Genomic DNA, 52810 nt, shown 5'->3' with positions numbered 1-52810 from the left:
GGAGACCTGCCCATAGTACGAGAGGACCTGGGTGGACGAACCTCCGGTACGCCGGTTGTCACGCCAGTGGCACCGCCGGTTGGCTGCGTTCGGAAGGGATAACCGCTGAAAGCATCTAAGCGGGAAGCCCGCTCCAAGATAAGTATTCCCAGGGCCCTCCGGGGCCTGAGACCCCCCATGCAGAACACGTGGTCGATAGGCCGGACGTGGAAGCCCCGCGAGGGGTGGAGCCGACCGGTACTAACGGGGAAGCGCGACACACAACCCACACCCACACGGGATGGGAGAGCATCACCACAGCGAAGACTGCGCGAAACACACGCGACACGGAACAACGGTCCGTGACCACAAAAACGATCAGCGACGCGTCCACCATCCGGTCCCCAAACCACCAGCCAGGGAACGACCCCCCCCCAAGCGGGGCGCGTCCCACAATTGAAGATTTGCGGCGGTCATGGCCCAGGGGAGACGCCCGGACCCATTCCGAACCCGGAAGCTAAGACCTGGCACGGCGATGGTACTGCACCCGACAGGGTGTGGGAGAGTAGCACGCCGCCGCACCACAACGAGAACAGGACCCCGGTCGAGCACACGCTCCCGGGGTCCACCCATACCCGGACCCGACACGCGGACAACCACACCCGGACGGGGAACCAAGCCCACGACACGACACCCGCCGGACCACCCTCCGGCGCTCACGCGCCACCTCCCGCCAGCGGGAGGAAACAACGGACACACGACGGGAACGAACCCCGCCAGCCACCCACCGACACCACACACGCGCGGGCCACGACACCACCCACCGGCGCCGCGCGCCACCTCCCGCCAGCGGGAGGGAACACTATCGGGCGGGATGGGCGATGCGGCCCAGGGCGATCGCGGTGGTCAACACATAGGCCTCACGGGGATTTGGGGGAAACAAAGAGAGAGGGGACGCCGTTGTCCGATCCTGTTGGAGCATCTGATTGATCGACATGACCGTTGGGCGATTATGTTCGGCATCGAAGGCGATGCATCCTATCGATGCGCGACGCGCGGCAGGAAGACGGCTCATGCCATCCATGCCGCTGCTGTATCGTTCTTAGGCTTTTGCGGCTCAGCGGTTTTCGATGGCTTCGAATGCCTTGGTGGTGGCCTCGCTGTAGCCGGCCTGGGCGAGGGCGTTCATGCCGCTGGCCTCGAAACCACGCATAACCGCTGCCATGAACTTCTTCTTGCTCATCATGATGATGTCCTTTCGTTGGTGCGCCTGCGGCGCATGTGGGCGGTATCTCCGTCCATCGCCGCCCAGCATAACCCCATGCGCCGACTTCTGTAAAGTCACTTTGTAAAATGCGTGTTTCGTGGTTCCTCGGTCGCCGTCCTGTGGGGCGGGGTATTCGCTCAAGGAATTGTTGAGCGTTCATAAGGTATGCAAAAAAGTATCAATTCTTGCCGTTCAATGCTGGGAAACACCGGTGTTTCCCACGGGAGAATTGTATTAACGCTTCAACGAGGAGCGATAAAGACAACGAAGTTCAGGTAAGGAGACAACGTGGCTCGGGGATTGATGAGAACACTGCTGCCGGGGTTCCTGGCCATCGCGGTGTTCATGACGGGAGACGGCTTCGAGCTGACGTTCCTGTCGAAGTATGTCGTGGATCAGGGATTCAGCTCGTCGCAGGCATCGATGTTGTTCACCATGTATGGTCTGGTCGCAGCATTGGCCGGCTGGTCGTCCGGAGTGCTTGCGGAGATGTTCGGCGCCAAGCGCATCATGCTGGTCGGTGCGGTCTCGTGGATCGCCCTGCACCTGGTGTTCATCGGCGTGGCGTTGCCGAGCCACATCTATCCGCTGATGCTGGTGTCGTACATGCTGCGCGGCATGGGCTACCCGCTGTTCATCTACAGCTACGTGGTGCTGCTTGCGCAGACCGTGGATCCCGGCAGGCTGGCCTCGGCCATGGGCTGGTTCTGGACCTCGTACTCCTTCGGTATCGGCGTCTTCGGCGCCTACCTGCCCGCGTTCATCACGCCGGTGATCGGTGAATACTATTCGCTGTGGGTGTCCCTGCCGTTCTCGATTGCCGGTCTGCTCATCTGCCTGTGGTTCGTGCCGAAGACCCGCAACGTCGATCTCGATGCGATGAGCACCGCCGACAAGCTGCGTGAACTCTCCCGCGGCGTCACCATCCTCAAAGAGAACCGCCAGATCGCCTTCGCCGCCGTGCTGCGCGTGATCTGCAACCTCACCCTCTACGGATTCCCGGTCATCATGCCGCTGTACCTCGCCACGCATACCAATGGCGGTGGCGCATGGTTCAAGGTCACCGAATGGTCCACCATCTGGGGGCTGCTCTTCGTCGTCACCGTGTTCGGCAATGTGTTCTGGGGGCGTATGGGCGACCGGTTCGGCTGGATGCGTCAGATGCGCTGGTGGGGTTGCTGGCTCTCCGCCCTCGGCACGCTCGCCATGTACTACGTGCCCCAGTTCTTCGGACGCAACCTGCCGCTCATGTACCTGTGCGCGGTGGTGCTCGGCATGGGTATCTCCGCCTTCGTGCCGATGGGTGCGGTGTTCCCCGCGCTGGAGCCCGAGCACAAGGGGGCGGCGGTCTCCGCGCACAACCTCGCCTCCGGTCTGACGACCTTCTGCGGTCCGTTCATCGCCACCGTGCTGCTGGAGACGGTCGGGTTCGCCGGCGTGTGCTGGGCGTACGCGATCTGCTACATCGGCGGATCGGTCGTCTCCCTGTGGATTCGACCGAAGCAACCCGGTTTCGATGAGAAAGGTCGTCGCATCGATCGGAGCGTGTCCACGGAGACGATGCCGGCGATGGCCTCGCAGTCCCCGGCCGTGGTCTGATCCGTCTTTCCCATCCATATCAACCAACAACCATCAACAACCATCCAATCAAAGGAGCATCATCATGAAGGCAGTCGTTCTCGAGAAGCAGGGCGTCATCAACGTGCGCGAGGTCCCGGACGTCCAGGCGCCCGGTCCCGGCGAACTGCGCATCGCGCCGCATACCGTGGGCGTGTGCGGCTCCGACCTGCACTACTACACGCACGGACGCGTCGGCAAGTACGTCGTCGAACAGCCGATGATCCTCGGTCATGAGGCCGCGGGCACCGTGCTTGAAGTCGGCCCCGGCGTCACCGATTTCAAGCCCGGCGACCGCGTCGCCCTCGAACCCGGCATCCCCGACATGACCTCGCGCGCCAGCCGACTGGGCATGTACAACGTCGACCCGGCCGTGCGCTTCTTCGCCACCCCGCCGATCGACGGTTGCCTGTGCGAGGAGGTCATCCACCCGGCCGCGTTCACCTACCACCTGCCCGACAACATGAGCTTCGGCGAGGGCGCGCTGCTCGAGCCCACCGCCGTGGGCATGTGGGCCGCCACCAAGGCGCGTATCAAGCCCGGCGACGTGTGCGTCGTGACCGGATCGGGCACGGTGGGCATGCTCACCGCCTCCGCCGCGCTCGCCGGCGGTGCCTCCAAGGTGCTTGTCTCCGACGTCTCCGCCGTCAAGCTCGGCATCATCGGCCAGATTCCGGGTGTCATCCCGGTCGATCTGACGAAGGAGGACCTCGTCGAGCGGGTCCGCGAGGAGACCGGCGGTTGGGGCGCCGACGTGGCGTTCGAATGCTCCGGCGCGCCGAAGGCCTACGAGACGTTCTGGAAGCTCATTGCCCCCGGCGGCTGCGCGGTGCTCGTCGGCATCCCGGTCGATTCGGTGCGGATCGACATCACCGAGCTGCAGGCCACGGAAGTGCGTATCGAGAACGTCTTCCGCTACGCCAACGTGTACCAGAAGGCCATCGACCTGGTCGCCAGCGGCAGGCTCAACCTCAAGCCCTTCATCACCGACACCTTCGCGATGAAGGACGCCAAGACCGCCTTCGACCGTATGGACGAGGGCCGTCCGGGTGACATCAAGCTGCAGATCACCGTCGACCGCGACTGATCGCGGATGACGGACGGCTGCTTGGCGACGGCGTGACGGCCGTCCGAGGAGTGCTATGGATAATCGATGACGGGCCGGCGGGATTCCCTTTTTCCGCCGCCGGCGCGCATCGGCATTTCCGGTGTTCCTCGGACGGTCGTCACGCCGTTTTCCGATGCCCGGTGGTATCCGTCGACGGGAGCCGGTGAACGATCGGCGATCGCGAGACATCGGGCGGCGGACGGTGCGGTATCGTAGAGGAATCGACGAGGAGGTTGGCGATGGATGCGCGTGACGCCGGCATGATCCCATACTCGGATGCTGGATCGCTGGAGGTGATCGTCCCCGATGGGGACGCCGCCATACGCTGGTCGAGCCACGGGTATCCGAGCGCGTTGGCCCGATGGCACTACCATCCGCAGATCGAAATCCACCTGATCCGTGAGGGAAGCGGACAGCTTATGGCCGGGGACGGACTCATGCCGTTCGAGGCGGGGCATGTGGCGATGATCGGCTCGAACCTGCCTCATAACTGGCTGTCGGACATCATCCCCGGCGAACGTCTCGCCCATCGTGACGTGCTGTGCCACGTCCGCCCGCAGACGTTGCGGCTGCTGGCGTCGGCATTCCCCGAGACCGCCGGGTTCGAGCAGGTGGTGCGTCGCGCGTCGCATGCGCTCGTCCTGTCGGGAGACTCCGCGCACGAGGCGGGAGTCCTGCTGGAGATGATGGGGGAGCATGGCGCGGCGCGGCGCGTGGCCGACCTCATCGCCATCCTCACGGTGTTCCAGCAGGCGCCGGCGGATGAGGTTCGCACCGTGGTGACCCCGGGATACAATCCGCAGGTCGCCTTCGGTGCCGAGGACGACGTCAACGTTGCCATCGCCTATATTTCGTCGCATCTCGATACGGTCACGCTGTCGGATGCAGCCGAAGCGGCCTCGATGAGCGTATCGACCTTCTCCCGCTTCTTCAAACGGGTGGCCGGCATCGGTTTCGCCGATTTCGTCCGTCGCCTGCGCGTGGGACGCGCCTGCCGCCTGCTGACCTGCACCGATCTGCCGATCGCACGTATCCAACGGATGAGCGGCTATGACAACGCCTCCAACTTCAACCGCCGGTTCCGCGACGAGACCGGCGTGACGCCGTCCCGCTACCGTCGCATGCACGCGTCCTGACACATGCCGGCGGGACGGGTCCGGGCCGTGTGCCGTCGGCGGGGTGCCGCAATGCGCCGCCCGCCGACACATGGGCGGGATGGGGCGATGACGTGAGTTGGTGCATGCACGCCGTTGTGTATGCAAACGCTATGATAGCTGAACGCCGGCGGAAAGATATTGATATTCCACGGAACGATATTGCGATTTTTTCGTGCGTGGCCCATGTTGTGCAAGCGCTATTATCGTAGATGTCAACCAATCGGACATCACGATACGCAGCACACGACAAAGGAGTTCACGTGGTAGACCGCAATCTCTTCTCGCTCGATACGCTCGGCGCGCATCCGGCCATGGACCCGGACCGCGTCATCCAGGGCGACCATTGGCGCATCGGCATCATCACCGAATCGCTCATCCGCTTCGAATGGTCCGATTCCGGCCGGTTCGTCGACGACGCCACGCAGTCCGTGCTCAACCGCGACTTCGGCGGCGAAAGCCCGTCCTTCACCGTCGTCGAGCGTGACGGATGGCTGGAGATCGAAACCCCCTCGCTCCACATCTCCTACAACCAGGCCCCGTTCAGCAAGGAGGGACTGTACGCCACCATCAAGCACGTCAAGGCCATCGACAACACGTGGCACTACGGCGACGACCAGATGCGCAACCTCGGCGGCACCGCGCGCACGCTCGACTTCGCCAACGGCCGCATCCCCGTCGACCCCGGCGTCAACGGCACCGACGGCTGGGCCGTCATCGACGATTCGGCATCGAACATCATCCGCGAGACGCCGGAAGTCAACGGCAAGGCGAACCCGTTCGGCACATGGGTGACGCCGAAGCCGGAACCCACCACCGACTTCTACCTGTTCGCCTACGGGCACCGCTACCGCGAGGCCGTGCGCGACCTCTACCGCCTGACCGGACCGACCCCGCTGCTGCCGCGCTTCGCGCTCGGCAACTGGTGGAGCCGCTACCACCGCTACACCGAGGCCGAATACATGACGCTCGTCGAACGGTTCGAGAAGGAGGGCATCCCGTTCACCACCGCCGTGGTCGACATGGACTGGCATCTCGTCGACGACGTCGACCCGAAGTACGGCTCCGGCTGGACCGGCTACACGTGGAACAAGGACTTCTTCCCCGATCCGAAGCGCTTCATGGCGTGGCTGCACGATCAGGGCATGAAGATCACGCTCAACGTGCACCCGAAGGACGGCGTGCGCGCGTTCGAGGAACGCTACCCGGAACTCGCCGAGGCGATGGGCATCGACCCGAAGACGGAGGAGGCCGTGCAGTTCGACCTCACCGATCCGAAGTTCATGGAGGCCTACTTCGACAAGCTCCACCATCCGATGGAGGACGAGGGCGTCGACTTCTGGTGGCTCGACTGGCAGCAGGGCGGCACCACCCGCCAGCCCGGCCTCGACCCGCTGTGGGGCCTCAACCACCTGCACTACCTCGACTCGGCGCGCGCCGACGGCAGCGACTACGCCGCGCGCAACCCGCGCCCGCTCACCTTCTCCCGCTACGCCGGCCCCGGCTCGCACCACTACCCGATCGGCTTCTCCGGCGACACGGTCGTCAACTGGGAGTCCCTGAAGTTCCAGCCCGAGTTCACCGCCACCGCTTCGAACATCGGCTATGGCTGGTGGAGCCACGACATCGGCGGCCACATGTTCGGCTACCGCGACGAGGAGCTGGAGGCGCGCTGGTACCAGTTCGGCGCGTTCAGCCCGATCAACCGCCTGCACTCCACCGACTCGCCGTTCAACGGCAAGGAGCCGTGGAACTTCCACAGCGACGTGGCCACCGCGATGACCGCCGCGCTGCGCCTGCGCCACGCGATGATCCCGTACCTGTACACGATGAACCGCCGTGCCGCCTACGAGGGCGAGCCGCTCATCCAGCCGCTCTACTGGGACTGGCCGGAGATCCGTGATGCGTACAAGCTCGTCGACGAATTCCGCTTCGGCACCGAACTGCTTGTCGCGCCGATCGTCGATCCGGCCGAGAAGAGCGTGCAGCGCGCGAAGGCCGACGTGTGGCTGCCGCAGGGCACGTGGTTCGACTTCTTCGACGGTCGCCGCTACGCATCGCGTCCGGCCGGCGGCCGCCGCATCGAGGCGTGGCGCGGCCTCGACCGCATCCCCGTGTTCGCCAAGGCCGGCGCCATCGTCCCGCTGCAGGAGGAGACGGCGGGCGAACCGCTCAATTCGGTCGAGAACCCGAAGTCCCTGCGCGTGGTCGTCTTCCCCGGCGCGAGCGGGTCGTTCACGCTGTGGGAGGACGACGGTGCGCCCGAAGCGTCCGTGCGCTGGGCGTCGACCGAACTGTCGCTGCGCCTGGGGGAGACGGAGGGTGCCGCGACGGCCGCGACGTTCACCGTCGCGCCGGTCGCCGGCGCCGCCGACGTCGTCCCTGAAACGCGCGACTGGACGCTCGTCTTCCGCGGCGTCGATGCGGCCGTCGCCGCGAACGTCGCCGTCACGTCCGACGGCCGCACGGTCGCCGCCGACGTCAGCTACGACGCGGCGACGCTGAGCGCGGTCGTGAAGGTTCCCGGCGTCGCTGCGGCGGACGGTCTCACGGTGACGTTCGCCGCCGGCCTGCCGGTCGCCGGCGACACCGTGGTCGAGGACGCGTTCGCCGTACTCAAGGACGCGCAGATGCTCTACCTCACCAAGGAGACCGCCTACGCGATGGTCAAGGAGCTCGGGAAGGACGCGCTGCCGGCGCTCCACACCATCGAGGATCTGCACGGCGTGGATGAGAGCCGCGAGTTCGACTCGCACATGCCTCAGCCGGTGATCCAGGCGCTCGCTGAGGTCCTCACCCGCGCTTGAACGCATGACGCATGACGCATGAACGAGCCCCCGAACCGGACAAAACCGGCTCGGGGGCTCGTTCATCCGTTCGGGAAAGGCGCCGAGGCCATTCGTCGGACGGCGGCCGTGCGGCCTCCAGCGGGATTCACTCCCCGCAGATCTCGGCCAGATAGGTCTCCACGTAGCGCAGGGCCGCGCCGATGATCGTCTGGTTCTCTGCCTGGTAGCTGCGGCGCAGTGTGAACCGTTCCGTGCCGAACGGGCTGCGTTCGATGACCCGGCGCTCCAGGTCCTCGATGTCGGAATCCTCCAGATACTGGGAGGCCTCGCCGCCGACGATCACGTCGCCGGCGATGACCGAACGTGCGTTGACGATCGCCTGCGCCACGTAGTCGAGCCACTCGTCCATGCGCTCGCGGTGGTGGCGTTCGCCCTGTTCGAGCACGCTGAAGAAGCCGGGGATGGACTCGTAGTCTTCGGGCAGCGATTCGGGCGAGCAATACGGGTCCATGCAGCCGCGGTTGCCGCAGTAGCATTCGCGGCCGTTCGGCACGAGCGTCATATGCTCGATGGCGCCGTTGCACATGTTCGGCCCCTGGTAGAGTTTGCCGTTCACGATCACGGCGCCGCCGGGGCGTCGTTCGAGATAGATGCACACGGCGTCGGTGAGCGAATGGTCGAACCAGAGTTCGGCCATCGCCGAGGCGTCGGAATCGTGGATCATCATGCACGGGTGGTGCACGGATTGCGTGATCGTCTCGAGCGTGAGCCCCGTGTTGCGCATGACCTTGCCGAACGTGATCGTCCCGCCGTCGGGGGAGACGATGCCCTGGATGGAGAAGGAGACGCCGAGCACGGGCCCGTGCTTCTTGCCCACTTCTGCGGCGAAGTTGTCGATGATGGCGCCGATGCGCTGGTAGTAGACGTTGGCGTTGCGGTAGGGGAGCGTGCGTTCGAGCTGCTCGACCACCGTGCCGTTGAGGTCCACCGCGCACATACGCACGCCGTTGGCGCGCATGGCCACGCCGATGGCGGTGCGATGGTCGGGGTTGAACTCGTAGTTACGCGCCTTGCGTCCGCCCGTGGAGCTTTGCAGGTCGCCCTGACGGATGATGCCGTCCTGTTCCAGGGCGCGCAGGTTCTGGGTGATGGTGGGCAGGCTCAGCCCGAGTTCGCGTTCGATCTCCTGCTTGGTGACGTGCTCGTGACGGTACAGGTATTGGGTCATGGCGATGCGGTTGTGCGTCTTCACCGCCGTCGATGGCATTGCCTTCATGCGAAACCTCCGTTGGATGCAATACCGACAGTGTACTTTTATAAAAGCCATTTCGCATATTGTCGGGCGTGCCGTGCCGTGCCGTGCGGTGCGGAATGACGCGGATGTGAACGATCGACTTTTGTGAAATGGATTTTTATTAATGTGGCCAGCGAGATAACTTTTAGAAAATCACTTTGCGCAAGAAAGGGGAGGTGCGGTTCGATTGGGCTGTGATTTTTACGAGAAAGTGAACAAAAAGTATCAATTTTGCTGTATTTGAGCGCTTTTGTGCGATAAAAATCACAAGAAATAACATAAAAAGCTCAAAGTTAAACACGAAACGCCGTCGATTTTGTGCGCATGCACCGCGTTGACCGATTCGTTATATTGTGACCCAGGCCACAACGAACAACGCAATGTTGAACAGGCCGACCGATGTCCGCCACTGCGGCGGGAGATTCCAGAATACGCATTTGCACCGGCAAATCGAGGAGGATTCATGGCAGAAGCGAAGAAGACCGAGGCTCCCACCAAGCCGAGCCCGGAAGAGAAGCAGGCCCAGGCCGAGGCCGAGGTCGACGCCCTCGTGCAGAAGGGCCTGAAAGCCCTTGCCGAGTTCGAGAAGCTCGACCAGAAGCAGGTCGACCACATCGTGGCGAAGGCCTCCGTGGCCGCGCTGAACAAGCACCTCGTGCTGGCGAAGATGGCCGTGGACGAGACCGGCCGTGGTCTCGTGGAGGACAAGGCCACGAAGAACATCTTCGCGTGCGAGCATGTGACCAACTACATGGCCGGTCAGAAGACCGTCGGCATCATCCGCGAAGACGACGTGATGGGCATCGACGAGGTCGCCGAGCCGGTCGGCGTGGTCGCCGGCGTCACCCCGGTCACCAACCCGACCTCCACCGCGATCTTCAAGTCGCTGCTCGCGCTGAAGACCCGCTGCCCGATCATCTTCGGCTTCCATCCGGGCGCGCAGAAGTGCTCCGTCGCCGCCGCGAAGATCGTGCGTGACGCGGCCATCGAGGCCGGCGCCCCCGCCGACTGCATCCAGTGGATCGAGCACCCGTCCATCGAGGCGACCGGCGCGCTGATGAAGCATGACGGCATCGCCACGATCCTGGCGACCGGCGGCCCGGGCATGGTCAAGGCTGCGTACTCCTCCGGCAAGCCGGCCCTCGGCGTCGGCGCCGGCAACGCCCCGGCCTACGTCGACACCGACGTGGACGTCGTGCGCGCCGCCAACGACCTGGTCCTCTCCAAGCACTTCGACTACGGCATGATCTGCGCCACCGAGCAGGCCATCATCGCCCACAAGGACGTCTACGACCGTCTGGTCGCCGAGCTCAAGCGCCGCAAGGCCTACTTCGTGAACAAGGAGGAGAAGGCCAAGCTCGAGCAGTACATGTTCGGCTGCACCGCCGGCTCCGGCCAGACCCCGAAGCTCAACTCCGTGGTGCCGGGCAAGTCCCCGCAGTACATCGCCAAGGCCGCCGGCTTCGAGATCCCGGCGGACGCGACCATCCTCGCCGCCGAGTGCTCCGAGGTCTCCGACAACGAGCCGCTCACCCACGAGAAGCTCGCCCCGGTGCAGGCCGTGCTCAAGGCCGACGGCAAGGAGCAGGCGTTCGAGATGTGCGAGGCCATGCTCAAGCTGGGCGCCGGCCACACCGCCGCCATCCACACCAACAACCAGGAGCTCGTGCGCGAGTACGGCCTTCGCATGCACGCCTGCCGCATCATCTGGAACCAGCCGAGCTCGCTGGGCGGCATCGGCGACATCTACAACGCGATCGCCCCGTCGCTGACCCTGGGCTGCGGCTCCTACGGCGGCAACTCGGTGTCCGGCAACGTGCAGGCCGTGAACCTGGTCAACATCAAGCGCATCGCTCGGAGGAACAACAACATGCAGTGGTTCAAGATCCCGGCCAAGACCTACTTCGAGCCGAACGCGATCAAGTACCTGCGCGACATGTACGGCATCGAGAAGGCCGTCATCGTGTGCGACAAGGTCATGGAGCAGCTCGGCATCGTCGACAAGATCATCGACCAGCTGCGCGCCCGCTCCAACCGCGTCACCTTCCGCATCATCGACTACGTCGAGCCGGAGCCGTCGGTCGAGACCGTCGAGAAGGGCGCCGAGATGATGCGCGAGGAGTTCGAGCCGGACACGATCATCGCGGTCGGCGGCGGCTCCCCGATGGACGCCTCCAAGATCATGTGGCTGCTCTACGAGCACCCGGAGATCAGCTTCTCCGACGTGCGCGAGAAGTTCTTCGACATCCGCAAGCGCGCGTTCAAGATCCCGCCGCTGGGCAAGAAGGCCAAGCTCGTGTGCATCCCGACCTCCTCCGGCACCGGCTCCGAGGTCACGCCGTTCGCGGTCATCACCGACCACAAGACCGGCTACAAGTACCCGATCACCGACTATGCGCTCACCCCGTCCGTCGCGATTGTGGATCCGGTCCTGGCCCGCACCCAGCCGCGCAAGCTCGCCTCCGACGCCGGCTTCGACGCCCTGACCCACAGCTTCGAGGCGTACGTGTCCGTGTACGCGAACGACTTCACCGACGGCATGGCCCTGCACGCCGCCAAGCTGATCTGGGACAACCTGGCCGAGTCCGTCAACGGCGAGCCGGGCCTGGAGAAGACCAACGCGCAGGAGAAGATGCACAACGCCGCCACCATGGCCGGCATGGCGTTCGGCTCCGCGTTCCTCGGCATGTGCCACGGCATGGCCCACACGATCGGCGCCCTGTGCCACATCGCGCACGGCCGCACCAACTCCATCCTGCTGCCGTACGTGATCCGCTACAACGGCCAGGTGCCGGAGGAGCCGACCTCGTGGCCGAAGTACAACAAGTACATCGCCGACGAGCGCTACCGCGACATCGCGATCAACCTCGGCATCGATCCGGGCAAGACCCCGGCCGAGGCCGTCGAGAACCTGGCGAAGGCCGTCGAGGACTACCGCGACAACAAGCTCGGCATGAACAAGAGCTTCCAGGAGTGCGGCGTGGACGAGGACTACTTCTGGGGCATCCTCGACCAGATCGGCATGCGCGCCTACGAGGACCAGTGCACGCCGGCCAACCCGCGCATCCCGCTGATCAACGACATGAAGGACATCGCCGTGGCCGCCTACTACGGCGTCTCCCAGGCCGACGGCCACAAGATTCGCGTCGAGCGCGAAGGCGAGGCCGCCACCGAGGAGGCCTCCGAGCGCTGAACACGCTAGGCTAGGCGGTCTCCGGCCCCCTCGTCAGAGTGAGACCTGCGACCGGCCTTCCCCATAACGATGAGGTCCCCTTCCGTCAGGAAGGGGACCTCATCGTCTTCGCACATCCTTTTTCCCGCCGATTCAGTCGCCAACTGATGCCGTCCCACGTGATCCTCCCGATAATGGCCCGTGAACAACGTGTCGAACGAGAGAACAAGGAGCACGACATGCGTATGGAACGGAAGATCGCGGGCGGCGTGGCCTGCGTGATGGCGGCGGCGATGATGCTTGCCGGTTGCGGCGGTCCGACGGGCACCGGATCGAATGGCGCGTCCGGCGGCTCGGCGTCACCGGTGGCGAAGCCGCTGGACCTCTCCAAGCTCGAGACGAGCGTCGCGTCGACGCCCGTCGACAACCAGCGTCAGGACATGATGTCGTTCACGAACGGCACGAACGTCACCATCGTCGCCGTCTCACTCAACTACCGGCAGAAAAGCGATGTGACCGACGACCAGCGGCAGGCGGCGTTCGCCGACCTGCGGCAGGCCGTGACGATGATCGAGGACTCCGACTACGAGGAGCTCAAGACCGAACCGCTCAAATGCACGAGCAACCTCATCGTCAAGCCGGGCGCGACCAGCGAGAACGGCGAATGCACGATCGGCGGGTGGAAGGCCATCGGCGACTTCACACCGCTCATGGAACCGGACACGATGTCCGTCGCCTACCTGAAGGGCACGAACACAATCGGCAAAGCCACCTACGACTTCGTCAACAAGAAGACCACACTCGACAAGGCCGAAAGCAAGGCGAACCAGTGGGGCGACGACAAGCTCACCAAGACCCTGCCCAAGCCCGAATCGACGATCATCGGCGGTTCGGTGAGCGACACGAGCGTCGGATACAGCGTCTACGGCACCACGCACGACCAGTTCGCCGCCTACGTCGAACAGTGCAAGCAGAAGGGCTTCACCGCTGACGGCGAAGGTGACAACTATGCGTCGATGAAGGGCTCGAACGGTTCCGATCTATCCGTGCACTACTTCCCCGACGACGAGAAGATGACCATCAATCTCCACACCGCCGACTGAGCCGGGAGCGGTCCCGTTCCCCTCGCCGTATGAGCAAGCTCACGGGAGTCGGAAGCTCTCGCGACATCATCGTCCTGTACAGTGGTCGACAACGGACGATCATCGACGAAGGGGCGTGACATGGGACTGTTCGACGGCATCAGGAACATCGTGGGCGGCGTGCTGGGCGATACGGTCGGCGACGCGGCGAACGGCGCCGTCGGCAACATCGCCGAACAGTTCGTCGGCGGCGTCGACCTGAGTGCGATCGGCGACCTGCCGGCGGCTGTGACCGAGCAGTTCGACGCCGGCCAGCTCGGCGAGATCGCGCAGATCGCCGGCGACCATCTCAACGCGGAACAGCTCGGCGACCTGACCGCACTGGCCGAGGAGCACATCTCCGCCGACCAGATCGGAAACGTGGCCGGCATGATCCAGGAGCAGGGCACGAACCTCGGCCTCGGCTCGATCGCCGAACAGGCCGGTCTGCCCGGCGACGTCATCGGCCAGATCTCCAGCCTGCTCGGCCGCTGAGCCCGCGGCGGGTGCTGCCGTCACCGATGGCATCGACGCCGAATGGCCGGACGGACCCACTCAGGCGGCGAGACGGCTGCGGATCGCTTCGGTGACGGTCACGCCGCCCAGCACGGCCATGATGCCCGCGGACACCAGACTCAGGATGCGGCGCGAACGGCCCGACTTGAGCCTGCCGGCGAAGAACGCGGCCATGCAGGCGAGCGTGACGAGCACCAGCATGCTCTCGACGAAGTGGATGAGCCCCAGCGAGACGCCCATCCGCAGATGGTCGACGCCCGGCACGAGGAACTGGGGGATGACGGCGATGTAGAACACACCGATCTTCGGATTGAACAGATCGGTGAGGAAGCCGCGCACGAACGAGGAGACGATGGGGGAGGCGAGCGGGCCGCGTCCGGCACCCGCGGTCGCGACGGCCGCCGCCGGTTCGGCCGGCTCAGCCATTTCCGGTTCCCCGCCCTTGCCGGCCTTCGGCCTGCGGACGAGACTGAACGCCAGATAGAACAGGTACAGGCCGCCGAGCAGCCTGATCGCGTCATAGGCGAGCGGGAACGCGTTGATGATTGCGGCGAGCCCGACCGCCGCGGCCACCGCCCACGCGAGCACGCCGAACGAGATGCCGCACGCCGCCGCGATGCCGCGCCGACGCGTCGAATTGATGGTCTCGTTGACCACCATCATCATGTCCAATCCCGGCAGCAGGGCCATCGACCCGGCCACCAGCGCGAATCCCAGCAGTGCCTGCACATACGTCATGTCGTCTCTCCTCTCCCGATGCACCCACATCCGTCGGTTTCCGGCCACTGTACCGCCAGTACGTTGCGGCGGACGCGTCGCGTCTCGTCGGACGACGCGGGTGTACGGTGTCACGTATGAGCGTTTCCCCCGTGCGTCATTCCGTGCATCCCGCATACGACGACGTGATCTTCGATTTCTGCGACGTGCTGGTCGACTGGCGGCCGCGTGCCGCGGTCGACGGCGTCGTGCCGGACGACGTCGCCGACCGGCTGTTCGACCGCGACGACCCGTACGGATTCTGGCATTACGACGAACTGTCCGATTTGGGCTGGAGTGAGGAGCGCATCCTCGCCGACTATGCCGCGCATCACGCGGCCGACGCGCACGAATCCGTGGAACTCGCGGCGTTCCGCACCTACTTCGCACGCCAGCGGCTCGCGCTCGCCGGCATGCTGCCCGGCATGGCCGGACTGCTGCGCGACCTCGACGCGGCGGGCGTGCGCTGCTGGGGACTGACCAACTTCACCGTGAAATACGTGGACGCGGCCCGCGAATTGTTCCCTGCGCTCGGGCTGCTGCATGACGTGGTCGTCTCCAGCGCCGAGCGCATCCACAAACCCGACGCGGAGATCTACCGTCGCGCGGTCGCCCGCTTCGGCGTCGACCCGGCGCAGGCGGCGTTCGTCGACGACAAACAGCGCAACGCCGACGCCGCGGCCGCCGCCGTGCCCGGTCTGACCGGCATCCGCTTCACCGACGCCACGTCGCTGCGCGCCCGGCTGTTCGCATAGGGCGTTCACGCGGTTGCTCATGCGTGGTCCGGACGCGAGCGACCGCGGAATCGGCGCCCCGCTTACTGCAGGCAGGCCTCGATGTTGTTGCCGTCCGGGTCGTGGATGAACGCGGCGTAGTAGGTCGGGCCGTAGTTCGGGCGCGGACCGGGTTGGCCGTTGTCCGTGCCGCCGGCGGCGAGACCGGCCTCATGGAACGCCTTGACGACGTTCTGATCGGCGGCGCGGAACGCCAGATGCGCCGGGACGAGCGGATTGCCGTCCTTCGGCGACTGGATCCACACGCTGTCGCCGTCCGCATCGTTCGCGAAGCACACGGCGCCCGGGAACTCATGCTTCTTCACGTATCCCAGCGGCGCCAGCAGCTTCTCGTAGAACCCCGCACGCTCGTTCGCATCCTTGACGAACAATCCGACATGATCGATCATGACAGCCTCCTTATGACTGATGACTGACGTTCGACTCGCGGAACCGCACAGGGTATCGTGCGCGCGCATCGCGCCGGCATATCCCGCCCGGTTCCGTCCCTCCCAGTGTAGTGCCGGAACGGCAAGGCGTTGCCTACGTATCGCGCATGGATATGAATGCCGGGAGAAGCTTGTGTTTCCAACCGCTACGGAGAATGGTGGCGATGCTTCTTGGGACCGATGACAGGCCGGTGTCTGATAAGACACTGACGGCGGTGGGGAGGTGTAGGAATCCGGCGGGCGGGGAGCGCGTAAGGATTCGAAACCATGCTGGCTACGCGATGGCGGGTGCCTGTGAAGAGTCGTGCCTTCGCGTGGGGATAGGCGACTGATATGCCTTCTATTGTTGACGGAATCAAACCTGGCAGGCGACGGAAGCCGGTTCGCCTGGGCTTCTTGGGGCCAATGACAGGCCGGTGTCCGATAAGACACTGACAATGGCGGGGAAGGCGTGTGCTGACGGAATCAAACCTGGCAGGCGATGGAAACCAGCAATCATCAGGTGTTGCAACAATCACTAGAACCCGCCAACCCACCCCACCCAGACAACCCCCTCTCATGTTCCGCATATGGAAGGCTCTGCAACAACGCTGAAGCCCGACTTCTCGCCGCACAGACTGGCGAAGACCCTTATTCGTTGATGCCATCGATGAACAAGGGCGCGATTGATGGTTGCTGAGTGGTTGTCGTCGCGTTTCAGGAGATGAACGGTGTTGTGTCTTGTCGGGTTGTGTCTTGTCGGGTTGTGTCTTGTCGGGTTGTGTCTTATCGGGTTGCGTCTTATCGGGTTGTGTCTTATCGGGTTGTGTCTTATCGGACACTAGGTTGCCAGCGCTGTGACTTTGTTTTGCGACCTCGCCCACTAATCGTTAGCATCCCCGTATCCCCGTATCCCCGTATCCCCGTATCCCCGTATCCGCATCCCGTATCGCAGGACACAGATCATTGGCATCAGATGGTATGAGCTGGAACACGACGATGTATGCAACGCGTACCGTTGGCGCCTTGAGGTTCGGCCTGCGTCGGATTCTCATGAAGGGCGGGGAAGAACAGCATCACCATGCGTAGTGTCCCGCCCGTGGTTTCCGTTCGTTCACTTGTCGACATGGTCCTTGAACAGATCGACGATGATTCCGGTGATGGCGCACAGCAGGCCGCCGATTACCCACGACATCCAGAACAACGATTCGGGAACGAGGAACAGCAGCGTCAGGCCGACGATCGTGGCGACGAGCATGATGATGCCGCTCAACGCCCCGGACAGCTTCACGGATCGCGGCACGTCACCGGAACGTTGACGCCGATTCCGCTCGATTTCCTTGTTGTAGCCGTCGATGTTCACCATGGTGTACCGCATGCCGCAGTAGACGAATCCGAACACCGCGGCCGCGGACAGCAGCAGCATGACCGCGTTCGGCCACCCCGCGGTGACCTCCCGCACCTCGTCCATGTACACGACGACCGCGATGCCGATCAGGATCGCCGCCACGCCCGCGACCACGCCGCACGCCAGAAGCCGGGATTCCCTGCGGCGGTCATCCTCGGTGTAGAAGTCCTTGACATACGGGTGATTCCGTCTGAACGCGGCATGCGCCATGGCGCCCGGGACCAACAGAACCAGTCCGATGATCACGCCCACGCAGATGCAGACGAACATCAGGAAGTCGTTGAGCGGATTGACGCCGATGATCGAATGTTCCGGGTCAAACAGGTTGGCGACGCCGACCGACGCGATGATCGCCGTCACGCCGGATGCAATCAGCATCGAGAACCGGAGGCGGTGGGCGTCGTATCCGGTGATGTCCTTCGGCAGAGGTGTGGTCGGACCGCCTTCCCGTTGCTCGACCGCGTGAGGATCATCGGCGACGGTCGGGGTGGCATCTGTCGTTCTCGCGGGGGTCGCCGGCCGGTCCACGTCGCCAAGCACCAGATCGTCAAGCGTGCAGCCGAACAGGTCGCAGATCGCCAGCAGCTTGTCCATTTCCGGGTACGCTTTCTCGGATTCCCATTTCGAAATCGCCTGCCGGGAGACGCCGAGCAGCATGGCCAGCTGCTCCTGCGTCATGTTGCGCCTTGCGCGCAGGGTCTGCAGATTGGTGCGGAAAGTCATCGTCATCATCCCCTAGGTCGGTAGTGTCGGCTTGTCGTGTCCTAACGATGATTCCACTGTGGCATGGTGGCGCCGTTTCCGCCACCATCTTGCGGTTGCCATGGCGAAATGCAACCGAGCGGCGTCGTAGTTGCTGCGCAACCGTTGGTTGTATGGGCGTCGATCCGCCGTTTTCTCACGAATCCCAAGTATGGGGGCAGGAACGGCGATTCACCGTTTGCCGCGCAGATTGTAGGGGTCGTAGGTGTCTCCGTCCGCCTGTGCGCGGCGTTCCTTGCGGATCTCCTCGGCAGTCTCGCGGGTGATGCGCCTCAACTCTTCTCGTTGCCGGTCGATCATCGTCTGGTCCTCGCTTCGCCATGGTCGTTCGAGGCCGATGATTTCCATCAGTCGCACCGCGCCGGCAGCGATGCTCGTAGCCGCGACAATCGTCATGTCCGTGTGCCAGAGGGTGGCGATCCACGGCAAGGCGAACGGCAATGCAATCTTGGTGGCGATCAGCGGCCATGGCATCGGCGAATTGATGCGGTTGACGGTCCGGCGCAGTTCATAGTCGCAACGTGAATCAATCAGCGATATTCCGATCCATGTAATCGCCAGCATTGCGGCGAGCGTGCCGCCATCGAACACGATGCGCGCGATGAAGCGCAGCCCCAGCCACGCAATGATCAGACTGATCGGGAACGAGACGATGGCATTCAGCAACAGGTGGCCGACAAATGCGTGGGCGTATCGGGGCCTGTCCGAGCCGGCTGATCGGCTGTCAGTGTCGTCGCCATTACGGCCGTCCATATCGAACCTTTCGCTATGCCGGATCGGAACGAAACGTCAGTTCCTGGTCGGATCCTTCTGTAGGGTGAGGAAGACGAGGGCGACGGCAAGGAGGATCGCGATGGAGAGCACGCCGAGGCTCGCATTGCCGGTCAGCGACGTGGTGGTCGCGACGAGGAACGTGCCGAGAATCGAGGCGGTCTTGCCGAAGATATCGTACAGGCCGTAGTACTCGTTGGCGTGCTCCTTGGGGATGATCTTGCCATAGTAGGAGCGGGAGAGCGCCTGGATGCCACCCTGGAAGATGCCGACCAGAATCGCCAGCACCCAGAACTCGACGGCCGAACGCAGGAAGAACGCGGCGAAGAACACGATGCCCAGATAGGCGATCACGGCGGCCATGATCATCGGCTTGCATCCGAACCGGCCGGCCAGACGGCCGTAGGCGATGGCGGACGGGAACGCCACGAACTGGGTGACCAGCAGGGCCGCCACCAGCTGCGTCGAATCGATGCCGAGCTGCGTGCCGTAGGAGGTGCTCATCGAAATCACCGTGTTCACGGCGTCGATGTAGAAGAAGAACGCGATCATGAACATCCACAGCGGCTTGTTCCTCACCACCTTGCCGAGCGTGGAGGCGAGTTCGGAGAACGTGCCGCGGATGGCTTCGGCCGTATGCTCGCGGGTCGCGCGATAATGCACCTGCCGGTAGCTGGTCAGCAGCGGGACGGTGAACGCCGCCCACCAGATGGCGGTGATGACGAACGACGCACGCGTGCAGGCCGCCGTGGACCAGCCGAACAGCGCCGGACCGCCGAAAATCAGCACCAGACACAGGATGAACAGCACCGTGGAGCCGATATAACCCCAGCCGTAGCCGTGCGACGAGACCTTGTCCATGCGCTCGTTCGACGTGGTGTCGACGAGCATCGAATCGTAGAAGGTGAGCGAACCGTTAAGTCCGATCGTCGCGAGCACGTACACGATGAGGAACGGCAGCCAGGTCAGCGGCAACGCCATCGCGCAGCACGTGACCACGCCGGTGCCGAAGAACCCGAGGAAGAACTTGACCTTCATGCCCTGCACGTCGGCGATCGAACCGAGCAGCGGCATGAGCAACGCGATCACCAGCGAGGCGATGGTCTGCGCGTAGCCCCACGCGGACACGATGTTGCCGTCCGCCGGCATCAGCGACTTCGCGTAGATCGGCACGACCGCGGTCGACAACAGCACGAACGCGGAGTTGCCCACGTCGTAGACGATCCACTTCTTCTCACGCGGCGTAAGCTTCGCCGCGGCGGACGGCGCCGCGTTCACTGACTGTTCGGACATGATGGAACTCTCCTCGACGACGGAAACTGCAATCCATCGTAGGGGAGTCCCCATGCCGCCCAGCGCGCCCGCCGGTGAACGCAGAGTGAATTATCGCGCGTATCCGTGTGTTGTCGGGTCGCGGTCGGACCGCCACCGGACCGCTACCGCGCTGCGACGCCGGCCAGCGTGACCGCCTCCTTGTAGCTCGGGCAGACGGGCACGCCGGCGCGATGGCGCTGGATGGCGAGCGAGGCGGCCGCGTTGGCGATGTTCACCGCATCGGCCAGCGACCATCCCTTCGCGAGCATCGCGCACATGGCGCCCGTGTGGCAGGAGCCGGCGGAGCGCGTGTGCACGCCCTTCGTCGGATAGCCCTCCACATGCTGCACTTCGCCGCCGGGTTCGCGCACCCATGCGCCGCGCGATCCGGCGCGCACGACCAGCGGCGCGCGCAGCGTGTTGCCGAGCGCGTCGCACAACGCGTTCATCGCCTGGTCGAATCCGCCGCCGACGGTCAACGCCCCCGCCTCGCCGAGGTCGACGCCGAGACGTTCCGCCAGCGTGTTCGCCTCCTGCCGGTTGCAGGACCATGTGGGGCGCGCGAGCACGAGATCCTCGAGCAGGTGGTCGTTGACGAGCTTGAGCGTGTTCGTCGGATTGATGACGAGCCGGTAGGGGCGCGACTTCGGGTCGTCGCCGGCCCGGTGCATGAATTCGTCGATGCCGGCCGCCGTATGGTCGAGCAGCGTGTTGCCGCTGACATGCACCACGTCGCCCGCCTCCGGTTCGACCGCGTCGAACGTGCGCGCGTCGCCCTGCGCCTCCACGCCGTAGCGTGCGACGAACGTCTTGCGCCCGTCGTCGTCGTGGAAGACGAGACGGAATCCGGAGTCCGCGTCGAGCCGGCACGGCCCCACGTGCGTGATGCCGTCGTGCTCGTACGCCTCGCGGATCATCGCCGCCCACACGCCGTTGCCGATGATGCCGGCGTGTTCGGCGGGCACGCCCATGCTGCTCACCGCGTCCAGCACGCGGTAGCTGCCGCCGACCACCGGGCGTGCGGCGTTGGAGACCGCGAAACCGCCCGGCTCGGGCAGTTCGTCCACATCCATCATGATGTCGACCCACACTTGGCCGAGTGAGATCACCGACGGGGTGTGGCCGCCGCTTGTGGAGTCCGACGACTTCGCGGCGGCCGCGGCCTTGTCAGCGGCGTCCGACTCCGCCACGGCCCGGTCGATGCGTCGTTCCTCCTGCCGCTGTTCGATGAACTCGCCCAGTCGTGTTCCCTTCGTCTCCCCGTTGATGTGCTTCGACAACATGGCGTCCTCCTTGAGCGCTCGATTGCACGCGTCCGACGCGATGCACTGCCACCATTCTATGGCCGTGGGCCCGGTGTATGGTGGATTTTAGGCCGTTCGGGGTGTGATGCAACGGTCATCGGAGACGATTCTGCTGCGTATTCGCCGTGCGCGGAACCGCATAGGATACTACGCGTGTTGCGTTTGTCGGGCCGCTGGGATATATTCGTGAAGTTGTGTGTTCGGCTAAGCGTGTTCGCATGCCCGGTCGAATCGCGAAAAAGACTTGATAGTCAAGGTTAAAGGGAGTCCATCATGGCAGCTCGTTGTGACGTGTGCGGCAAGGGTCCGCAGGTCGGATACACCGTGTCTCACTCGCATATCCGCAACAAGCGCACCTTCCGTCCGAACCTCCAGTCGGTCCGTACCACCGTCGAGGGCGAGAACGTTCGCCTGCGCGTGTGCGTCAAGTGCATCAAGGCCGGCAAGGTCCAGCGCGCGGTTGCGTGAGTGCGCGGATAGCGTCAACGTATCGAAGCCTCCATCGGTTCGCCGATGGAGGCTTTCGTTTTAGCCGTCGCGCGCGTCGTCGCGTGTGGGAGAATAGGACGTTATGAGCATCACCTGGGACACTCCGATCGCCGCGCTGTTGGCGAACAAACGCCGCGCGTCCACGCTCAAGTCGTTCGGCATCGTCACCATCGGCGACGCGCTCACCTACTATCCGTTCCGCGTCGCCGACCCGGTGCCGTCGCGCGCGCTCGGCGAGGCGCGCGTCGGCGAGGCGATGGCGTTCGCCGGCACGGTGCGTTCGGCGCGCACGTTCCACGGTTCGCGCAACATGCGTCTCGTCGTCAACGTCGACGACGACGGATTCGCCGCCTCCCGCGGCGTACTGCCGTCGGGCGCGCAGTTCGTCTTCTTCTCCGGCAGGAAGGGGTATCTCGACTGGATGGCGCGCCGTCTCGCCCCCGGCACCGTCGTGGTCGCCTCCGGCGCGCCCGGCGAGTACATGGGGCAGCTGCAGTTCAACCATCCGCAGGTGATCACCGTCGCGCCGGAACCGTCGATGCCACACGCGAACGGCTACGACGCGCCGAACGTCGCCGAGGCGCTGGCGCGCGTCACCCGGCCGCGACCCGTCTACCACGCGTCCGCGCGACTGTCCAGCGAACGCATCCACGAGACGATCCTGAGCCTCATGTGGGCGCTCGGCGGGCGCGACATGCCCGCGCCCGGCACCGACGACATCACCCTGCAATCCCACGACGATGAGGAACGGTTCTCCCGCACGCTCGCTGACGCCATCCCCGACGTGCTGCCCGAAACCATCCGAAGCGCGCGCGGACTCATGCACCGCGCCCAGGCGTTCCGCGCGATCCACGAACCGAAGACCGTCGCCGACTTCCACAAGGGCATCGCCACCCTGCGCTACGAGGAGGCGCTCGTGTGCCAGACCGCGTTGCTTGAGGCGCGTCGCAGCGCGCACAAGTCCGCGGCGCACCCGTGCCCGCTGCCGGACGGGGGCGCCGATGATGCCCCGTCCCTGCGCGACCGGTTCGTCGAATCCCTGCCGTTCACGCTCACGAACGGCCAACGCGAGGTCATCGACGACATCGCCGCCGACATGACGCGCGACACGCCGATGCAGCGTCTGCTGCAAGGCGAGGTCGGCTCCGGCAAGACAGTGGTCGCGCTCGCCGCCATGCTCCAGGCCGTCGGCGCCGGCTATCAGGCCGTGCTCGTCGCGCCCACGCAGGTGCTCGCCGAACAGCACGTCGAGACCATCACGCGCATGATCGCCGCGATGGACGGCGCGGACGGTGCCGGCGATGGCGACGGTGCCGGCGATCGCGGCGCGGACGGCGGCGACGCCGGTCCGTCCGTGCCGGTGACGCTGCTCACCGGCGGCATGAAGCTCGCGGCGCGGCGCAAGGCGCTCGCCGCCGCCGCGAGCGGCACGCCGGGCATCATCGTCGCCACGCATGCCGCCTTCTCGAAGACGTTCCAGGCGCCGCGGCTCGCGCTCGTCGTCATCGACGAACAGCACCGGTTCGGCGTCGAACAGCGCGAATCGTTGAACGCGAAATCGACGGACGGCACCGCGCCGCACCTGCTCGTCATGACCGCCACGCCGATTCCGCGCACCGCCGCGATGACCTGGTTCGGCGACCTCGACATCTCGTGGCTCACCGAACTGCCCGGCGGGCGCAAGCCGATCCGCACGATCGTCGTCAACGAGGCGGACGGGCGCACGATGGCGCGCATGTTCGCGCACATCCGTGCGCGCATCGACGCGGGGGAGCGCGCCTACATCGTGTGCGCGCGCATCGACGCGGACTCCGACGACGATGCGGGGGTGCCGGGCGGCGGCCGCGGCTCCTCGCGCGGCGGGCGGGGTTCGCGCGGCGAGGTGACGGCGTTGGACGGCATCGACGACGCGTATGAGACGCTCGACGAGAACGGCGAGACGGTCGCGCGACCGCCGCTGCACTCGGTGGCGGAGATCACGACGCGGCTCAAGGCGCTGCCGCAGTTCGCCGGCATCCGGTTCGCGACGCTTACCGGACGCGACAAGGACGATGTGAAGGCCGAGGTCATGGCCGGATTCGCCTCCGGGGAGACGCCGATTCTCGTCTCCACCACCGTGATCGAGGTCGGCGTGGACGTGAAGCAGGCCAGCTGCATCGTGATCTTCGACGCGGACCGGTACGGCCTGTCCCAGCTGCATCAGTTGCGCGGACGCGTCGGCCGCGGCGGCACGGACAGTTGGGCGTTCCTCGTCTCGCGCGCCGAAGCGGGCACGACGGCCGAAGCACGGCTTCAGGTCATCCACGATTCGCTGGACGGCGCGGAGATCGCGCAGGCCGATCTGGAGTTCCGCGGCGCCGGCGACGTGCTCGGCGACGCGCAGTCCGGCGCGAAATCGAGCCTCAAACTGCTGCGCGTCATCAAGGACGCGGACCTCATCACCGACGCGCGGGCGCGCGCCGAACGGATGCTCGCCGACGATCCGACGCTTGACGGGCACACGCAGCTCGCCGGCGCGGTGCTTGACTTCACACGCGGCAACGAGACCTTCCTCACCTCCAACTGACGCCCGTTTTTCGGCTCCCCTTGTCAGGGGAGCTGGACCGCGTAGCGGGACTGAGGGGTAGTCAGTACCGGAAATGGACGACGTGGCGTACCGCTAAAGTCGGTAGCCATGCGAGTGATCTCAGGACGATTCAAGGGCGTGGCGTTGGCCACGCCGAAGACCGGCACCAGGCCGACCACCGACCGCACCAAGGAGGCGATCTTCTCGCGTCTCGACGCGTGGGGCGTGCTCGACGAGGCACGTGTGCTCGACCTGTTCGCCGGCACGGGGGCGCTCGGCATCGAGGCGCTGTCGCGCGGGGCCCGCGAGCTGGTGGCCGTGGAGGCGTCGAAGCCGGCGGCCGCGCTTGTCGTCAAAACCGTCGCGCAGCTGAAGCGCAACCGGTCATGGTCGTCGGATCTCTCGGCGCGCGTGATCGTGCGCAAGGCGGAGGCGTATGCGGCCTCCGGCGCGGGAGCGGCGGGCGCGTTCGACGTGATCTTCATCGACCCGCCGTACGCGTTCGAGACGGAGGCGTGCGACCGGCTGCTCGCCGATCTCGCGGCGAACGGATTCGCGGGGGAGGGGACCGTGGTCATGCTGGAGCGTTCCGCGCGGTCCGAGCGGCCGACGCCGCCGGACGGCTGGGAGATCACGGACGACCGTGACTATGGTGAGACGGCCGTGTACTACATCGAGCGGATCGAAGGTGCCACAGGCGACGAAAGCTGAGACGGGCGGTTTCCCGGGCCTGACCGCGGGGTGGGCGGGCATTGCATGACCGCTTGGCCGGTGTGCGCCACGCCGAAGATACCTCGAATCGTGATATGCATGTATAGTCATATCTCGAAACGAGATATTGCGGGTGCCGCATGGGCATCCGGAACCACGAACGAAAAGGGGAATCTCATGTCCTTCGTCACCGCTCTTGAAACCCGCCGCTCCCAGTACGCGCTGACCGACGCCTCGCCGATCAGCGACCAGGAGATCGCCGACCTCGTCAAGAAGGTCGTCGTCGACGTGCCGAGCGCCTTCAACTCCCAGCCGCAGCGCGCCGTCGTCCTGTTCGGCGACGCCAGCCAGAAGCTGTGGGACATCGTCAAGGAGACCCTGCGCAAGGTCGTTAACGATGAGGAGGCCTTCAAGTCCACCGAGGCGAAGATCGACTCCTTCGCCGCCGGCCACGGCACCGTGCTCTTCTACGATGATGAGGACGTCACCAAGCAGCTGCAGGAGAACATCCCGGCCTACGCCGCCAACTTCCCCGGCTTCGCCCGTGACGCCGCAGGCATGCTCCAGCTCGCCGTGTGGACCGCCCTCGCCGAGAAGGGCCTGGGCGCCTCCCTGCAGCACTACAACCCGCTGATCGACGAGGCCGTCGCCGCCGAGTTCGACCTGCCGAAGAGCTGGAAGCTCCAGGCCCAGATGCCGTTCGGCATCGTCGCCCAGCCCGCCGGCCCGGTCGAAAAGCAGCCGGCCGAGACCCGCGTCAAGGTCTTCGGCCTGTAAGATTTCCTCGCCCCCGCCGGCGGGGGTTGTCGGCCGGTGACGATGCCGTTACGGTACGTCACGTTTCGTTGCCCCCGCTGGCGGGGGCTGTCGGCGAAGCCGACTGAGGAAGAGTGGAGAAGTAGCCGTAGGCCGCGGGGGAATCGCAACGGCCGGAGGCCGATTCCGTTTCCTTGCCCCCGCTGGCGGGGGCTCCCGCGAAGCGGGTGGGGGTGGTCATTTTCGTATGGAGCCACCCCCAGTCAGCCTGCGGCTGACAGCCCCCCGCCAGCGGGGGCGGAGTTGTGTTTGCGGCCGCCGGCGGGGGCGCGTCGTATCTATCGCAGTTTGCGGGGGTGGGGGGTGGAGACTTCCCAGCCTAGGGCCATCAGGGTCTTGCGGTCGGCCTTGTCCAGGGACTTGCAGTCCAGCTGCTCGATGAGGTCGGGGCGGATTTCGTCCGTGCGCGTCAGCGCCTCGTCACGGCGGTAGCGGTCCACTTTGCCGTGGTCGCCGGAGAGCAGCACATCCGGCACCTTCAATCCGCGCCATTCCGCCGGCTTCGTGTACTGGCGGTGTTCGAGCAGCGCGTTCGCGCCCGTGTAGGATTCCTCGACGATGGAGTCGGCGTTGCCCATGAATCCCGGAATCAGGCGCGTGATCGCCTCGACCATCACCGAGGTCGCGACCTCGCCGCCGTTGAGCACATAGTCGCCAATCGAATACTCGCGCACGTCGATGCCTTGTGAACGGTAGTACTCGGGAATACGCGCGTCGTAGCCCTCGTAGCGGCCGCAGCCGAACAGCAGATGCTCCGCGTGTGAGAGCTCCGTCGCGTCGCGCTGCGTGAACAGCGGCGCGGACGGATTCGGGAAGATGAGCACCGGCGTGTGCTCCTGCGGTGACTGACAAGCCGGTGTCTCATCGGACACCGTAAACGAGTCTTCAAGGGCGGATGATTCCGCGTTTTCGACGGTCTTGGGGCCGGACTCACCAGCGGTTCCACACGTGGAAACACGTCGAATATCGGTATCTACCGGTGTCTGAATATCGGTATCTGCCGGTGTCTCATCGGACACTGGTTTGCCAGTGATGGTATGCGTGGCCGTCACCGTCTCCGTCGCGGCTTCATGGGGTGCGTCGGTTCCTTCCTGCGGCTCCAGTCCCAGCAGCTCGTCGAGACATTCGGCCCACACGGCAGGCTTCATCACCATGCCGGCACCGCCGCCCACCGGGGTGTCATCCACCGAATGATGCACGTCATGCGTCCAGTCGCGCAGGTTGTGCGCGGTGATGGTCAGCAGGCCCTTCTCCTGCGCCTTGCCCATCAGGCTCAATCCCATCACGTCGAAATACTCGGGGAACACGCTCACGATATCGATCTTCATAAGCAACCACCCTATCGTGCGGTGCGGAACCACACGATAGGGCGGGAGGGAAGCGGAGACCGGAGGAATCCGCCGGTCGGGACGGCGTATGGGAGGGGAGAACGGTCTAGAGTCCCGGAATCAGGCCTCCGGGCGGGTCGAGCGTAAGGTAACCTTCCTCCACGTCGATGTCCGGCACGAGCTCGTCGACGAACGGCACGAGCGCGGTCTTCTCCATGACCGGCGTGCCGTCCTTCGCCGTGCCGACCTGCACCGGTTCGGCGAGCCTGATCTTGAGCAGCGACTGGGCGGGGGAGTCGATCACGTCGACCACCTTGCCGACCACCAGCCCGGTCTCCGCGCCCAGGCCGTTGCCCTCCGCCATGCGGGCCTCAAGACCGATGAGGTCCTTCGGATACCATTCGTCCGCTTCGAGCATCTCGTCCGGATCGTCGGCCTCGCCGTACAGTTCGGTGCCGTTGAGCGCCTCGGAGGCGTCGCGGTTGTCGCAGCCCTCCAGCTTGATGATCCAGCGCTTCTTGAACGTGCGCGAGGACTCCACCACGTATTCGGTCGCGCCGTCCTTCGAGTAGAGCACGGAACCGGGTTCGAAGCGCCATTCCGGTTCGTCGGTGAACACCTGGACGGTGACCTCGCCCTTCATGCCCTGCGCCCGTCCGATACGACAGACCCTCAGCAGTTCGAGCTGCTGAGGGTCGTCATGCATATTCTGATCTGCCATGCCAAGCAGTGTACCCCATCGAGTACCTAGTCGTCCGTCGGCCTCGCCAGTCGGTTCAGTGGCGCACGTCCATGATGTCGACGCGCACCTTGTGGTCGGACAGCGCCTGGATCACGGTGCGAATCGCGTTGGCGGTGCGACCGGAACGGCCGATGACGCGGCCGATGTCCTCCGGGTTCACGCGCACGCGAAGCAGTTCGCCGCGCGCGTTCTCATGGGACTTGACGGACACGTCGTCCGGGAAATCGACGATGTTCTTGATGAGATGTTCCACTGCCTGTGCGAGCATTCCAATCAGCCTTTCTATGCAGCATTGCCTTCGACCACGGGTCGCTGATTACTCAGCCTACCGCGTCGAAGGCAATGTCGTCGTCAAGTACGCCTTGCGGCGTGGCTCACTCGGCCTCGGCCGGAGCCTCGGCTTCCTCAGCCGGAGCCTCTTCGGCGGCGGCAGCGGCCTCAGCCTCGGCCTTGGCCTTCGCCTCGGCTTCGGACTTGGCGGCCTTGAGCTTCTGGGCCTCGGCCTCGACGGCCTCGACGCGGGCGGCGGCATCCGGGCCGGCCTCAACGGTCTTCAGGGTGCCCTCGGCACCGTCGAGACCCTTGAACTTCTGCCAGTCGCCGGTGATGTTCAGCAGCTTGTAGACCTGCTCGGTCGGCTGGGCGCCGACGCCGAGCCAGTACTGGGCGCGCTCGGAGTTGATCTTGATCGTGGAAGGCTGGGTGTTCGGATCGTAGGTACCGATCTCCTCGATGGCGCGGCCATCGCGCTTGGTACGGGAATCCATGATGACCACGCGGTAGAACGCGTAGAACTTCTTACCCATGCGCTTCAGACGAATCTTGGTTGCCAAAGTGGCTCTCCTTAAAAATATCAGGGGTGTGTGTTCGGTTCGCATTGTGGGGCGCAGCTCGCCGAGCCCACGTGTTCCTCGCGGCACGGGGTGTAGAGGGCGCCACGCACTCGCGAATAACCGGTTCATTATAGCGCCGTGCCCCGGACTCGCGACACGCCTATGCGCGTGCGCTTCGGTGCGTGGGTCTCTGCGTGCGTGCCTCGGTGCATGCCTACGCGCGCACCGTGAGGCGGGCGGTCAGCGCGAGATGGTCGGTTTCGGGGATCTCGAACGATGCGACGGCGTCGAAGTCCGCCCCGCGCGTGGCGAGGATATGGTCGAGTTCGATGCGCGGCCACTTGAGCCAGCGGGGGAACGTGAGGTTCGGCCCCTTCGCCTGGGTGAGGCTCGCGTCGTGGAATCCGGTCTTCAGCAGCGCGCGGAAGCTCGGATGCTCGGTGGAGGAGTTGAGGTCGCCGAGCACGACGGCGATGGCGTGGTCCTCCTGTTTCGCGGCCTTGGCGAGTCCGCCAAGGCCGATGATGCCCGCCGACCATTCGCGCGGCCCCCTCATCGGCGACTTCGGGTGCGCGGACGCGAACGTCACGTCGCGTCCGCCCGCCATCGGCAGGGTGATCGACGGCACGTCGGCCGCCGGGATGGCGATCGCGTCGGATGTGGCGTCGTCCGGTTCGACGCGGGAGAGGATCACGTTGAACCCGCCGTTGTCGGTCTCCTTCGACTCGCCGGACTGGCGGTAGGGGAGCAGATCGGCGATGCCGGCCGCGTCGAGACGCGCGAGCAGGTCGTCGGTCGCCTCCTGCAGCGCGAGCACGTCGACGCCGCGCATGCGCGCCTCGCGCGCGATCGCGGCGGCGTCGGCGCGTCCGTAGCGGCAGTTGAGCGTCATCAGCGTGAGCGACGACGGCGGTTCGGCGGGTGACGTTTCACGCGATGTTTCACGATTGTCGGAATCTGTTTCACGCGACGTTTCACGGGATGCGTCACGCGCCATGGCCTCGGTGCGGTGCTCCCGCCGCGGATGCGGGTCCGTGCCCCAATACGCGATGCGGCGGGTCGAAGCGGACAGGGCGACGCCCAGCAGACAGCACATCGGACCCCACGCGTGGATGATTCCGGCGACCACGGCGCAGGCGACGAGCGGCACCCACAGGAACGGGATCAGGGCGATCATGTACGGGAACGGCATGCGCGCCTCCATGCCCGCGGGCAGCTCGCTGAGCAGCACCCACAGCATGCCGACGATCATCACGCCCCAAAGCAACCAGACCAGCATGAACAGACACCTTTCTTGAGGACAATTAAATAGGCCCCCTCGTCGAGGGGGCTGGCAGCCGTAGGCTGACTGGGGGAGAGACCGACCAAGGACGGACTACCCCTCAGTCGCCTTCGGCGACAGCTCCCCTGACAAGGGGAGCCGAGACGTGGTCTACCGGAGCAGGCCGGCCAGGCCGCCGCCGAGGTTCGGCGGGAGTTCGCCGCCGTTCGCGTCCAGCGCCTGCTGGAGGCCGGCGGGCAGGGCCGGGTTCTGCGGCTTGGCGAACGCGGAGCCGCCCGACTTCTTGCCGGACAGACGGTCACGCAACGCCTTCTCCTCGGCCTCGCGCTTCATCGGATTGCCGGAACGGCCCTTCTTGTTTTTGTTCTTGCCCTTGGCCTTCTTGTTCTTCTTGCCGCCGCCCATCGAACCGCCGAAGCCGGGCACGCCGCCGCCCAGACCGGCCTTGTTCGACATGCGCTTCATCATCTTCGCGGCCTGCTCGAACCGCTGGAGCAGCGCGTTGACGGCGGAGACCGTGTTGCCGGAACCATAGGCGATGCGGGCGCGGCGGGAGCCGTTGATGATCTTCGGGTTGCGACGCTCCTCGGGCGTCATCGAACGGATGATCGCCTCCGTGCGGTCGATCTCGCGCTCGTCGAACTGCTCGAGCTCCTTGCGGTGGGCCGCCATGCCCGGGATCATGCCGAGCAGCGACTTCATCGAACCGAGCTTGCGGACCTGCTGCAGCTGCTCGAGGAAGTCGTCGAGACCGAACTCGCCCTCGGCCATCTTCGCCGCGGCCTCGCGGGCCTGCTTCTCGTCGAACTGCTTCTGCGCCTGCTCGATCAGGGTGAGGATGTCGCCCATGTCGAGGATGCGGGAGGCCATGCGGTCCGGGTGGAAGACCTCGAAGTCCTTCAGTCCCTCGCCGTTCGAGGCGAACAGGATCGGCTTGCCGGTCACGGACGCGACCGACAGGGCGGCGCCGCCGCGCGCGTCGCCGTCGAGCTTGGACAGGACCACGCCGGTGAAGTCCACGCCCTCGTCGAACGCCTTCGCGGTGCGCACCGCGTCCTGGCCGATCATCGCGTCGATGACGAACAGAATCTCGTTCGGGTTCACGGCGTCGCGGATGTCGCGCGCCTGCTTCATCAGCTCCTCGTCGACGCCGAGACGGCCGGCGGTATCGATGATGACCGTGTCGTACAGCTTCTGCTTGGCGAAGGCGATCGAATCGCGCGCCACCTTCACCGGGTCGCCGGTGGTCTGGCCCGGCGCGGACACCGCGTCGCCGCCGTCCGACTGCACGCCCTTCTCCGGGGCGTACACCGGCACGCCGGCGCGCTCGCCCACCACCTGGAGCTGGGTGACCGCGTTCGGACGCTGCAGGTCGGCCGCGACCAGCAGCGGGGTGTGGCCCGCATCCTTGAGCCAGTAGCCGAGCTTGCCGGCGAGCGTCGTCTTGCCGGCACCCTGCAGGCCGGCGAGCATGATGATCGTCGGCGGGTTCTTCGCGAAGTTCAACGGACGGTCCACGCCGGCACCGAGGATCGCCGTCAGCTCCTCGTTGACGATCTTCACGACCTGCTGCGCCGGGTTCAGCGCGTCGGACACCTCGGTGCCGAGCGCGCGTTCGCGCACACGCGCGGTGAACGGGCGCACCACTTCAAGCGCCACGTCGGCGTCGAGCAGCGCGCGGCGGATCTCGCGGATCGTGCCGTCGATGTCCGTTTCGGAAAGCTTGCCCTTGCTCTTCAGATGCTTGAACGCATTCGAGAGCTTGTCAGTCAAAGAACTAAATGCTGCCATAATGGGCAACAGTCTAGCCGTGGCGGGGGAAAACGAAGGGGCACCTTCCTTGCCTCCCTCTGACGAGGGAGGTGGCCGGGCGAAGCGAGGTCGGAGGGAGAGACCGGTCGACCCCGTCCACAGTCTCTCCCTCAGTCGCGGCATCCGCCTACTTGAGGCTCCAGGTGGAGCCCTGCGGGCCGTCCTCGATGGCGATGCCGGCTCCGGCCAGCGCATCGCGGATCGCGTCCGCCTTCGCGAAGTCCTTCGTCTTGCGGGCCTCGGCGCGTGCGGCCAGCTGCTCGCCGATCAGCTTCTCCAACGCCGCATGCTCCGGCGACTCGTCGGCGCCGTCGCCGGCGCCGCCCGCGGCTCCGGCGGACACCCACGGCTCGGCCAGCGGGTCGAGGCCCAGGGTATCGAGCATCGCGCGCACGGCGACGAGCGAGGCGCGCACCTCGGCGCGGGCCTCGTCCGAGTCGGCGTGGTCGGCGAGCTTGGAGAGCAGCGTGTTGCCGGATCGGATTGCCGTGAAGATCGCGGCGGTCGCGCCGGAGACGTTCACGTCGTCGTTCATCGCGGCCGTGAAGTCGGCGGGCAGATCGTCGGCGGAGACGGCCTCGATCTCGTCGCGCGCGGGCTGGCCGCCCAGCGCGACACCGGCGCGTTCGATGAAGTTCGCGATGCGGTCGTACGCGGCCTGCGCCTCGACGAGCGCCTGATCGGACCACTCCAGCATCGAACGGTACTGGACGGAACCCAGCGCGTAGCGCACCACCCACGCGGAATGTTCGGCGAGCACGCTCGGCACGGACAGGCCGGTGCCGAGGGACTTCGACATCTTCTCGCCCTTCGCGGTGACCCACGCGGAGTGCATCCAGCGGGCGGCCGAATCGTAGCCGGCGGCGCGCGTCTGCGCCATCTCGTTCTCATGGTGGGGGAAACGCAGGTCGAGGCCGCCGCCGTGGATGTCGAAGCCGTCCTTCAGGTAGCGGTGGCTCATCGCCGAGCATTCGATATGCCAGCCCGGGCGGCCCACGCCGAACGGGGTGCTCCAGCGGGCGTCCTGAGGATCGGTGTCCTTCGGGGCCTTCCACAGGGCGAAATCACGCGGGTCGTGCTTGTCGGGGGAGGCATCGGCCGGATCGACCGGATTGTACTTGTCGTCGCCGGCGGCGTCAACGGACGGGCCCATGCGGTCGGCCACGGCCGCCGCCTCGTCCACCTCGGCGGTCTGCTTCTGGTGCGTCAGCTCGCCGTAATGCGGCCACGACGCCACGTCGAAGTACACGTTGCCGGTCGGCTCGCCGTCCGCGTCGGTCACCACGTAGCCGTGGCCGTTCGCGATGATGCGTTCGATCAGGTCGATCATGTCGGACATGTGGCCGGTCGCGCGCGGCTCGACCGTCGGCGGCAGCACGCCGAGCGTCTCGTAGGCGTGCGTGAACTCGCGCTCGTAGTAGTAGGCGCGCGCCCACCACTGCTGGCCCGCGGCGGCGGCCTTGTCGAGGATCTTGTCGTCGATGTCCGTGACGTTCCTCACGAACGTGACCTTGTAGCCGAGCTTGAGGAACCACCGACGCACGATGTCGAACGCGACGGCGGCGCGGATGTGGCCGATGTGGGGCGACGACTGCACCGTCGCGCCGCACACGTAGATGCCCACCTCGCCGGGCTTGATCGGCGTGAACACGCTCGTCGTATGCGAGGCGGTGTCGTAGAGCTTGAGGCCCGCGGCGGCCTTGGCGACCTTCACCGGAGTGAACGCGCTCGGCATCACGGAAGTGCTGAAATCATGCGGTTCTTGGCTGTTTCCCATAAGTCAACAGAGTATGTGCGGACGGCGACGGGCGCAACCGGATGGCCGACGCGCCCGTCGTTTACGTGGGTCGTGCCACAATAGGAGACATGACGCCACAAGTGCTTGTTCTGCAACATGTCCCATGGGAGAAGCCCGGCCGCATCGCCACCGCCTTCGACGAGATCGGCCTCGGCTATCAGATCCTCAACGTGGTGGACAGGAAGAAACCCGACCTCCCCTCGTTCGACGAGGTCGCCGGCCTGGTCATCATGGGCGGCCCGATGGGGGCCACCGACTATGACAAGTACCCCGGCCTGAAGGCGGAGGCGAAGCTGGCGCGCGCCGCCATCGCCGTGAACAAGCCGGTGCTCGGCGTATGCCTCGGCCACCAGATCATCGCCACCGCGCTCGGCGCGAAACTGCACCGTGGCGAGCAGCCGGAGATCGGGTTCGCGCCGATCAAGCGCGTCGACAAGCACGACTACTTCTCCATGTGGGACAAGCAGATCAACGTGCTGCACTGGCACAACGACGTGGTCGGGCTCCCCGAGGGCGCACAGCTGCTCGCCCGCTCGCCCCTCACCAAGGTGCAGGCGTTCCGCGCCGGATCGGCCCTCGGCCTCCAGTTCCATCTCGAGGTGAGCTCCGCCCTGATGGAGGAGTGGCTCGACGAGCCGAGCATGGTCAAGGACCTGAAGGCCGCCGGCGGTTCCAAGTCGAAGCTGCGCGAGGACTTCGCGCAATACAACCCGCTGCTGCACCCGCTCGCCGACCAGGTGTTCACCGGATTCGCCGCCCGCTGCAACAGCTACGCGCGCCGTCTCGTCCGCGAGGCGAACGCAAACGCCCCCAAGGACCCGGTCATCTGCTGATTTTCCCCGCCTTTCCATCCCATGGTGCGGTAAACCCCTCATGGTGCGGTGAGCGGGAATGGCGTCATTCCGCCATTATGGAGAAAGTGTGTTGCCGCACCATGGGAGAAAGAGCGCACCATGGGGTGCGGGAGGGGTGCCGTGGGGCGTGAGGGGCGGCGGATGCCCGGTGGTGGCGCTAAGTTAGTGGCTTATGCCGACTTACGATATTGGACTGGAACACGTTTCGCTCGCCTTCGCCACCAAGACCATCTTCACCGACGTGACGCAGGGCGTGTTCGAAGGGGACCGCATCGGCATCGTCGGCCGCAACGGCGACGGCAAATCCACGCTGCTCCACCTGTTCCGCGGCACGCAGGAGCCGGATTCCGGCCGCGTGACGAAACGCGGCGGACTCACGTTCGGCATGCTCGACCAGCGCGATCCGCTCGACGACGACGCCACGATCCGCGAGGCCGCGCTGGAGGGGCGCGCCGACTACGAGTGGGCGTCCGACAACACCTCCCGCGAGATCGTCGAGGCATTGCTCGGCGGCATGAGCCTCGACGCGAAGGTCGGCTCCCTGTCCGGCGGCCAGCGCCGCCGCGCCGACCTCGCGCGACTGCTCCTGAAGGACTGGGACATTCTCGCGCTCGACGAGCCCACCAACCATCTCGACGTCGTCACCATCCACTGGCTCGCCGAACACCTGAAGAACCGCTGGTCGAAGGGTGCCGGCGCGCTGCTGCTCGTCACCCACGACCGCTGGTTCCTCGACGAGGTATGCGAATCGATGTGGGAGGTGCACGACGGTGTCATCGAGCCGTTCGAGGGCGGCTACTCCGCGTACATGCTCCAGCGCGTCGAACGCGACCGTCAGGCCGACGTGCGCGAGACGAAGCGCCGCAACCTCGCGCGCAAGGAGCTCGCCTGGCTGTCGCGCGGCGCCCGCGCCCGCTCCACCAAGCAGAAGTTCCACGTCAAGGCCGCGCGAGAGCTCATCGCCGACGTGCCGCCGATGCGCAACACGCTCGAGCTCAAGCAGATGGCGACCTCGCGCCTCGGCAAGCAGGTCGTCGACCTCGTCGACGTGACGCAGATCTTCGAGAAGACCGACGTCGAAGTCGATCCGGACGCGGCCGCGCTCGCCGAATCCGCCTCCCGTGTGGACGTGGTGGAACCGATGTACGCGGAACCGCAGTTGCACGGCTCGGTCGAGGTGGCCGTGACCGATATGACGGACCCGCGTCTGGTCGACGCCGGCGTGCCCGAGGCGGTCGCCGCCGCCGAGGAGGCGCGCGCGAAGGCCGAGGCGGAGGGCGGCGCCGCGACGTCGGACGACGATCGCGCTGTGCGCCGCAGGAACACCGGCGGCGAGTCCATCGGCGTGGACGCCTCCGCGTCGGCCGCGGACGGCGGCGCGGCCGACGGTTCCGGCGACGGCACGTCCGCCGCGCGCAAGGTGACCGTCTCCGGCCGCGAGATCCTCGACGACGTGACCTGGCTCATCGGCCCCGGCGACCGTTTCGGCATCGTCGGCGCGAACGGCGCCGGCAAGTCCACGCTGCTCAAGCTCATCGACGGCACGCTCACGCCGACCGTGGGCCGCGTGAACATCGGCAAGACCGTGCGTTTCGCCGTGCTCTCGCAGCGTCTCGACGAACTGGAGAAGCTCGGCAAGTACAAGATCAAGGAAGTGCTGTCGCGCTACAAGCCGAGCTACATCGTCGACGGCAAGGAGGTCACGCCCGGCCAGCTCATGGAGCGTCTCGGCTTCGAATCCGCGCAGCTAATGACCCCAATCCGCGACCTGTCCGGCGGCCAGAAGCGCCGCATGCAGCTGCTGCTCATCCTGCTCGACGAGCCGAACGTGCTCATCATGGACGAGCCCGGCAACGATCTCGACACCGACATGCTCGCCGTGATGGAGGACCTGCTCGACACATGGCCGGGCACGCTCATCGTCGTCTCCCACGACCGCTACCTGCTCGAACGCGTCACCGACCAGCAGTTCGCGCTGATCGGCGGCAAGGTGCGCCATCTGCCCGGCGGCGTGCAGGACTACCTCGACATGGTCGAGAGCCTGAAGAACGGCAAGGGGCTGCCCGAGGACACGCCCGGTTTCGCCGGCACCGGCGGCAAGAGCGGACGGAAGAGCACATCTTCCTCCCCCTTGCAGGGGGAGGTGTCGCCACGCGACGGAGGGGGTAGCGCCGTCGAGGGAGCCGGGGACACGACCACCCCGAAGCTCACCGGCAAGGCGTTCCACGAGGCTTCGAAGCGCGTGGCCGCCATCGAACGCAAGCTCGCCAAGCTGGAGGAGAGCAAGTCCGAGCTCGAGGCGCAGATGGCCGCGCACGATCCGAGCGATTACGAGGGGCTCAACAAGCTCAACGAGCAATTGCAGGCCGTCACCGACGAATCCGACGCGCTCGAAACCGAATGGATGGAACTCTCCGAACAGCTCGAACAGTAGCCGGGACGGACGGTCAGTCTCGGGCGAGCCTCCGCAGGAAGTCCGCGGACGTCAATCCCTGGTCGATGGCCGCGTAGGCCAGTCCGACGATGCCCGCCCGCGCCTCGTCGTCGCAGGATTCGATGCGCAACGGCGCGGCGGCAAGCGGCTGTGCGCGGGCCCATACGCGCTCGCGCACACCGCTCATCAGCAGTTCGCCGCAATGGGACAGCTCCCCGCCGACCACGATGCACGACGGATTGAGCATGTTGACGCAGGCGGAGACCACATCGCCGATCAGACGGCCCGCCTGACGGACCAGCCGCACCGTCTCGACGTCGCCATGCGCGGCGAGATCGACCACGTCCGCCAGTGTGCGCGCCGGTTCGCCGGCATCCTGCAGCGCCTCCAATACGGCCCAGCCGCCCGCGGTGGCTTCCACGCAGCCGAGATTGCCGCATCGGCATGGGCTTTCCGCGCCGGTCGCGCCGAACACGTGGATGTGGCCGATATCGCCTGCGCCGCCGAACGCGCCGTGCATGATCTCGCCGTTCGAGACGATGCCCGCACCCAATCCCATACCCGCGTGGATGTACAGCAGGTCGGCGACCATGCGCTCGCCGTCGGCGGCCATCCGGTGCGCCTTGCACAGGGCGCGCACGTTGGCGTCGTTCTCGACGAACGCCGGCACGTGGTAGTGCGTGGAGAAGTGGTCGCGCAGATTATGGTTTTCCCAATGCTGCATCACCGGCGCCTGGATGATGTTGCCGGTGGCGGTCTCGACGCGTGTGGTCACGGCGATGGAGACCGCGCACAGACGATACGGGCCGGTGGCGCCGTCATCGCCGGTGTCGGCCAGCAGCGCGTCCGCCGCCGTCTCGATCAGATCGAGCGCATGCTCCGGTTCGTCCTCGGCGCCGGTCCCGATGGTCCGGACCGCGGCCGGCGCGCCGTCGAGGTCGCACAGGGCGATTGTGGTGACCGTGGTGGCGATGTCGATGGCGAGGATGACCGCGCATGACGGATCGAACGTGAATCCCTGTGCCGGGCGTCCGCCGGTTCGGCTGGGCATGGAGAGTGGTCGGACGATGCCGATCGATTCCAATTCCTCGATGCGTCTGTTCACGGTCGGACGCGCCCATCCGGTCGCCGCGCCGATCTCGCTGCGCGTCATCGGGCCTCGCGTGCGCAGTTGGGTGAGGAGTTCGACGGCGCCGTCACCGAGTTCGGGTTGTTCCACGGGCTTATTCATATCAGTTAGCATAGCGCATCACTGTATTGACAATATCTTCACAATAATTGCTACTATTTTGTATAGCACTATACAAAACTATGGTACATTTATGTACTACAAGGAGAGCAATGGAAGGCGGTGAAGCTTCCGGGGCACTCCAAGGCAAACACATGCGGATGCCGCAACCCGCACATTCCACAGGAGGAAACGACGATGACCGTCCATATCGCAGATCTCGAAGAAGCCAAGTCCCGCGTCGCCCAGCTGCTCGCAACCCACGAGCGCGTGATTCTCGGCATCGTCGGCGCACCGGGCGCCGGCAAGTCCACGCTCGCGCAGCTTCTCGCCGAGGCGTTCGCCGAAGGCGTGCCGGACGAGACGGGCGTCGTCGGCGAGCCGAAGGACCATTTCGCAGCATGGGTGCCGATGGACGGCTACCATCTGGCCGACGTCGAACTCAGGCGTCTGGGCCGTCTGGAACGCAAGGGTGCGATCGACACGTTCGACGCGCGCGGCTACCGCTCCCTGCTGCGCCGCATCCACGAGGGCGAGGACGGCGTCATCTACGCCCCGATGTTCGAACGTGATCTGGAGCAGCCGCTCGCCGGCGCGATCCCGGTGTTCCCGTGGACCCGCCTCGTCGTCACCGAAGGCAACTATCTGCTCGACGAGACGGACGCGTGGAAGGACGTGCGCGCGGCCATGACCGAGGTCTGGTATGTCGACGTCGACGACGAACTGCGCCGCGAGCGCCTGGTCGAACGCCACATCAGGTTCGGCAAGGAGCCGGAACAGGCGCGCAAGTGGGTCATGGAGGTCGACGAGGTCAACGCCCGCCGCATCGCTGCCTGCCGCGACCGCGCCGACGCGACCGTCTCCCTGCCGCCGCTCGACCTGTGAGTGGACGGCGGCGGTGTGGTGCACCGCCGGTGCTTGCGCGCTACCGGCGGCCGTCAGCCCGTGTGCGCCCACGGATTGACGAGTGTGACCCCGGTGCCCTCGAAATCCTTGACGTTGCGCGTCGCCACGGCCGCACCGTGCGCCCGCGCGATCGCCGCGATCATCGCGTCCTGCATGCCTATGGGGTGCCCTGATGCCCGTCGTGTGGCGACGATGGCGGCGTAATATGATGCGGCTGCGGTATCGAAAGGCAGCGTCCGCTGCCGGAAGTTGTCGATGATCGCCGACGTGGTCTGTTTGAGTGTCTCCTTCCTGCGCGATTCCGGCAGCAGGGCGATGCCATACAGCAGCTCGGCGATGGTGATAGTTGTGGTGTGAAGGGTCTGAAGGCGTTGTGCTATGACCCAATCGCGGACGTTGGCGTTCATGAGGCTTCTGCTGGTGACTTCGCTGATGACGTTGGTGTCAAGGACGGTGATCATCATCGTCCCTGCAATCGTCACCGTCGTCTCCAAGGCCGAGGTCTACGGGACGTGGCCCGAAATCGTAGGTATTGCGCGGCGGGCACAGCTCCTCATCCGGCCCGAGGCCTTCGCCGTCGAGCAGGCGCTGCATTTCCGCCACGAGATCGGCGGAGGTGGTGATGCGGTGCGCCAGATATTCGGTGGTGCACTCCTCGAGCAGCGAACGCACCTCCGCCTCCATCGAGCGGTTGTTGTCCTTCGCCATCTTCTTCAGCGTGTCCAGACAGTCCGCGGGCACCTTGCGGACCGTGATGGTGCCGGTCGCCTCGCTCGTGCTCATCGTCGCCTCCTCGCCGTTTCGTCATGGCAGCACTGTCGTGCTGTCATGTTGCAGTCATATATGCAAGCATAATGCTAGCAGATGAATGCCAAGGAAAAAGGGGTTTGGGAATGTCTCGCGACACTCCCAAACCCCCTATGTTCCCTATGCGTGGGTCACCCGATTGGCGGCGGGCCGATGATGCTCAGCGGCCGGTGATCTCGGAGCCGAGGACCTTCTCGCTGAGCGCCTTCGGGCCGCGGGTCACAGCGACCGCGCCGGAGCGGACCAGTTCGATCACGCCGTAATGCTCCAGCAGACCGAGCAGCGCGTCGATTTTGCCTTCCGCACCGGTCGCCTCGATGGTGAGCGACTCCGGGTTCACGTCGACGACGCGCACGCGGAACAGGCGCACGATCTCGAGCACGTCGGAACGGTTGGACTCGTCGGCGGCCACCTTGATGAGCACGAGCTCGCGCTCCACCGTGGTGTTCGGGTCGAGTTCGACGATCTTCAGCACGTGCAGCAGCTTGTTGAGCTGCTTGATGATCTGCTCGAGCGGCACGGCCTCCACATCGGCCGTGACGGTCACGCGCGAGATGTCCGGACGCTCGGTGGGGGAGACGGACAGCGAGTTGATGTTGAACGCGCGGCGGGCGAAGAGCCCCGCGATGCGGGCCAGCACGCCCGGGCGGTTCTCGACCAGCACGGACAGCGTATGACGCTCGGAGCCGGGCTTGGAAGCAGGATAGTTCGCGGGCATGTCAGTTCTCCTTTCCATCCGACGCGTCGGCGGCCTCGCGGGCCTCCTCGGCGGCGTTCACGTACGCGTCGCCCTCGGTATCGTCCAGCAGGGGCTTGACGCCCGGCTTGTACGTCACCTCGTCGTTCGACGCGCCGGCGGCGACCATCGGCCACACCATCGCGTCCTTCCACACGCGGAAGTCGATGAGCACCGGACGGTCGTCGATCGCGTTCGCCTTCTCGATGGCCTCGCGGGCCTCCTCCTCGGTGAACACGCGGAACGCGACGCAGCCGTAGGCCTCGGCCAGCTTCACGAAGTCCGGCACCTCGAGCGGCAGCTCGCCGGCGGCCGCCTGCGCGTCGCCCTCGGCGCCGTGCGCCTCGCCGTCGAGCAGGTTCGTCTGCGAGTAGTGGTGGTCGTAGAACAGGGTCTGCCACTGGCGGACCATGCCGTACACGGAGTTGTTGAGCAGCGCGATCTTCACCGGCGTGCGCGCGAAGAACGCGGCCGCCAGCTCCTCGCTGGTCATCTGGAACGAGCCGTCGCCGTCGATGAGCCACACCGGCTTCTTCCCGTCGAACTCGCGGGCCGAGCCCACGGACGCGCCGATCGCGGCCGGCAGGCCATAGCCCATCGTGCCGAGGCCGCCGGAGGAGATCCACGACTTCGGGTTCTCGAAGTCGATGAACTGGGACGCCCACATCTGGTGCTGGCCCACGCCGGTCACCCAGATCGTGGACGGGTCGGCCATGTCGGAGAGGGTCTTGACGACCCACTGCGGGGCGAGCGAGCCGTCGGTCGGTTCGTCCCACGTCATCGGGTACTGCTTGCGCCAGTAGGCGATGCGGTCCCACCACGGCTTGTGGTTCGGCTTCGGCGTAATCGCCTGCGCGCGCTCGATCTCCGGGATGAGGTCGTCGAGCACGGTCGCCACGTCGCCGACGATCGGCACGTCCGGCGTGCGGTTCTTGCCGATCTCCGCCGGGTCGATGTCGATGTGGATGACGCGCGCGCCGGGGGCGAACGCGTCGAGCTTGCCGGTCACGCGGTCGTCGAAGCGCGCGCCGATCGCGACGAGCAGGTCGCAGCGCTGCACGGCGCCGGTGGCCGCCACTGTGCCGTGCATGCCGAGCATGCCGAGGTTGTGCGGGTCGGAGTCGGGCACGATGCCGCGTGCCGGCAGCGTGGTGACGATCGGGGAGTCGGTGAGTTCCGCGAGGCGCTTCACCTGCGCGCCGGCGTTGGAGCGCATCGCGCCGCCGCCGACGTACAGCACCGGGCGGTACGACTGGTTGAACAGCTTCGCCGCGTCGGACAGCACGCGGCCGTGCGCCTTCGTCGTCGGGTTGTAGCCGGGCAGGATCATGCGCTGCGGCCACGAGTAGTACATGTCGCCGACCTGCGCGGTCTTCGTGAGGTCCACGACGACCGGGCCGGGGCGGCCGGTGGCGGCCACGTGGAACGCCTCGGCGAGCACGCGCGGGATGTCCTGCGCGCGGGTGACGAGGTACGAGTGCTTGGAGACCGGGTAGGTCATGCCGACGATGTCGGCCTCCTGGAACGCGTCGGTGCCGATTGCGTTGACGCCCACCTGGCCGGTGATGACGACCATCGGCACGGAGTCCATGTTCGCGTCGGCGATGGCGGTGACCACGTTCGTGGCGCCCGGACCGGACGTGACGATGCACACGCCCACCTTGCCGGTGGCGATCGCATAGCCTTCCGCGGCGTGGCCGGCGGCCTGCTCGTGGCGCATCAGGATGAACCGGAACTTCAGGTCGTCGTTGATCTGATGGTAGACGGGCAGGATGGCCCCGCCCGGGATGCCGAACACGTCGGTGACGCCGAGATCCTCCAGCGAACGGACCAGCGCCTGCGCGCCGGTCATCTTCTCACCGTCGACGATGGTCTGCTTGTCGCTCACGGGCGTTTTGGGCACGCCGCTGAAAGCCTGCAAAGGCGTGGGTAAAGCCATAATCCCTCTCACACTTCACTTACTGGTCCATGGCCGCCCTTCTCCGGGCGTGTGGCCCGAACCGCAGGCGGCCCCGTTGCATGGAAAGCCGGGTCGTGGCCGGCTTTCGCGCGTGTTACCAGTCTATGCGTTCCGTGGATGTTTGCGAGACATGGCCCAATGGGCGGAACGCGCGTCGCCCCGGACGCGTGTGTTCCGCCCATGCGTTCCGCGCGTCCGAGGCGACGGAATCAGTCGGACAGCTTGTGCCAGGCGATCTCCGCCGCGGCCAGCTGCGCCTTGCGCTTGCTGGAGCCGCGCGCGGTGCCGAGCACCGTCTCGTCGTCGCCGAGCGTGACGCGCGCGGTGAACACCTGCGCGTACTCCGGTCCGGAGACGGACATGTGGTAGACGGGCTCCGGCCTGCCGAGCTCGTGCGCCTTCACCGTCAGCGAGGTCTTCCAGTCGAGCGCCGGGCCTTCGGTCGCGACCTCGGCGAGCGTGTCGTCGACGAGGCGGTGCACGACCTCGCGCGCGCCGTCGATGCCGTGTTCGACGAACGTCGCGCCGATCAGCGATTCGACGATGTCGCACAGGATCGAGCTTTTCGAGGCGCCGCCCTGCGCCGCCTCGCCGCGGCCGAGCAGGATGTACGGCTCGACGTGCAGCTTGGTGCGGGCGATCGCGCTCAGCGCCTCCTCGCTCACCGCCTTGGCCCGCATCTTCGCCAACTGGCCTTCGGTCATGTCCGGATGGACACGGAAGAGGGTCTCGGTGGCGACGAGTTCGAGCACGGCGTCGCCGAGGAACTCGAGACGCTCGTAGTGCTTGACGCCGGGGTGCTCGTGCGCGAAGGAACGGTGGGTGAGCGCCTGCACGAGCAGGTCGGGGCTGATCGTCGTGCCCAGACGCTCCAGCAGTTCGTTCGCCGCGTCGGACGGGCCGGCGGTGCGGGTGGATGTGGTTTCGGTCATCATATGCTCCTTGATGTCCTTGGGGATTTCGCTGTCCTTCAGTCCGTTTGCGGACGGCCGCATGAAAACGGCGTGCAGCTATGCGAAAGCCCCGCCACCCGTCGATGGCAGGGCTTTCTTCATGCCGTTATTCGTGGCTATGCCGCGTGGATCACTTGGCGTGACCGGGGCGGATGGCCTCACGGTAGATGCGGCCACGGAAGGAACCGCAGCTCGGGCAGGCCACGTGCGGCAGGGCCGGCTCGCCGCAGTTCGGGCAAGTCACGGTCGCCGTAGCGGTCGCCTTCCAGTTCGCGCGACGCGAGTGCGTGTTGGCGCGCGAGGTCTTGTACTTAGGCAGTGCCATTTCAGTATCCTCTGTTTCGTTCGAACATTGAGCTTAAGCGTTCAGTACTGTAACGCACCGCCTGTACAAAGACGATGCGCACGCCGCCGCGTGTCGTCACTCGCCTTGTCCGTCGGCCTCCAGCTGCGCCTTCAGCGCGGCGAGTCCGGCGAAGCGGATGTCGGTGGTCTCGTGGTGGTGGTCCGGGTGCTCGTTCAGGTCGACGCCGCACTGCGAGCACAGGCCCTTGCAGTCCTCGCGGCACAGCGGCTGCAGCGGCAGCTTCTCGACGAGCGTGTCGCGCAGCAGCGCCTCGAGATCGGCGAACGCGCCGCCCTGGAGCAGCGGGTACGTGTCCTCCGACTCCTCCTCGCCGGCGATGATGTCCACCTCGCCCTTGCCGTCGTCGCGGCCGCGGTTCGCGTCGCGCTCGGACTCGTAGGGGAAGAACGCGGTCACGTCCACGCCCCAGTCGCGCCTGATCGGCTTGAGGCAGCGCGTGCACTCGGCGTGCACGGGCGCGGTGACGCGCGCGGTGAGGATGAGGCCGTCGACGATCGAGTCGAACGAACCGGCGACGTGCACCGGCGCGCCCTCCTCGACGCCGATCACCTCGTCGCCGATGCCGCTCGGCGCGGGGAAGTCGGCGTCGACGGCCTTCGACTGGCCGGCGCGCGACGCGACCTGCGCGACGGAAACGGCCCACGGGGAATCTTCGGGACGGGACATGGTCCAAGCCTTTCTTTCGGTGTGTCTGTGTCTGTTGACGTGTTTGTTGACGTTCGGTCTGTCCGGGAGCATCCGCCGGTCAGCGCGACTCGGGGTAGTCGCTGATGTCGAGGTGCGGCATCTGCTCGCCCGCCGACTTGCGGCGCTCGTAGAGCACGTTGAGGCCGGCGTCCACGTCGCCGCTCATCTTCGCGAGCTGGGAGCGCAGCGACTCCATCACCTTCGTCGAGTACTCGTCGGCGCCGCGCGTGAGCCTGTCGGCCTTCGTCTGCGCAGTGTTGAGGATCGTGCGCGCCTTCTGCCGCGCGATCTCGGTGACGTTCTCCTGTCCGGCGAGGAACTGCGCCTGCTCGTTCGCCTCCTTGACGATGTCGGCGGCGCGGCTCTGCGCGGAGGCGACGATCGCGTTCGCCTGCGTCTGCGCGCCCTCCAGCCGGCGTTCCGCCTCGCGCATGAGCGCGGAGGCGCGTTCCAGCTGCACCGGGAGCATCTTCTTCAGGTCGCTCAGCTGTCCGGCGAACTCGGCGCGGTCGATCTTCACCTGGTCGGGGAAGAAGATGCTGCCCTTCGCCTCCTCCAGCACGGCCTCCAGCCGGTCGATGATGTCGTAGACGGTGGTGAACTCGTCGCGGCTGGCGTCGATGTCGTCGTCATTGTCGTCGCCTTCGCGCAGGTCGGGCAGCGGGAACGGCGACTTGAGCACGCGCTCGTCGTCGCCGGCCTTGCTCCCGTCGCCGTCGGAACCGTCCGCGTCGTCGCCGTCCGCCGGAATCGTCGGCGCGGCGACGGTGGCGGAGCCGGGCGCGGCCTGCGTCGCGCCTTCCGGCGGCGCCGGGACGGCCGCCGGAGCGGGTGACGGGACAGGTGACGGCGCGGGCGGCGCGATCATCGGTTCGAACGTCACGGGTGCGGAGCCGCCGTCGCCCGCCGGCGCGGGCGCGGCAGGCTGCGCCGTGAGGTCCACATAGCCTTCCGGACGCGCTTCGGCGCCGTCCGCGCCCTCCTGGTTGTCGTCTTGCGTTGCATCGGTCATGATGCGTTCCTTTCCTTCGACGCGCTCCCCGCGCGCCCACGATTGTCGGCGGCCGTCGCGTGCGCGGCCGTCACGCCCCGGCGCGTGCCTTGCGCGCGGCCGCCTCCCGCGACAGCGCCTCGGTGAGCATCGGCACCACGCAGTCGGGCACCATGCCGGTCACGTCGCCGCCGTGACGCGCCACGTCCTTGACGATGGAGCTGGAGATGTGCTCGAGCACCGGATCGGCGGGAAGGAAGACGGTCTCCACGTCGCCGATCTTGCGGTTCACGAGCGCCATGCCGAGTTCCGCCTCGTAGTCGCCGTTCTGCCGCAGTCCCTTCACGATCACGGTGGCGCCCACGTTCCGACAATAGTCGGTGATGAGGCCGTCCGTGGAGGCGACGACGACGTTCGCGCAGCCGTCCTTGGCGAGGGCGCGGCGGATGATGTCGACGCGGGTCTCGGTGGGGAACATCGGCGTCTTCGCCGCGTTCACCGCCACCACCACATGCACTTCGTCGAAGAAGCGCGCACTGCGTTCGATTACGTCAAGATGTCCGGCGGTCACGGGGTCGTACGAGCCGGGGCACACTGCTATGGTCATGGTTCACTAGCCTACCGCGTCGCGCCGCCAGCGCGCGGGAGGGCGCGACGATGCGGATGCGGCGGCGGTGGGCGTGTGCGATGGCGGCGGTTATGCGCGATGACGGTTATGCGCGATGACGGCAACTATGATGGTGGGCAGTATATAAGCCCGACATAAGCCCAAAATGGCCATGCAGGAGGTCGCCATGATGAACGATGATCTGAACGATGACAGGATTCCCGCCGCATTCCTCGACGCGGACACGTCGTCGCCGCTGTCCGACCCGGATGCCGGCACCGGCACCGCGGTGCTTGAACGCCCGGAGGAGAAGGAGGAGACCAGCCGCTCCGACGACGGCGACGCGGACCGTTTCGCGCACTACGTCTCGCGTGACCGCATCGCCGAATCGCAGATGACCGGCCGCCCGGTGGTCGCGCTGTGCGGCAAGGTGTGGGTGCCCAAGCACGACCCGTCCAAGTACCCGGTCTGCCCCGACTGCAAGCGCATCTATGACGAGATGCGCGGCTGGTGAGACGGCCTGGGAATTGAATCGGCCTTCGGTCGATACGATTCATTTGTGGCCTTCCGGCCGCAGTCTCTCCCCCACCCGGCTTCGCCGGGAGCCCCCTCGTCAGAGGGGGCCGGAAAGCCTCCCTCTGACGAGGGAGGTGTCAGCCGAAGGCTGACGGAGGGAGAGAAGTCCGCGGCCGGAAGGCCGCGAAAACATCGTATCGGCCGAAGGCCGATTCCTTTTCTTTGCGGCTATCGCAGCGAGATCTCGTCGATCTTGGCGAGTTCCTCGTCGCTGAACGTGGTGTTCTTGAGCGCGCCGATGTTGTCGAGAATCTGCTGCGGCTTCGAGGCGCCGGCGAGCACGGAGGTGACGACGCCGTCGTGCAGCAGCCAGGCGAGGCTCATCTCGGCGAGCGTCTGGCCGCGGGCGATCGCGATGTCGTTGAGTTCGCGGATTTGCTGGAGGCGTTCCGGGGTGAGCGCGGAGTCCTTGAGGAAGCGCGGGTCGAGGGCGATGCGGCTGTCGGCCGGCACGCCGTCGAGGTAGCGGTTCGTGAGCAGGCCCTGCGCGAGCGGCGAGAAGGTGATGAGTCCCTTGCCGAGGCGCTTGGCCGTGTCTTTGAGTCCGTTCCGCTCGATCGTGCGGTCGAAGATGTTGTAGCGGTTCTGGTTGATGACGAACGGCACGTGCAGTTCGTCAAGGATCGCCGCCGCCTTCTCCATCGTCGGGCCGTCGTAGTTGGACAGGCCGACGTACAGCGCCTTGCCGGAGTTCACGATCTGGGCGAGCGCGCCCATCGTCTCCTCGAGCGGGGTGTCCGGGTCCGGGCGGTGGTGGTAGAAGATGTCCACGTAGTCGAGGCCGAGGCGGGTCAGGGACTGGTCGAGCGAGGCGATGAGGTACTTGCGCGAGCCGTGGTCGCCGTAGGGGCCCGTCCACATCTCGTAGCCGGCCTTCGTGGAGACGATGAGCTCGTCGCGGTGCGCCTTGAAATACTTGTTCAGCAGCAGCCCGCAGTTCTTCTCGGCCTGGCCGGGTTCGGGGCCGTAGTTGTTGGCGAGGTCGAAGTGCGTGATGCCGTTGTCGAACGCGGTGAACACGAGCTGCTTCATATGCTCGAACGGCGTCAGGTCGCCGAAGTTGTGCCAGAATCCGAGCGAGACGGCCGGCAGCTTGAGGCCGGAGGCCCCGCAGCGGTTGTAGGTCATGTGGTCGTAGCGGTCTTCGGCCGGCGTGTAGGTGGTGGTCGCTTCCAGCATCGATGCTCCTTGCGGTTGTTTCCGTGAATGTTCCGTGGTTACGCAATCATCGTCGCAATTCAAGTAGACTTGAACGCAAGTCGGCATCCGCGGCGTGTCGCGCGACGGCGCGACGCCGCGACGGCGAAAACGGAAAGGAACGGGACGACATGGCGACGTACACGATTCGCGAGGTGGCGGAACGCTTCCACATGCAGACCTCCACGCTGAGGTACTACGAGGACCAGGGGCTGCTCACGAACGTGGGGCGTGACGCGGCCGGACGCCGCGAATACGAGGAGTGCCACATCAACCGGCTGCGCGCCATCTGCTGCTTCAAGAACGCGGGCATGACCATCGAGGACCTGAAACGGTTCTTCGCCTACGAACAGGACGAGCCGGCGCATATCGACGAGATCCTCGACCTGCTCGAATCGCGCCGGAAGACGCTCGACGAGCAGCGGCGCGCGCTCGACGAGGCCGCGATGCACGTGCAGCGCAAACTGCACTACTACGGCGACATCAAGCGCGCGCTCGACGCGGGGGAGGTCCTACCCGACTGGAAGGACTACAAGACCCGCGTCTACACCATCGACTGCTGAGCCGGTCCGGTTCTACAGGACTGAGTCGCCGTTCTACAGAACGGTGATCTCAGTAGCTGAGCCGTGAAACGGACACCCCGGTGGGGTGTCCGTAGGCGAAGTGAGCGATTGCGCTATAGGCAATCGCGAAGGATTCCTACCGAGTCGCGGTGCTACAGAACCGTGATCTCAGTCGGAATCACCGGGTCGCCGCGCATGAGGCTCTGGGCGGCGATGGGAAGTTCGGCGAGGGCCTTCGCGCGGTATTCGTGCGCGTTGACGATCGCGTCGTGGCCCTGCCACTGGTGGTCGATTTCGCCGTGGTCGACGAACGGCACGAGCAGGTCCTTCCAACCCTCCTCCGGCGTGAACGCGGCGAGCTGGTCCTCGGAGCCGGAGACCACGTGCTCCACGTCGGCGAGATTGTACTCGTAGGAGCGGTAGGCGAGCTTCCTGCCCGGCACGGTCGCCTTGTTCTTCGACTTCTTTGCGACCGTCTGCATCGTGCCGTCCGCGCCCTCGCGTTCGGTGAGCTTGTACACCATCGCGCAGGTGGGCGCGCCCGAACCGGTGACGAGCATCGTGCCCACGCCGTACGAGTCGACCGGCGCGGTCTGGAGCGCGGCGAGCGCGTACTCGTCGAGGTCGTTGGTGACGGTGATCTTCGTGTTCGTCGCTCCCAGCGCGTCCAGCTGGTTGCGCACGCGCTGCGCCATCAGGGCGAGGTCGCCCGAGTCGATGCGCACACCGCCGAGCTCCGGGCCGGCCACTTCGACGGCCGTCTTCACGGCCTCCTCGATGTTATACGTGTCGACGAGCAGCGTCGTGTTCTTGCCGAGCGCGGCGATCTGCGATTCGAACGCCTGACGCTCGTTGTCGTGTACGAGCGTGAAGCAGTGGGCGGCGGTGCCGATTGCCTTGAGCCCGTACATCTGGGCGGCGAGCAGGTTCGCCGTGCCCTTGAAGCCGCCGACCACGGCGGCACGGGCGGCGGCCACGGCCGACCATTCGTTCGTGCGGCGTCCGCCCATGTCCATGCACGGGCGGTCCTTCGCGGCGGAGACCATGCGGGAGGCGGCGGAGGCGACCGCCGAATCGTAGTTAAGGATGGACAGCACGAGCGTCTCCAGCAGCGTGCATTCGCCGAACGTGCCCTCGATCTCGAGGATCGGCGAGTTCGGGAAGAACATCTCGCCCTCACGGTAGCCCTTGATCGAGCCGGAGAAGTGGAAGTCCTCCAGCCACTTGATGGTCTCGGGGCTCACCACGTGCCGGTCGGCGAGGAAGCGCAGATCCTCGTCGTCGAGGTGGAAGCGCTCCAGCGCGTCGAGGATGCGGCCGGTGCCGGCGACCACGCCGTAACGGCGTCCGGCGGGCAGGTGACGGGTGAACACCTCGAACACGCACTTGCGGTTCGCGGTGCCGTCCTTGAGGCACGCGTCCAGCATCGTGTACTCGTACATGTCGGTCATCAACGCCGGTGAATAATCCATGTTCTCTCCTTCGCCCGTGGATACTGCACTGTTTTTCGGTGTTTTCGTTGCCAACCAGCCTACTCGCCGTCGCCCACGGTGCGCCAGTCCCCGCCCAGGTCCCGCCCAGGTCCCCGCCTAAGTCCCCGCTCAGGTCGGCAAACTTCCCATGGTGCGGTGAACACTCATGGTGCGGTAGGCGATTTTCGTTGGAAAATGGCGGATTTGCGAAACCGCACCATGGGAGGTTTACCGCACCATGGGAGTGGGCGGGGTAGGGGTGAAGGAGGCGGGGTGAGGGATGGGCGGGAAAGGACGGCCGCGTACACTGGGGGATATGAGATTCTTCGCGGGATTGTGGCGGCTGGCGATCGCCGGCATGTGCTTCGTCGGCACCTACGAGGCGTGGCATAGGCCCGAATACTGGACATACTTCACGTTCCAGACCGGATTCGCGCTCGGATTCGTGATGCTGTGGGCCGGCGCGGCCACGATCCTGAAGGGCATCCAGCCGCCCGCCTGGCTGAAGGGGTGCCTCACCCTGTACGCGATCGTCACCGCCGTGGTCGCGTTCCTGCTCATGCCGCCCGACGACCCCGCCTACGTGCCGCAGGTGCTCGGATTGATGACGAACACGTGGCTGCACCGCGTCGCGCCGATCATGGCGGTCGTCGACTTCGTGCTCTTCGACCCGCATCGCCGGTTCCAGTGGCACTACATGTTCTCGTGGCTCATCTACTTTCCCGCGTACCTCGCGTTCGTGCTCGTGCGCGCCGCCATGTTCCCCACATCGGGCCCGGCGGCCGGCGGCAGCCCGTACCCGTACGCGTTCATCGACCCGACCGCGCTCGGATGGCCGCAGTTCGGCGTCAACTGCGGCAAACTCGCCCTGGGGTTCCTTGCGTTGAGCCTCATCGTGTTCGTCGTCGACCGCATCCTGCCTGAGCGGCAGCTGCTCGGCTGAAAGCGGACGGTCCTCGGGAGACGAGCCCGTTCCGGCCAAGTGGGGTAGGCTGGGCATCATGGTTGAAATCACAGACATGCTGGGCAATCGCTCCATCACCCGTCAGGACGGACGCAAGGTCGACGAACTGCGTCCCGTGCGCATCACCCGCCACTTCACCGACGCGCCGGAGGGCTCCGTGCTCATCGAATGCGGCAACACGCGCGTCATGTGCACCGCCACGTTCACCCCGGGCGTGCCCCGCTGGCGCAAGGACTCCGGACTCGGCTGGGTGACCGCCGAATACGCGATGCTGCCGCGCGCCACCAAGGAGCGCACCGACCGCGAGTCCGTCAAAGGCAAGATCGGCGGCCGCACGCACGAGATCAGCCGCCTCATCGGCCGCTGCCTGAGGGGCGTCATCGACATGAAGGCGCTCGGCGAGAACCAGATCCAGCTCGACTGCGACGTGCTCCAGGCCGACGGCGGCACGCGCACCGCATCCGTGACCGGCGCGTACGTCGCGCTCGTCGACGCCCTGAACTGGGCGGAACGCAACCACCACATCAAGTCCGCCGACAAGGCGATCAAGGACGTCGTCTCCGCCGTCTCCGTCGGCGTCATCAACGGCACGCCGATGCTCGACCTGCCGTACGTGGAGGACAGTCAGGCCATGACCGACATGAACGTCGCCATGACCGGCCACGGCGAATTCATCGAGCTGCAGGGCACCGCCGAACACCGCCCGTTCACGCGCGCCGAACTCGGCACGCTGCTCGATCTCGCCGAAAAGGGCAACAAGGAGCTGCAGGCCGCCCAGCGCGCCGCGCTCGCCCTCGACTGAGACGATCCGACGAACCGACCAGACCCACCGAACGAAGGAACCAGCATGAAACTCGTGGTAGCCACGCACAACGAAGGCAAACTCGTGGAGATCCGCCGCATTCTCGCCGAGGATCTGGGCGACGACGCGGCGCAGGTGGAGCTCGTCTCCGCCGGCTCGCTGCACCTGCCCGATCCGGTCGAGACCGGCGTCACCTTCCAGGAGAACGCGCTGCTCAAGGCCCGCGATGTGGCCCGCCGCACCGGACTGGCCGCCATCGCCGACGACTCCGGCCTCATCGTCGACGTGATGGGTGCCGCCCCCGGCATCCTCTCCGCGCGCTGGGCCGGCGCGCACGGCCACGACAAGGCCAACAATGCGCTCCTGCTCGCCCAGATCGAGGACATCCCGGACGACAAGCGCACCGCGCGCTTCCGTTGCGCCGCCGCGCTCGTCGTGCCCGGCGACGCGGTGGACGCGACCGGCGGCGACGCCGTGGCCGCCGGGGATGCGGCCGCGCTCGCCGCCCATCACGAGATCGTCTCCGAGACGGTCGAGGTGGGGGAGATGCCCGGACGCATCATCCGCAAGGTCCGCGGCGAGCATGGCTTCGGCTACGACCCGATCTTCGTGCCCGACGACCAGCCGGGACGCACCAGCGACGACCCCGACCATGAGGGCGAGCCGCTGACCAGTGCCGAGATGACGCCGGCCGAGAAGAACGCGATCTCCCACCGCGGCAAGGCGCTGAAGGCGCTCGTGCCGGCCATCGAGGCGCTGCTGCGGTAGCGCGGGGATGCGGCGCGCGACACGCCGG

The 52810-nt window shown here is 66.0% G+C and carries 47 protein-coding genes, 2 rRNA genes and 2 pseudogenes; 24 read left to right on the top strand and 27 right to left on the bottom strand.

Annotation, left to right across the window (positions count from 1 at the left end):
• Positions 1 to 264 (top strand): 23S ribosomal RNA (locus tag AC1AYN_RS09775); the annotation flags it as partial.
• A gap of 180 nt (positions 265 to 444) precedes the next feature.
• Positions 445 to 561: ribosomal RNA gene (rrf, locus tag AC1AYN_RS09770) — 5S ribosomal RNA — on the top strand.
• Positions 562 to 1096: 535 nt separating this feature from the next.
• On the opposite strand, the gene AC1AYN_RS09765 is transcribed toward rrf, so the two are convergent.
• Positions 1097 to 1225, bottom strand: a complete 129-nt coding sequence (locus AC1AYN_RS09765; protein ID WP_279324950.1) for a hypothetical protein — start codon at positions 1223 to 1225, stop codon at positions 1097 to 1099.
• A gap of 309 nt (positions 1226 to 1534) precedes the next feature.
• Between AC1AYN_RS09765 and AC1AYN_RS09760 the strand changes: the two genes are divergently transcribed.
• The 4 genes from AC1AYN_RS09760 (at position 1535) to AC1AYN_RS09745 (ending at position 7932) form a co-directional block, all read left to right on the top strand.
• Positions 1535 to 2845 (top strand): MFS transporter, encoded by a 1311-nt coding sequence (locus AC1AYN_RS09760; protein ID WP_476533061.1) that lies wholly within the window; start codon positions 1535 to 1537, stop codon positions 2843 to 2845.
• 64 nt (positions 2846 to 2909) lie between these two features.
• Positions 2910 to 3950 carry an NAD(P)-dependent alcohol dehydrogenase gene (locus AC1AYN_RS09755; protein WP_476533060.1) on the top strand — a complete coding sequence of 347 codons (1041 nt, stop codon included), beginning with the start codon at positions 2910 to 2912 and terminating at the stop codon, positions 3948 to 3950.
• 260 nt (positions 3951 to 4210) lie between these two features.
• A complete protein-coding gene (locus AC1AYN_RS09750; protein ID WP_476533059.1) occupies positions 4211 to 5107 on the top strand; it encodes an AraC family transcriptional regulator in 897 nt (298 codons plus the stop codon).
• A 332-nt stretch (positions 5108 to 5439) separates the two neighbouring features.
• Positions 5440 to 7932: a glycoside hydrolase family 31 protein gene (locus AC1AYN_RS09745; RefSeq protein WP_476533064.1), complete on the top strand. Its 2493-nt coding sequence runs from the start codon at positions 5440 to 5442 to the stop codon at positions 7930 to 7932.
• Positions 7933 to 8059: 127 nt separating this feature from the next.
• Here the strand turns inward: AC1AYN_RS09745 and AC1AYN_RS09740 are convergent, their stop codons facing one another.
• Positions 8060 to 9190, bottom strand: coding sequence for an ROK family transcriptional regulator (locus AC1AYN_RS09740; RefSeq protein WP_034529623.1), 1131 nt, complete (start codon positions 9188 to 9190; stop codon positions 8060 to 8062).
• Between the two features lie 481 nt (positions 9191 to 9671).
• On the opposite strand from AC1AYN_RS09740, the gene adhE reads away from it, so the two are divergent.
• The 3 genes from adhE (at position 9672) to AC1AYN_RS09725 (ending at position 13996) form a co-directional block, all read left to right on the top strand.
• Positions 9672 to 12401: a bifunctional acetaldehyde-CoA/alcohol dehydrogenase gene (adhE, locus tag AC1AYN_RS09735; RefSeq protein WP_476533058.1), complete on the top strand. Its 2730-nt coding sequence runs from the start codon at positions 9672 to 9674 to the stop codon at positions 12399 to 12401.
• 224 nt (positions 12402 to 12625) lie between these two features.
• The gene (locus AC1AYN_RS09730; protein ID WP_034529616.1) at positions 12626 to 13483 is read left to right on the top strand and encodes a DUF6591 domain-containing protein; all 858 of its coding nucleotides are present in this window, start codon (positions 12626 to 12628) and stop codon (positions 13481 to 13483) included.
• 120 nt (positions 13484 to 13603) lie between these two features.
• A complete protein-coding gene (locus AC1AYN_RS09725) occupies positions 13604 to 13996 on the top strand; it encodes a hypothetical protein (protein ID WP_238567680.1) in 393 nt (130 codons plus the stop codon).
• A 60-nt stretch (positions 13997 to 14056) separates the two neighbouring features.
• On the opposite strand, the gene AC1AYN_RS09720 is transcribed toward AC1AYN_RS09725, so the two are convergent.
• Positions 14057 to 14755 (bottom strand): LysE family translocator, encoded by a 699-nt coding sequence (locus tag AC1AYN_RS09720; RefSeq protein ID WP_034529613.1) that lies wholly within the window; start codon positions 14753 to 14755, stop codon positions 14057 to 14059.
• A gap of 116 nt (positions 14756 to 14871) precedes the next feature.
• Between AC1AYN_RS09720 and AC1AYN_RS09715 the strand changes: the two genes are divergently transcribed.
• Positions 14872 to 15528, top strand: a complete 657-nt coding sequence (locus tag AC1AYN_RS09715) for an HAD-IA family hydrolase (RefSeq protein WP_051922999.1) — start codon at positions 14872 to 14874, stop codon at positions 15526 to 15528.
• A 62-nt stretch (positions 15529 to 15590) separates the two neighbouring features.
• Here the strand turns inward: AC1AYN_RS09715 and AC1AYN_RS09710 are convergent, their stop codons facing one another.
• Entirely contained in the window at positions 15591 to 15956 is a 366-nt protein-coding gene (locus AC1AYN_RS09710; protein WP_034529611.1) for a VOC family protein, read from the bottom strand.
• A gap of 711 nt (positions 15957 to 16667) precedes the next feature.
• Between AC1AYN_RS09710 and AC1AYN_RS09705 the strand changes: the two genes are divergently transcribed.
• Complete coding sequence (locus AC1AYN_RS09705) at positions 16668 to 16835, top strand: pentapeptide repeat-containing protein (RefSeq protein ID WP_084686221.1); 168 nt, start codon at positions 16668 to 16670, stop codon at positions 16833 to 16835.
• A gap of 253 nt (positions 16836 to 17088) precedes the next feature.
• On the opposite strand, the gene AC1AYN_RS09700 is transcribed toward AC1AYN_RS09705, so the two are convergent.
• The 4 genes from AC1AYN_RS09700 to AC1AYN_RS09685 all read right to left on the bottom strand — a co-directional run bounded on the left by AC1AYN_RS09700 (position 17089) and on the right by AC1AYN_RS09685 (position 21512).
• A complete protein-coding gene (locus AC1AYN_RS09700; RefSeq protein WP_034529707.1) occupies positions 17089 to 18105 on the bottom strand; it encodes a helix-turn-helix transcriptional regulator in 1017 nt (338 codons plus the stop codon).
• A gap of 210 nt (positions 18106 to 18315) precedes the next feature.
• The gene (locus AC1AYN_RS09695) at positions 18316 to 18897 is read right to left on the bottom strand and encodes a hypothetical protein (protein WP_476511951.1); all 582 of its coding nucleotides are present in this window, start codon (positions 18895 to 18897) and stop codon (positions 18316 to 18318) included.
• 36 nt (positions 18898 to 18933) lie between these two features.
• Positions 18934 to 20208 carry an MFS transporter gene (locus AC1AYN_RS09690; RefSeq protein ID WP_476533057.1) on the bottom strand — a complete coding sequence of 425 codons (1275 nt, stop codon included), beginning with the start codon at positions 20206 to 20208 and terminating at the stop codon, positions 18934 to 18936.
• Between the two features lie 143 nt (positions 20209 to 20351).
• Positions 20352 to 21512 (bottom strand): PfkB family carbohydrate kinase, encoded by a 1161-nt coding sequence (locus tag AC1AYN_RS09685; RefSeq protein ID WP_084686220.1) that lies wholly within the window; start codon positions 21510 to 21512, stop codon positions 20352 to 20354.
• 294 nt (positions 21513 to 21806) lie between these two features.
• Between AC1AYN_RS09685 and rpmB the strand changes: the two genes are divergently transcribed.
• The 4 genes from rpmB (at position 21807) to AC1AYN_RS09665 (ending at position 26076) form a co-directional block, all read left to right on the top strand.
• Positions 21807 to 22001 carry a 50S ribosomal protein L28 gene (gene rpmB, locus AC1AYN_RS09680; RefSeq protein WP_034529605.1) on the top strand — a complete coding sequence of 65 codons (195 nt, stop codon included), beginning with the start codon at positions 21807 to 21809 and terminating at the stop codon, positions 21999 to 22001.
• A 103-nt stretch (positions 22002 to 22104) separates the two neighbouring features.
• The gene (locus AC1AYN_RS09675; RefSeq protein ID WP_034529603.1) at positions 22105 to 24588 is read left to right on the top strand and encodes an ATP-dependent DNA helicase RecG; all 2484 of its coding nucleotides are present in this window, start codon (positions 22105 to 22107) and stop codon (positions 24586 to 24588) included.
• A 108-nt stretch (positions 24589 to 24696) separates the two neighbouring features.
• Complete coding sequence (gene rsmD, locus AC1AYN_RS09670; RefSeq protein ID WP_034529602.1) at positions 24697 to 25299, top strand: 16S rRNA (guanine(966)-N(2))-methyltransferase RsmD; 603 nt, start codon at positions 24697 to 24699, stop codon at positions 25297 to 25299.
• A gap of 177 nt (positions 25300 to 25476) precedes the next feature.
• Positions 25477 to 26076 carry a nitroreductase family protein gene (locus tag AC1AYN_RS09665; protein ID WP_034529600.1) on the top strand — a complete coding sequence of 200 codons (600 nt, stop codon included), beginning with the start codon at positions 25477 to 25479 and terminating at the stop codon, positions 26074 to 26076.
• A 317-nt stretch (positions 26077 to 26393) separates the two neighbouring features.
• Here AC1AYN_RS09665 and AC1AYN_RS09660 read toward each other — a convergent pair whose 3' ends face one another.
• The 7 genes from AC1AYN_RS09660 to cysS form a co-directional block, all read right to left on the bottom strand.
• Complete coding sequence (locus AC1AYN_RS09660) at positions 26394 to 27443, bottom strand: tRNA (guanine(37)-N(1))-methyltransferase (RefSeq protein WP_034530095.1); 1050 nt, start codon at positions 27441 to 27443, stop codon at positions 26394 to 26396.
• A gap of 106 nt (positions 27444 to 27549) precedes the next feature.
• Complete coding sequence (rimM, locus tag AC1AYN_RS09655) at positions 27550 to 28149, bottom strand: ribosome maturation factor RimM (RefSeq protein ID WP_476533063.1); 600 nt, start codon at positions 28147 to 28149, stop codon at positions 27550 to 27552.
• A 70-nt stretch (positions 28150 to 28219) separates the two neighbouring features.
• On the bottom strand, positions 28220 to 28453 hold the full coding sequence (locus tag AC1AYN_RS09650; protein WP_034530099.1) for an RNA-binding protein: 234 nt from the start codon (positions 28451 to 28453) through the stop codon (positions 28220 to 28222).
• A 106-nt stretch (positions 28454 to 28559) separates the two neighbouring features.
• Positions 28560 to 29018 carry a 30S ribosomal protein S16 gene (rpsP, locus tag AC1AYN_RS09645; protein ID WP_476503033.1) on the bottom strand — a complete coding sequence of 153 codons (459 nt, stop codon included), beginning with the start codon at positions 29016 to 29018 and terminating at the stop codon, positions 28560 to 28562.
• A gap of 214 nt (positions 29019 to 29232) precedes the next feature.
• On the bottom strand, positions 29233 to 30294 hold the full coding sequence (locus AC1AYN_RS09640) for an endonuclease/exonuclease/phosphatase family protein (RefSeq protein WP_476503075.1): 1062 nt from the start codon (positions 30292 to 30294) through the stop codon (positions 29233 to 29235).
• 156 nt (positions 30295 to 30450) lie between these two features.
• The gene (gene ffh / locus AC1AYN_RS09635; protein WP_476503034.1) at positions 30451 to 32091 is read right to left on the bottom strand and encodes a signal recognition particle protein; all 1641 of its coding nucleotides are present in this window, start codon (positions 32089 to 32091) and stop codon (positions 30451 to 30453) included.
• A 148-nt stretch (positions 32092 to 32239) separates the two neighbouring features.
• Positions 32240 to 33889 (bottom strand): cysteine--tRNA ligase, encoded by a 1650-nt coding sequence (gene cysS, locus AC1AYN_RS09630; protein ID WP_476503035.1) that lies wholly within the window; start codon positions 33887 to 33889, stop codon positions 32240 to 32242.
• Positions 33890 to 33978: 89 nt separating this feature from the next.
• Here cysS and AC1AYN_RS09625 point away from each other — a divergent pair, with 89 nt between their 5' ends.
• From AC1AYN_RS09625 to AC1AYN_RS09615, 3 genes and pseudogenes are all read left to right on the top strand, one after another.
• Entirely contained in the window at positions 33979 to 34743 is a 765-nt protein-coding gene (locus AC1AYN_RS09625; protein ID WP_476503036.1) for a type 1 glutamine amidotransferase, read from the top strand.
• Between the two features lie 193 nt (positions 34744 to 34936).
• Positions 34937 to 36029: pseudogene (locus AC1AYN_RS09620) on the top strand (ABC-F family ATP-binding cassette domain-containing protein); the annotation flags it as partial.
• Between the two features lie 137 nt (positions 36030 to 36166).
• A pseudogene (locus AC1AYN_RS09615) lies at positions 36167 to 37198 on the top strand (ATP-binding cassette domain-containing protein); the annotation flags it as partial.
• A gap of 13 nt (positions 37199 to 37211) precedes the next feature.
• Here AC1AYN_RS09615 and AC1AYN_RS09610 read toward each other — a convergent pair.
• On the bottom strand, positions 37212 to 38417 hold the full coding sequence (locus AC1AYN_RS09610; protein ID WP_476533056.1) for an ROK family protein: 1206 nt from the start codon (positions 38415 to 38417) through the stop codon (positions 37212 to 37214).
• A gap of 207 nt (positions 38418 to 38624) precedes the next feature.
• On the opposite strand from AC1AYN_RS09610, the gene AC1AYN_RS09605 reads away from it, so the two are divergent.
• Complete coding sequence (locus AC1AYN_RS09605; RefSeq protein ID WP_476533055.1) at positions 38625 to 39311, top strand: nucleoside/nucleotide kinase family protein; 687 nt, start codon at positions 38625 to 38627, stop codon at positions 39309 to 39311.
• A gap of 53 nt (positions 39312 to 39364) precedes the next feature.
• Here AC1AYN_RS09605 and AC1AYN_RS09600 read toward each other — a convergent pair whose 3' ends face one another.
• The 9 genes from AC1AYN_RS09600 to coaD form a co-directional block, all read right to left on the bottom strand.
• Complete coding sequence (locus tag AC1AYN_RS09600; protein ID WP_476533054.1) at positions 39365 to 39796, bottom strand: PIN domain-containing protein; 432 nt, start codon at positions 39794 to 39796, stop codon at positions 39365 to 39367.
• Positions 39777 to 40115, bottom strand: a complete 339-nt coding sequence (locus AC1AYN_RS09595; RefSeq protein WP_476533053.1) for a FitA-like ribbon-helix-helix domain-containing protein — start codon at positions 40113 to 40115, stop codon at positions 39777 to 39779. Before AC1AYN_RS09595 ends, AC1AYN_RS09600 begins: the two co-directional genes overlap by 20 nt.
• Positions 40116 to 40299: 184 nt before the next feature.
• Positions 40300 to 40857 carry an acetolactate synthase small subunit gene (gene ilvN, locus AC1AYN_RS09590; RefSeq protein ID WP_476533052.1) on the bottom strand — a complete coding sequence of 186 codons (558 nt, stop codon included), beginning with the start codon at positions 40855 to 40857 and terminating at the stop codon, positions 40300 to 40302.
• A 1-nt stretch (position 40858) separates the two neighbouring features.
• Positions 40859 to 42814 (bottom strand): acetolactate synthase large subunit, encoded by a 1956-nt coding sequence (locus tag AC1AYN_RS09585; protein ID WP_476533051.1) that lies wholly within the window; start codon positions 42812 to 42814, stop codon positions 40859 to 40861.
• A gap of 230 nt (positions 42815 to 43044) precedes the next feature.
• On the bottom strand, positions 43045 to 43767 hold the full coding sequence (gene rnc, locus AC1AYN_RS09580) for a ribonuclease III (RefSeq protein ID WP_101621811.1): 723 nt from the start codon (positions 43765 to 43767) through the stop codon (positions 43045 to 43047).
• Positions 43768 to 43918: 151 nt separating this feature from the next.
• The gene (gene rpmF, locus AC1AYN_RS09575) at positions 43919 to 44113 is read right to left on the bottom strand and encodes a 50S ribosomal protein L32 (protein ID WP_476533050.1); all 195 of its coding nucleotides are present in this window, start codon (positions 44111 to 44113) and stop codon (positions 43919 to 43921) included.
• A 96-nt stretch (positions 44114 to 44209) separates the two neighbouring features.
• Positions 44210 to 44821: a YceD family protein gene (locus tag AC1AYN_RS09570; protein ID WP_476503044.1), complete on the bottom strand. Its 612-nt coding sequence runs from the start codon at positions 44819 to 44821 to the stop codon at positions 44210 to 44212.
• 79 nt (positions 44822 to 44900) lie between these two features.
• Positions 44901 to 45710: an ATP synthase subunit B family protein gene (locus AC1AYN_RS09565; protein ID WP_476533062.1), complete on the bottom strand. Its 810-nt coding sequence runs from the start codon at positions 45708 to 45710 to the stop codon at positions 44901 to 44903.
• A 214-nt stretch (positions 45711 to 45924) separates the two neighbouring features.
• Positions 45925 to 46440, bottom strand: coding sequence for a pantetheine-phosphate adenylyltransferase (gene coaD, locus AC1AYN_RS09560; RefSeq protein WP_476533049.1), 516 nt, complete (start codon positions 46438 to 46440; stop codon positions 45925 to 45927).
• 187 nt (positions 46441 to 46627) lie between these two features.
• Between coaD and AC1AYN_RS09555 the strand changes: the two genes are divergently transcribed.
• A complete protein-coding gene (locus AC1AYN_RS09555; RefSeq protein ID WP_476503046.1) occupies positions 46628 to 46954 on the top strand; it encodes a DUF3039 domain-containing protein in 327 nt (108 codons plus the stop codon).
• 230 nt (positions 46955 to 47184) lie between these two features.
• On the opposite strand, the gene AC1AYN_RS09550 is transcribed toward AC1AYN_RS09555, so the two are convergent.
• Positions 47185 to 48195 (bottom strand): aldo/keto reductase, encoded by a 1011-nt coding sequence (locus AC1AYN_RS09550; RefSeq protein ID WP_476533048.1) that lies wholly within the window; start codon positions 48193 to 48195, stop codon positions 47185 to 47187.
• A gap of 149 nt (positions 48196 to 48344) precedes the next feature.
• Between AC1AYN_RS09550 and AC1AYN_RS09545 the strand changes: the two genes are divergently transcribed.
• Entirely contained in the window at positions 48345 to 48776 is a 432-nt protein-coding gene (locus AC1AYN_RS09545; protein WP_476533047.1) for a MerR family transcriptional regulator, read from the top strand.
• 152 nt (positions 48777 to 48928) lie between these two features.
• Here the strand turns inward: AC1AYN_RS09545 and AC1AYN_RS09540 are convergent, their stop codons facing one another.
• Positions 48929 to 50248, bottom strand: a complete 1320-nt coding sequence (locus AC1AYN_RS09540) for a nicotinate phosphoribosyltransferase (RefSeq protein ID WP_476533046.1) — start codon at positions 50246 to 50248, stop codon at positions 48929 to 48931.
• A gap of 316 nt (positions 50249 to 50564) precedes the next feature.
• Here AC1AYN_RS09540 and AC1AYN_RS09535 point away from each other — a divergent pair, with 316 nt between their 5' ends.
• The 3 genes from AC1AYN_RS09535 to AC1AYN_RS09525 are packed head-to-tail and all read left to right on the top strand — an operon-like array spanning position 50565 to position 52782.
• The gene (locus tag AC1AYN_RS09535) at positions 50565 to 51191 is read left to right on the top strand and encodes a Pr6Pr family membrane protein (protein WP_476503050.1); all 627 of its coding nucleotides are present in this window, start codon (positions 50565 to 50567) and stop codon (positions 51189 to 51191) included.
• Between the two features lie 58 nt (positions 51192 to 51249).
• Positions 51250 to 52014, top strand: coding sequence for a ribonuclease PH (gene rph / locus AC1AYN_RS09530; protein ID WP_476533045.1), 765 nt, complete (start codon positions 51250 to 51252; stop codon positions 52012 to 52014).
• A gap of 45 nt (positions 52015 to 52059) precedes the next feature.
• The gene (locus AC1AYN_RS09525; protein WP_476533044.1) at positions 52060 to 52782 is read left to right on the top strand and encodes a non-canonical purine NTP pyrophosphatase; all 723 of its coding nucleotides are present in this window, start codon (positions 52060 to 52062) and stop codon (positions 52780 to 52782) included.
• Positions 52783 to 52810 lie beyond the last annotated feature (28 nt).

It is taken from the genome of Bifidobacterium sp. LH_413 (assembly GCF_056357015.1).
This window is presented reverse-complemented; position numbering and strand designations above follow the sequence as displayed.

What these genes read in the sequence shown, in the direction of transcription:
- AC1AYN_RS09695 (WP_476511951.1), bottom strand. Translation starts at nt 18,897, where the DNA reads ATGGACGGCCGTAATGGCGACGACACTGACAGCCGATCAGCCGGCTCG.
- AC1AYN_RS09545 (WP_476533047.1), top strand. Translation starts at nt 48,345, where the DNA reads ATGGCGACGTACACGATTCGCGAGGTGGCGGAACGCTTCCACATGCAG.
- AC1AYN_RS09750 (WP_476533059.1), top strand. Translation starts at nt 4,211, where the DNA reads ATGGATGCGCGTGACGCCGGCATGATCCCATACTCGGATGCTGGATCG.
- cysS (WP_476503035.1), bottom strand. Translation starts at nt 33,889, where the DNA reads ATGGGAAACAGCCAAGAACCGCATGATTTCAGCACTTCCGTGATGCCG.
- rph (WP_476533045.1), top strand. Translation starts at nt 51,250, where the DNA reads ATGGTTGAAATCACAGACATGCTGGGCAATCGCTCCATCACCCGTCAG.
- coaD (WP_476533049.1), bottom strand. Translation starts at nt 46,440, where the DNA reads ATGACCATAGCAGTGTGCCCCGGCTCGTACGACCCCGTGACCGCCGGA.
- rpmF (WP_476533050.1), bottom strand. Translation starts at nt 44,113, where the DNA reads ATGGCACTGCCTAAGTACAAGACCTCGCGCGCCAACACGCACTCGCGT.
- AC1AYN_RS09600 (WP_476533054.1), bottom strand. Translation starts at nt 39,796, where the DNA reads ATGATGATCACCGTCCTTGACACCAACGTCATCAGCGAAGTCACCAGC.
- AC1AYN_RS09725 (WP_238567680.1), top strand. Translation starts at nt 13,604, where the DNA reads ATGGGACTGTTCGACGGCATCAGGAACATCGTGGGCGGCGTGCTGGGC.
- AC1AYN_RS09540 (WP_476533046.1), bottom strand. Translation starts at nt 50,248, where the DNA reads ATGGATTATTCACCGGCGTTGATGACCGACATGTACGAGTACACGATG.
- ilvN (WP_476533052.1), bottom strand. Translation starts at nt 40,857, where the DNA reads ATGCCCGCGAACTATCCTGCTTCCAAGCCCGGCTCCGAGCGTCATACG.
- AC1AYN_RS09715 (WP_051922999.1), top strand. Translation starts at nt 14,872, where the DNA reads ATGAGCGTTTCCCCCGTGCGTCATTCCGTGCATCCCGCATACGACGAC.
- AC1AYN_RS09525 (WP_476533044.1), top strand. Translation starts at nt 52,060, where the DNA reads ATGAAACTCGTGGTAGCCACGCACAACGAAGGCAAACTCGTGGAGATC.
- rimM (WP_476533063.1), bottom strand. Translation starts at nt 28,149, where the DNA reads ATGCATGACGACCCTCAGCAGCTCGAACTGCTGAGGGTCTGTCGTATC.
- AC1AYN_RS09650 (WP_034530099.1), bottom strand. Translation starts at nt 28,453, where the DNA reads ATGCTCGCACAGGCAGTGGAACATCTCATCAAGAACATCGTCGATTTC.
- AC1AYN_RS09675 (WP_034529603.1), top strand. Translation starts at nt 22,105, where the DNA reads ATGAGCATCACCTGGGACACTCCGATCGCCGCGCTGTTGGCGAACAAA.
- AC1AYN_RS09550 (WP_476533048.1), bottom strand. Translation starts at nt 48,195, where the DNA reads ATGCTGGAAGCGACCACCACCTACACGCCGGCCGAAGACCGCTACGAC.
- AC1AYN_RS09570 (WP_476503044.1), bottom strand. Translation starts at nt 44,821, where the DNA reads ATGTCCCGTCCCGAAGATTCCCCGTGGGCCGTTTCCGTCGCGCAGGTC.
- rpmB (WP_034529605.1), top strand. Translation starts at nt 21,807, where the DNA reads ATGGCAGCTCGTTGTGACGTGTGCGGCAAGGGTCCGCAGGTCGGATAC.
- AC1AYN_RS09555 (WP_476503046.1), top strand. Translation starts at nt 46,628, where the DNA reads ATGATGAACGATGATCTGAACGATGACAGGATTCCCGCCGCATTCCTC.
- AC1AYN_RS09745 (WP_476533064.1), top strand. Translation starts at nt 5,440, where the DNA reads ATGGACCCGGACCGCGTCATCCAGGGCGACCATTGGCGCATCGGCATC.
- AC1AYN_RS09730 (WP_034529616.1), top strand. Translation starts at nt 12,626, where the DNA reads ATGGAACGGAAGATCGCGGGCGGCGTGGCCTGCGTGATGGCGGCGGCG.
- AC1AYN_RS09710 (WP_034529611.1), bottom strand. Translation starts at nt 15,956, where the DNA reads ATGATCGATCATGTCGGATTGTTCGTCAAGGATGCGAACGAGCGTGCG.
- ffh (WP_476503034.1), bottom strand. Translation starts at nt 32,091, where the DNA reads ATGGCAGCATTTAGTTCTTTGACTGACAAGCTCTCGAATGCGTTCAAG.
- rnc (WP_101621811.1), bottom strand. Translation starts at nt 43,767, where the DNA reads ATGACCGAAACCACATCCACCCGCACCGCCGGCCCGTCCGACGCGGCG.
- AC1AYN_RS09720 (WP_034529613.1), bottom strand. Translation starts at nt 14,755, where the DNA reads ATGACGTATGTGCAGGCACTGCTGGGATTCGCGCTGGTGGCCGGGTCG.
- AC1AYN_RS09595 (WP_476533053.1), bottom strand. Translation starts at nt 40,115, where the DNA reads ATGAGCACGAGCGAGGCGACCGGCACCATCACGGTCCGCAAGGTGCCC.
- AC1AYN_RS09700 (WP_034529707.1), bottom strand. Translation starts at nt 18,105, where the DNA reads ATGACTTTCCGCACCAATCTGCAGACCCTGCGCGCAAGGCGCAACATG.
- adhE (WP_476533058.1), top strand. Translation starts at nt 9,672, where the DNA reads ATGGCAGAAGCGAAGAAGACCGAGGCTCCCACCAAGCCGAGCCCGGAA.
- AC1AYN_RS09660 (WP_034530095.1), bottom strand. Translation starts at nt 27,443, where the DNA reads ATGAAGATCGATATCGTGAGCGTGTTCCCCGAGTATTTCGACGTGATG.
- AC1AYN_RS09625 (WP_476503036.1), top strand. Translation starts at nt 33,979, where the DNA reads ATGACGCCACAAGTGCTTGTTCTGCAACATGTCCCATGGGAGAAGCCC.
- AC1AYN_RS09765 (WP_279324950.1), bottom strand. Translation starts at nt 1,225, where the DNA reads ATGATGAGCAAGAAGAAGTTCATGGCAGCGGTTATGCGTGGTTTCGAG.
- AC1AYN_RS09685 (WP_084686220.1), bottom strand. Translation starts at nt 21,512, where the DNA reads ATGTTGTCGAAGCACATCAACGGGGAGACGAAGGGAACACGACTGGGC.
- rsmD (WP_034529602.1), top strand. Translation starts at nt 24,697, where the DNA reads ATGCGAGTGATCTCAGGACGATTCAAGGGCGTGGCGTTGGCCACGCCG.
- AC1AYN_RS09690 (WP_476533057.1), bottom strand. Translation starts at nt 20,208, where the DNA reads ATGTCCGAACAGTCAGTGAACGCGGCGCCGTCCGCCGCGGCGAAGCTT.
- AC1AYN_RS09755 (WP_476533060.1), top strand. Translation starts at nt 2,910, where the DNA reads ATGAAGGCAGTCGTTCTCGAGAAGCAGGGCGTCATCAACGTGCGCGAG.
- AC1AYN_RS09605 (WP_476533055.1), top strand. Translation starts at nt 38,625, where the DNA reads ATGACCGTCCATATCGCAGATCTCGAAGAAGCCAAGTCCCGCGTCGCC.
- AC1AYN_RS09535 (WP_476503050.1), top strand. Translation starts at nt 50,565, where the DNA reads ATGAGATTCTTCGCGGGATTGTGGCGGCTGGCGATCGCCGGCATGTGC.
- AC1AYN_RS09665 (WP_034529600.1), top strand. Translation starts at nt 25,477, where the DNA reads ATGTCCTTCGTCACCGCTCTTGAAACCCGCCGCTCCCAGTACGCGCTG.
- AC1AYN_RS09565 (WP_476533062.1), bottom strand. Translation starts at nt 45,710, where the DNA reads ATGATCGCGCCGCCCGCGCCGTCACCTGTCCCGTCACCCGCTCCGGCG.
- AC1AYN_RS09740 (WP_034529623.1), bottom strand. Translation starts at nt 9,190, where the DNA reads ATGAAGGCAATGCCATCGACGGCGGTGAAGACGCACAACCGCATCGCC.
- AC1AYN_RS09585 (WP_476533051.1), bottom strand. Translation starts at nt 42,814, where the DNA reads ATGGCTTTACCCACGCCTTTGCAGGCTTTCAGCGGCGTGCCCAAAACG.